General features: G+C 55.6%; 41 protein-coding genes and 1 pseudogene. 20 read left to right on the forward strand and 22 right to left on the reverse strand.

Going from position 1 to position 41,048, the window contains the following annotated elements:
- From BLV48_RS16740 to BLV48_RS18830, 5 genes are all read left to right on the forward strand, one after another.
- Positions 1–322: RHS repeat-associated core domain-containing protein (locus BLV48_RS16740; protein ID WP_139253953.1), on the forward strand; the 322-nt coding region annotated here is incomplete at its 5' end.
- Positions 276–440, forward strand: coding sequence for a polymorphic toxin type 50 domain-containing protein (locus BLV48_RS19615; RefSeq protein WP_175527713.1), 165 nt, complete (start codon positions 276–278; stop codon positions 438–440). The genes BLV48_RS16740 and BLV48_RS19615, both read left to right, overlap by 47 nt.
- A 3-nt stretch (positions 441–443) precedes the next feature.
- A complete protein-coding gene (locus BLV48_RS16750) occupies positions 444–743 on the forward strand; it encodes a MafI2 family immunity protein (protein WP_139253954.1) in 300 nt (99 codons plus the stop codon).
- Between the two features lie 544 nt (positions 744–1,287).
- Positions 1,288–1,674 (forward strand): DUF1493 family protein, encoded by a 387-nt coding sequence (locus BLV48_RS16755; RefSeq protein ID WP_217633047.1) that lies wholly within the window; start codon positions 1,288–1,290, stop codon positions 1,672–1,674.
- A gap of 148 nt (positions 1,675–1,822) precedes the next feature.
- Positions 1,823–2,230: a hypothetical protein gene (locus tag BLV48_RS18830; protein ID WP_139253955.1), complete on the forward strand. Its 408-nt coding sequence runs from the start codon at positions 1,823–1,825 to the stop codon at positions 2,228–2,230.
- A 191-nt stretch (positions 2,231–2,421) separates the two neighbouring features.
- On the opposite strand, the gene BLV48_RS16765 is transcribed toward BLV48_RS18830, so the two are convergent.
- The 7 genes from BLV48_RS16765 to BLV48_RS16795 all read right to left on the reverse strand — a co-directional run bounded on the left by BLV48_RS16765 (position 2,422) and on the right by BLV48_RS16795 (position 9,388).
- The gene (locus tag BLV48_RS16765; protein ID WP_139253956.1) at positions 2,422–4,098 is read right to left on the reverse strand and encodes a hypothetical protein; all 1,677 of its coding nucleotides are present in this window, start codon (positions 4,096–4,098) and stop codon (positions 2,422–2,424) included.
- 250 nt (positions 4,099–4,348) lie between these two features.
- Complete coding sequence (locus BLV48_RS16770) at positions 4,349–4,954, reverse strand: transglycosylase SLT domain-containing protein (protein ID WP_091827949.1); 606 nt, start codon at positions 4,952–4,954, stop codon at positions 4,349–4,351.
- 26 nt (positions 4,955–4,980) lie between these two features.
- Positions 4,981–5,847, reverse strand: a complete 867-nt coding sequence (locus tag BLV48_RS16775; protein ID WP_091827950.1) for a bifunctional methionine sulfoxide reductase B/A protein — start codon at positions 5,845–5,847, stop codon at positions 4,981–4,983.
- 28 nt (positions 5,848–5,875) lie between these two features.
- Complete coding sequence (locus tag BLV48_RS16780) at positions 5,876–6,469, reverse strand: ABC-type transport auxiliary lipoprotein family protein (protein ID WP_091827951.1); 594 nt, start codon at positions 6,467–6,469, stop codon at positions 5,876–5,878.
- Between the two features lie 14 nt (positions 6,470–6,483).
- On the reverse strand, positions 6,484–7,422 hold the full coding sequence (locus BLV48_RS16785) for an MlaD family protein (protein WP_091827952.1): 939 nt from the start codon (positions 7,420–7,422) through the stop codon (positions 6,484–6,486).
- Between the two features lie 2 nt (positions 7,423–7,424).
- Entirely contained in the window at positions 7,425–8,213 is a 789-nt protein-coding gene (locus tag BLV48_RS16790; RefSeq protein ID WP_091827953.1) for an ABC transporter ATP-binding protein, read from the reverse strand.
- Positions 8,213–9,388: an MlaE family ABC transporter permease gene (locus BLV48_RS16795; protein ID WP_479691123.1), complete on the reverse strand. Its 1,176-nt coding sequence runs from the start codon at positions 9,386–9,388 to the stop codon at positions 8,213–8,215. Before BLV48_RS16795 ends, BLV48_RS16790 begins: the two co-directional genes overlap by 1 nt.
- Positions 9,389–9,506: 118 nt before the next feature.
- Between BLV48_RS16795 and BLV48_RS16800 the strand changes: the two genes are divergently transcribed.
- Positions 9,507–12,389: a valine--tRNA ligase gene (locus BLV48_RS16800; RefSeq protein ID WP_091827982.1), complete on the forward strand. Its 2,883-nt coding sequence runs from the start codon at positions 9,507–9,509 to the stop codon at positions 12,387–12,389.
- A 70-nt stretch (positions 12,390–12,459) separates the two neighbouring features.
- Positions 12,460–13,125 carry a hypothetical protein gene (locus BLV48_RS16805; RefSeq protein WP_139253957.1) on the forward strand — a complete coding sequence of 222 codons (666 nt, stop codon included), beginning with the start codon at positions 12,460–12,462 and terminating at the stop codon, positions 13,123–13,125.
- A 47-nt stretch (positions 13,126–13,172) separates the two neighbouring features.
- Here the strand turns inward: BLV48_RS16805 and BLV48_RS16810 are convergent, their stop codons facing one another.
- On the reverse strand, positions 13,173–13,556 hold the full coding sequence (locus tag BLV48_RS16810) for a group II truncated hemoglobin (protein ID WP_091827956.1): 384 nt from the start codon (positions 13,554–13,556) through the stop codon (positions 13,173–13,175).
- A gap of 118 nt (positions 13,557–13,674) precedes the next feature.
- Between BLV48_RS16810 and BLV48_RS16815 the strand changes: the two genes are divergently transcribed.
- On the forward strand, positions 13,675–14,139 hold the full coding sequence (locus BLV48_RS16815; protein WP_254775071.1) for a gamma-glutamylcyclotransferase family protein: 465 nt from the start codon (positions 13,675–13,677) through the stop codon (positions 14,137–14,139).
- On the opposite strand, the gene BLV48_RS16820 is transcribed toward BLV48_RS16815, so the two are convergent.
- The 9 genes from BLV48_RS16820 to BLV48_RS16860 form a co-directional block, all read right to left on the reverse strand.
- The gene (locus tag BLV48_RS16820) at positions 14,129–15,094 is read right to left on the reverse strand and encodes an Acg family FMN-binding oxidoreductase (protein WP_091827958.1); all 966 of its coding nucleotides are present in this window, start codon (positions 15,092–15,094) and stop codon (positions 14,129–14,131) included. The genes BLV48_RS16815 and BLV48_RS16820 overlap by 11 nt on opposite strands.
- Positions 15,095–15,145: 51 nt before the next feature.
- Complete coding sequence (locus BLV48_RS16825) at positions 15,146–15,853, reverse strand: ZIP family metal transporter (RefSeq protein WP_091827959.1); 708 nt, start codon at positions 15,851–15,853, stop codon at positions 15,146–15,148.
- 25 nt (positions 15,854–15,878) lie between these two features.
- A complete protein-coding gene (ybaK, locus tag BLV48_RS16830; protein WP_091827960.1) occupies positions 15,879–16,346 on the reverse strand; it encodes a Cys-tRNA(Pro) deacylase in 468 nt (155 codons plus the stop codon).
- 27 nt (positions 16,347–16,373) lie between these two features.
- On the reverse strand, positions 16,374–17,693 hold the full coding sequence (locus BLV48_RS16835; RefSeq protein WP_091827961.1) for a DEAD/DEAH box helicase: 1,320 nt from the start codon (positions 17,691–17,693) through the stop codon (positions 16,374–16,376).
- 15 nt (positions 17,694–17,708) lie between these two features.
- A complete protein-coding gene (locus BLV48_RS16840; protein ID WP_091827962.1) occupies positions 17,709–19,295 on the reverse strand; it encodes an ABC-F family ATPase in 1,587 nt (528 codons plus the stop codon).
- Between the two features lie 126 nt (positions 19,296–19,421).
- Complete coding sequence (locus tag BLV48_RS16845; RefSeq protein WP_091827963.1) at positions 19,422–19,880, reverse strand: DUF3237 domain-containing protein; 459 nt, start codon at positions 19,878–19,880, stop codon at positions 19,422–19,424.
- 68 nt (positions 19,881–19,948) lie between these two features.
- Positions 19,949–20,971, reverse strand: a complete 1,023-nt coding sequence (locus tag BLV48_RS16850; protein WP_091827964.1) for a TRAP transporter substrate-binding protein — start codon at positions 20,969–20,971, stop codon at positions 19,949–19,951.
- Positions 20,972–21,175: 204 nt separating this feature from the next.
- On the reverse strand, positions 21,176–21,634 hold the full coding sequence (locus BLV48_RS16855) for a MarR family winged helix-turn-helix transcriptional regulator (protein WP_091827965.1): 459 nt from the start codon (positions 21,632–21,634) through the stop codon (positions 21,176–21,178).
- Positions 21,635–21,775: 141 nt separating this feature from the next.
- A complete protein-coding gene (locus BLV48_RS16860; protein ID WP_091827966.1) occupies positions 21,776–22,495 on the reverse strand; it encodes a GntR family transcriptional regulator in 720 nt (239 codons plus the stop codon).
- A gap of 304 nt (positions 22,496–22,799) precedes the next feature.
- Between BLV48_RS16860 and BLV48_RS16865 the strand changes: the two genes are divergently transcribed.
- The 3 genes from BLV48_RS16865 (at position 22,800) to BLV48_RS16875 (ending at position 25,962) form a co-directional block, all read left to right on the forward strand.
- Positions 22,800–23,861, forward strand: a complete 1,062-nt coding sequence (locus BLV48_RS16865) for an aromatic ring-hydroxylating dioxygenase subunit alpha (RefSeq protein WP_091827967.1) — start codon at positions 22,800–22,802, stop codon at positions 23,859–23,861.
- Positions 23,862–23,919: 58 nt separating this feature from the next.
- The gene (locus tag BLV48_RS16870) at positions 23,920–24,873 is read left to right on the forward strand and encodes a PDR/VanB family oxidoreductase (protein ID WP_091827968.1); all 954 of its coding nucleotides are present in this window, start codon (positions 23,920–23,922) and stop codon (positions 24,871–24,873) included.
- A gap of 66 nt (positions 24,874–24,939) precedes the next feature.
- Positions 24,940–25,962 (forward strand): TRAP transporter substrate-binding protein, encoded by a 1,023-nt coding sequence (locus BLV48_RS16875; protein WP_091827969.1) that lies wholly within the window; start codon positions 24,940–24,942, stop codon positions 25,960–25,962.
- 422 nt (positions 25,963–26,384) lie between these two features.
- Here the strand turns inward: BLV48_RS16875 and BLV48_RS19620 are convergent.
- The 5 genes and pseudogenes from BLV48_RS19620 to BLV48_RS16895 all read right to left on the reverse strand — a co-directional run.
- A pseudogene (locus BLV48_RS19620) lies at positions 26,385–26,506 on the reverse strand (transposase); the annotation flags it as partial.
- Between the two features lie 116 nt (positions 26,507–26,622).
- Complete coding sequence (locus BLV48_RS16880; protein ID WP_091827970.1) at positions 26,623–27,942, reverse strand: TRAP transporter large permease; 1,320 nt, start codon at positions 27,940–27,942, stop codon at positions 26,623–26,625.
- On the reverse strand, positions 27,939–28,460 hold the full coding sequence (locus BLV48_RS16885) for a TRAP transporter small permease (RefSeq protein WP_091827971.1): 522 nt from the start codon (positions 28,458–28,460) through the stop codon (positions 27,939–27,941). Before BLV48_RS16885 ends, BLV48_RS16880 begins: the two co-directional genes overlap by 4 nt.
- A complete protein-coding gene (locus BLV48_RS16890; RefSeq protein WP_091827972.1) occupies positions 28,457–29,515 on the reverse strand; it encodes a TRAP transporter substrate-binding protein in 1,059 nt (352 codons plus the stop codon). The genes BLV48_RS16885 and BLV48_RS16890 overlap by 4 nt, the downstream gene beginning before the upstream one ends.
- Before the next feature lie 281 nt (positions 29,516–29,796).
- Positions 29,797–30,252, reverse strand: a complete 456-nt coding sequence (locus tag BLV48_RS16895) for a MarR family winged helix-turn-helix transcriptional regulator (RefSeq protein ID WP_254775072.1) — start codon at positions 30,250–30,252, stop codon at positions 29,797–29,799.
- 273 nt (positions 30,253–30,525) lie between these two features.
- Here BLV48_RS16895 and BLV48_RS16900 point away from each other — a divergent pair, with 273 nt between their 5' ends.
- The 9 genes from BLV48_RS16900 to BLV48_RS16940 form a co-directional block, all read left to right on the forward strand.
- Positions 30,526–32,088: an acyl CoA:acetate/3-ketoacid CoA transferase gene (locus tag BLV48_RS16900; protein WP_091827974.1), complete on the forward strand. Its 1,563-nt coding sequence runs from the start codon at positions 30,526–30,528 to the stop codon at positions 32,086–32,088.
- Between the two features lie 29 nt (positions 32,089–32,117).
- Positions 32,118–33,326: a thiolase family protein gene (locus BLV48_RS16905; RefSeq protein WP_091827975.1), complete on the forward strand. Its 1,209-nt coding sequence runs from the start codon at positions 32,118–32,120 to the stop codon at positions 33,324–33,326.
- A 198-nt stretch (positions 33,327–33,524) separates the two neighbouring features.
- The gene (locus BLV48_RS16910) at positions 33,525–34,289 is read left to right on the forward strand and encodes a crotonase/enoyl-CoA hydratase family protein (RefSeq protein WP_091827976.1); all 765 of its coding nucleotides are present in this window, start codon (positions 33,525–33,527) and stop codon (positions 34,287–34,289) included.
- Positions 34,290–34,324: 35 nt separating this feature from the next.
- Positions 34,325–35,092 (forward strand): 3-hydroxyacyl-CoA dehydrogenase, encoded by a 768-nt coding sequence (locus tag BLV48_RS16915; protein ID WP_091827977.1) that lies wholly within the window; start codon positions 34,325–34,327, stop codon positions 35,090–35,092.
- Between the two features lie 19 nt (positions 35,093–35,111).
- Positions 35,112–36,872, forward strand: coding sequence for an acyl-CoA dehydrogenase family protein (locus tag BLV48_RS16920; protein ID WP_091827978.1), 1,761 nt, complete (start codon positions 35,112–35,114; stop codon positions 36,870–36,872).
- Positions 36,873–36,960: 88 nt separating this feature from the next.
- A complete protein-coding gene (locus BLV48_RS16925; RefSeq protein ID WP_091827979.1) occupies positions 36,961–38,817 on the forward strand; it encodes a feruloyl-CoA synthase in 1,857 nt (618 codons plus the stop codon).
- A gap of 69 nt (positions 38,818–38,886) precedes the next feature.
- Complete coding sequence (locus tag BLV48_RS16930; RefSeq protein WP_091827980.1) at positions 38,887–39,636, forward strand: electron transfer flavoprotein subunit beta/FixA family protein; 750 nt, start codon at positions 38,887–38,889, stop codon at positions 39,634–39,636.
- 10 nt (positions 39,637–39,646) lie between these two features.
- On the forward strand, positions 39,647–40,576 hold the full coding sequence (locus BLV48_RS16935) for an electron transfer flavoprotein subunit alpha/FixB family protein (protein ID WP_091827981.1): 930 nt from the start codon (positions 39,647–39,649) through the stop codon (positions 40,574–40,576).
- 61 nt (positions 40,577–40,637) lie between these two features.
- A partial coding sequence (locus BLV48_RS16940; protein ID WP_139253958.1) for an NAD(P)/FAD-dependent oxidoreductase occupies positions 40,638–41,048 on the forward strand: 411 nt, incomplete at its 3' end.

The following is a 41,048-nucleotide window of genomic DNA, read 5'->3' on the forward strand; positions in this document are numbered from 1 at the left end:
GCAGGCAACTGTTGCTTCTGGGAGTATCCTGACATTCAACCTCCGCTTTCCTGGCCAGTATTTTGACAGTGAAACGGGACTACATTACAACTACTGTCGGGATTACGACCCCAGTACGGGGCGGTATATTCAGAGTGATCCGATTGGGCTTCAGGGTGGGTTGAATACGTATGCTTATGTTGGGGGAAATCCTTTAAGTTATGTTGACCCTTTAGGGTTAGCATACTCTGAAAGGGGAGAGCACGGAGAAAGGGCAAGAACACAATCTTGTGATAGTGCATTACAAGAAGCTGCTGGACAGCCCGGTTATAGAGAGAGTTAATTTCCAAGAAAATATTGGGAAATATGTAGATCCTTCGTCAGGTAATAGCTCCAGTACCACAAATGGTATTATTCATTACAGTAAAGATGGTGTTCATATTGTTCCAGCGAGGCCGTAAAAGATGGGAAGTATTGAATTGAGATCAGCAGTATTGTTAGCTATGCAATCATCATTGTTGGGCATGATTACTCCCAATATGAGAGCCATTACATGTGGCTATAATGAAAGTAATATTAGTATTAAATTTGTATTTGATAATACCCCTGATGCAGATGAAAATGAGCTATGTGAAGATATCTTAACTGAAATGCTTTCTCACTTCGACTCTCATAAAATCTCTCTTGAAGTTATCAGCATACCCATTCCTGAGAACATCAAGGGTGAGCTTTTAGATAATTGGATATATATGCGAAGAGAATAAATTATAAAATATCTTAAAAAGGTCAGCTTCTAGCTGGTCTTTTTTTGCCATAGAGCTTTCATTTTCACCAGCAATGTTTGCACGCTTTTCCGGTTTCAGTTGTCACTGTTGACCAGAAGGGTTTACATTTGATGCCAACGCATACAAGAGGAGGTTCAAAAATCTGTATCAGCCAACCAGCCTCATAGGCTAATGTAGTAATTTTTTGATGCAGAAACGCGATAAATCCACGTAGGAAACTGTGGGGTATAAGACACGAATGGCAATGTACTGAGTAAAGGTAGCCTGAGCTTCAGCTACGACCGCTACAACAGTCTCACCAGTGTGAGCGGCACGGTAAGCGCAACCTATACGTACAATGCTCATCGTCAGCGTACAGCAAGACTGTTAATGGCCAGACCACCTACTACCTGTACAATCAATCCGGGCAGTTGCTGGCCGAGCTTGATCATAGCGGGCAAACAAAGGTGGAATCTGTCTGGTTTAGCGGGGGCAAATACATCAATGAATACATGGAAGATTGTGGCGAAGATGAATGTACGCAATGAATAATAGCGAGTTAACGAACCATATTTTAAGGCTGGTTGCGAAACACGCTTTATGTCAGCCTGACCGCCTTTCTATCACGACAAAGATAGGAGAGGATTTACGAATCGTTGGCGATGATGCTGATGAGCTGTTGGCCGAATTTCCATCTGAATTTAATGTTGATATGTATCATATAGACTTTGAAACATACTTTCCATGTGAAGCCACAGCTAATATGCATTTTTACCTATCAGCAATAGCTAAGAGCAAGTACCAAAACCCATTGGTACTTGCTATCCGTTACCTTGAGGCTAAGTTCTGGCGCTTATTTGCCTCGAAAACAAGTTACCAAACACTCACTATTGAAGACCTTGTAAAGATCGCAAGTCGTGGAAGGATATAATATCGGGGGCTCAGCAGATCCTTTATATTTTTAAGACAGGAGTTATCCAAAGACAGATCGATTATATTCACCAAGGGTTGATAGATAGCCAAATACAAGATAGTAGGAAAATTCGAAAAAGTCTCTGGCCTGATGGGAAAATCAGAAAATGAGTAAAGCCGATTCTGAACTTTTCTTTAGTGTACTACTTGAGAGAGTCCTTCATTGCTGGCCGAAATCTATTGATGTGAAGCAGTTACACGCAGACAAAAGCCGCCCGGATTTGTATGTAGTGAGTGGTTTAGGAGCTATGGGGGATTCAATAGCTGAAGGGTTTGATGACGAGATTGACGCGGTGCTCGTGACTGTGCTTTGTGACGCTGTTACTTCAACCATTCGTTCTGCAGCACTATTTTGTACGGAAATTGAGCCAGCGCTGTTACGGCCAGATACAGTACGTGAAAACTTTGAAAAGCGACTACATCGAGCTGAAACCAATCCCGATCTTGGGTGGAAAAAGGAAGATATATTGCTGATAAGGCGCTATTTTTTTCTGAATAATAAGCGGTGTAGATAATCTGGTTTTTCGAGGCAACGTATTCCATCTAATTCCGAAACTGGTAAATCATACAGTGTTGTGGTAGATCGACTCAGGTCCTACCCAGCAATCGTGAACGCCTTTTCTAGGGGGTAGTCCAATTTTCGGTTCAGTCTAAAAAATGACACATAATTCTGAACACTACCACACCAAACGAATACCCTCCGTCATCACACAACCCCCTGCCCCACCACCTTCCGGCTCTGCTCAATCAGATCGAGCAGAGTGTCCGCATACCGGCTCGCGCGTTCTGAATCCATCCAGCGGGCGTAGTCGATCTGGCTCAGATTGTCCTGCTTCCCGAGCAGCCAGGAAGAGTCAATGTAATCAACAATCAGCGACTCGTTGTCGTTCAGAAACGCCTCAAGCGCCTGCTGTGCAGATGACAGGCCGCCTGCAGCCAGTTGACCGGCAGGTCGGTTGAAGCGGAAGTTGTCGATCAATTGTTCCAGCGTCATCGTCAGACCGGGATGCTCTTCGCGCAGCGACATGAACTGTTGCATGAGTGATTCCAGGCGCGCTTTGGCATCGTTGATCAGGTTCCGACGGATATCATCGGGCTGGCTGTTGAGGTAGTCGACACCCTGCCAGGACAGTTCACGCAACGTGCGACTGTTCGTCCCCGTTTCCCAGGGCTCAAGGCCGTATTGCTGATATACCAGCTGTTCGGCACGCCGGCCATTGGCCCCAATTTTTTGCCATTCCAGACGGTTTCGTGGAAATTCGTCCAGCTGAAGTTGCTTGTTTGCGATGGATTCAAGGCTGAGGCTGTGTTGCGCCACAAAGGCTTCCAGACGATCCTGTTGCGGATGCAGGCTGCCATCAGGCAGTTGACCAACAGGATCACCATGTTTGATGTTATCGAGCAGGTCCTGAAGGTTAACCTCGGGCTCCAGGTCCGACAGGGCACTGTAAAACTGATCCCTCATTGGCTGATACAGGGTTTGATAGGACTGAATCAATGCCTGTTTGTCGCTGTGATACAGCTGACCGGAAACGGCATTTTTCAACATATTCGCGTCGCCAATTCTCAAGCCAATTTCGATCAAGCGATGTGCCAGATCGGCGTACGCCTGCGGGTCGAATGTATCATTGGCCTTATGGTGTGCAGTGACATCGTTAAACACCATGAAACTGGACAGATCATCGCTCAGACCGCCGGCACCGTCTCGGTTCAGTTGATATACCGCTGTATTGGTCAATGCATCGCTGCGTTCCCGAGCGCCTTCCAGCCCGGCGTAACGATGCATCTCAATGACCTGATCAACCGCTTCAGAGCGGGATATCTGCTGTTGATCCAGCCAATCCCCCAAATGATCAGGCACCTGTTTCAGGTTCTCATAATGCTCCAGCATCGTTTCGATGTCGGACTGGTTGTCCTGCCAGAATTGATTCAGGCGTTCCTCTTTGGCAAGCCGCGTACCGTCAGCATTTTCACTGGGATGACGCCCGGCCAAAGCGTTCTCGGCCAGTTGATCAAGCTCCACCGAGACGGGAAAGTCCTCGTCCAGCGCTTCGGCCAACCGGTAGGACAGGGTGAAATAGTCATCCAGATAAGCACCCGCATAGCCGCGCCGCTGGGCGACCATCTGTTCAAGATAGCTGGCGGCTTCCACACCAGCGGAACCTGCTTCCATCAAGGCCCACCACTGATTGTTGGCCTGCTCACTCCACTGGGTAATCTCGAAGCGTTGCAGGCCATCTTCTGACATCATCGCAAGCGTTGTCGTGTATTCCCCGACCAACCCCTGGGAGACCAAATCATTGATCTCTTTGTGGATTGCCGTCCGCGCCTGAATTTGGCTCGGTGTGCTGTTCGGGATTAACGATGTGATGGAGATACTCACTTTGACGTCCTCTGCCTGCGTGATAAATACTCAAAAGCCGGATACACAGCATTTATCAGCAACGACTGTACCAACACCGCATTTCCAGAGTGATTTCAACACGTTCAGCGATGGATACAGAACGAAAGGATAGGCAGAACCGGCAGACGCTTGCCGGTCTATTTTTCTGGTATGAAAGCCTGGCGGCAAAATGCAGCCAACTCTATTGACAGGTTCACGCGCCATGCTTGTAGCATGACGGCGCTGAAGTTTAGAAGGGCCACCACCAGGGTGAAGATTTCAGGCTGTGTCTGCAGCTTCTGAGCTGCTCGCCATACATCCGGGCGTTGGCATCCACCTTTCGGGCAACGCTGACCAGCCAGCCCTTGCTGTTATAGGTTTTGCGTTGCCAGCCTCCGTGCCCTTCGTGGTACGCCAGATACTGGTTGTAGGCGTCCCACTTGGAGATACCCAATGTCTTTTGCGACACGTCGGCATACCAGCCCATGAAATCGACCGCATCGTCGTAGTCATCACGGTCGGCGCCCCAGTTACCGGTCCTGTCCTTGTACCAGTCCCATGTCTCGTCTTTTACCTGAGCATATCCGTACGCGCTGGATACTCGCCACCACATGGGGATGCCGAGGAAGCTGTCACGAGGAGGGGCGGCATTGTGCCTGAAGCTGGATTCCTGCCGCATGATGGCCAGCTGCACCTGAATTGGCAGGCCATACTTTTGCTCAACCGTCAGAGAGGCATCAAACCAGTCGGGCTTCTCGCGAAAGATCCGGCAAGCATTTTCCACATTGGACGGCGGTGCGGTCGCACAGGACGCCAACAGAAGAGGCAGCATCAGAAACAAACAGATTCTTTGCATATTTACACCGGCAACCGGATGAGCAGTTAAAACCGCTTCTGATACCGGTGGCAATAAGGCATCTTGCCCGTGCGCACGTAGTAGTCCTGATGGAACTCTTCGGCACGCCAGAACGGTGCCATCGGCAGCACCCGCGTCACCACGTCCAGCCCCTGATTCTCCAACTGCGCAATCAGTTTTTCGCTGATGCCGCGCTCTTCGTCATCCTGCACGAAAATGGCAGACGCATATTGAGGTCCGATATCAGGCCCCTGACCGTTTTCCTGAGTCGGGTCGTGAATCTCAAAGAACAGTTTGGCCAGTGTTTCGAAATCAACTTTTGCCGGGTCGTACAGCACTTCCACGGCCTCAAGATGACCGGTCTGCTTGCCGCAGACCTGTTCATAACTGGGGTTATCCACATGGCCGCCCATGTAACCGGACACAACCGACACCACACCGGGTTGCTGCTGCAGCAGGTGCTCAACCCCCCAGAAACAGCCGCCGGCAAAATAGGCGGTTTTCAGGGTGCTGCCCTGCTGTTGTGCCAGTTCTTCGGCACTGAGGAAGTTCATAGAGATGGAATTGACGCAATGGCGCACGTTCTTCCGTGTCAGCATTTCGCCTTCAAATACGTGTCCCAGGTGACCGCCGCAGTTGGCACACAGGATCTCCGTCCGCCGCCCGTCCGCATCCACCTCTCTGCGAACGGCGCCTTCAATTTCATCATCAAAGCTGGGCCAGCCGCAGTGCGAGGGGAACTTGTCTTCAGAGCGGTAGAGATGCGCCCCACACTGTTTGCAGGCATAGACACCGGTTTCAAAATATTCGTTGTACTCGCCGGTGAAAGGTCGCTCCGTCCCCTTTCTGATGATGACGTACTCTTCTTCAGGGGTCAGCTTTCTGTAGGACATGTTCTACCTCGGCACGGGAAATTGTGTGTTATTTTGCCGTTTCTTTCAGCAGCCACTGCTTGATGACGTCGGCCATCTCGGCACTCAGACTCGAGAACGCGTCAACAACATCGGCCAGCTCACTGCTGTCGGCAGGGCGGCTGAGATCCAGCGAGGTTTCAGCCAGGATGGCACGCCCATTGGCTTCTACCAGCTGCAGGTGGCCGCGGATCACAACCGTGGGCACCCCTTGATGATATTCGGTCTGAAAGGCGTCCAGTCGGGATACCAGCACGCGGTCCGCTGCCAGACGCACTTCGTCTCCGCTGATCTGACTGAAGCGGCTGTCCCGCTGCAGGGCCGAAATCAGCTGATCTCGCCACAGCTCCGGTATCGCACTGTTCCAGCGAGCGCCCGCATATACACTTGGGGGCTTGCCTTGCGGTACCACCAGCATGTGACGGCCATTGAGCAGATCCGGGGTTTGGGGTCGCAGTACTCTCAGGCTTTCCACCTGTACGCTTTGACCCGCGACGGCGGGCGCAGGTTCCAGCGTCCAGCTCTGTACCGGCTCCGCCGAGGGCAACCAGCTGCAGCCTGCCACGCCCATGGCCAGCAACCCCGTAAACAACAGATGTTTCATGTACACACTCTCCCTCACGGTGTGAATTCAGGCGCAGGCGGGCGCCCGGTCAGGTAGGCGGCCGGGTCTTCCTCCAGTCTCGACAGTATCCGGTTCAACGTTCCCAAACTGCGTTGCAGTTCCTGCATGACCGGACCGATCTCAGCCATGCCCTGCAGACCGCTGTCCAATGCACTCGCATTGCGGCTCAACAGGCGCTCCAGCTGTTCACCGCTCTGTGCCAGCGACTGCATCGCCCGGCGCCCATCCACCACCATCGGCGCCCCCTGATCGGACAGCAGCCGGTCGGCATGGCTGATCAGTTGGGTCGCAGCCTGCAGAACCTTTTGTGCCTCTTCAGCCGTTGTGCTCAGGTTGTCCAGCGTCTCACCCACCCCCGATCTGGATTCGACCAGCTCCTCGGACACCTGCTCCAGGTTATGGATGATACGACCAATGCGGTCGATGTTTTCCGGTGACAGCAATTCAGCCCCCTGCTCTACCAGTTCGTTCACACCGGTGAGCAGCGCTTCGCCGTTACCCAGCAATGCCCCGATCGGTGATGGATCGGCCTCAATGACCGGAGGCCCTTCCTTTGGTCGCTCCAGTGCGGGGGCCTGCGGGTTGTCGGTACTGAGCAGAATATTGGCTGCTCCGGTAATGTTGGCAATCGCCAGCCGCGCACGTGTCCCCTGGTTGATAGGGGTGACGGAACTGACCTCCATGTCTGCCAGAACGCGGCGAGGGTCGGCCGGGTCCAGCTGAAGCTGTTTTACTTCACCCACGCGCAGGCCGTTGTACTGCACCAGGCTGCCTACGGTAAGGCCTGTTACCGCTTCGTTGAAGACGACGCGATAGCGCCGTGTTTCCTGCTGCTGTCCGGACTGAACCAGCCAGATGCCAAAAAACAGCGCCGCCAAAAGCCCCGCCAGAGTGAACAGTCCAATCAGCACATGATGTGCACGTGTTTCCATGCTTACCTCTCCCCTGCCGCCGCGTAGGCGGCACGGCCTCTTGGGCCATTAAAATAGGCCTGTATCCATTCATCGTCATGGCGAGATACACGCTCGGGTGTATCCGCGACCAGCACCCGCTTTTGTGACAGTACCGCGATACGGTCGCAGGCGGTCCAGAGTGAATCCAGATCATGTGTCACCATGAACACCGCCACCCCCAGTGCGTTGCGCAGGGTCAGCAGCAACTGGTCAAAATCGGCGGCGCCGATGGGGTCCAGCCCTGCGGTGGGCTCGTCCAGAAACAGCACATCCGGGTCGAGCGCCAGTGCCCGGGCCAACGCAGCACGTTTCACCATACCACCGGACAGTGAAGCCGGGTACAGATCACCGGCATGTGGTGCGAGCCCCGTCAGCGCCAGTTTGACCTCTGCCAACGCCTCGGCATCAGCACGACTCAGTCCGGCATGCTCGATCAACGGCAAGGCCACATTTTCCCGAACGGTCAGCGAGCTGAACAACGCGCCGCCCTGAAACAGCACCCCCAGACGCTGCTCAAGCCGGGAGCGTCTTGCCCCTGACAATGCCAGCAGATTCTGACCGAACAGACGAATCTCACCCGTACTCGGACGGTTCAAACCCACAATCGAGCGCAGCAGTACCGACTTGCCGGTACCCGAACCACCCACCACACCCAGGATCTCACCAGGATACAGATCGAGATCCAGATGCTCATGCACCGTGTTGCGACCAAAACGGTTGCACAGGCCACGCACCTCAATCAGCGGGGACGGCTTGATATCCTTTGTCATCACCACCCCATCTCCATGAAAAACAGCGCCGCCAGCGCATCCAGCAATATCACCATAAAGATTGACTGAACCACAGCGGAGGTTGTGTGACGCCCGACGGATTCGGCGCTGCCACTGACCTTGAAGCCTTCCATGCAGCCGATCACGGCCACCACAAAGGCAAACAGCGGCGCTTTCACCAACCCGACCAGATAGTGCTTCAACGGTACATCCGCCAGAATTCCGAAGAACTGCCCCAGTGGAATGTCCAGCGATACCAGCGCCACCAGTGCACCACCGGTCAGGCCGGATATGATCGCCACGAAGGTCAGCAGCGGCAGCGTGATCAACAGTGCCAGCACGCGCGGCACCACCAACAGTTCCATGGGACTGAGCCCCAGCGTTCGCAATGCATCCAACTCCTCGTTGGCTTTCATGGAACCGATCTGAGCGGTAAAGGCACTGGCCGTTCGACCCGCCAGCAGGATGGCCGCCAGAATCACGCCAAATTCTCGCAGAAAGGCGTAGGCCACCAGATTCACAGTATAGATTTCGGCGCCAAACTCACCCAGTACCGTCGCCCCCAGAAAGGCCACCACGGCACCCACCAGAAAGGTGAGCAGCGCCACGATCGGGACAGCATTGAGTCCGGTTTCGTGAATCTGATTCACCAGTGCAGTCATGCGCCAGCGCCATGGCCGCAATACAATGCCGAACAGCGTCTGCAATACCAGTCCGATAAAGCCGCTCAACTCCCAGAAGTGACGGAAGACGATCTCGCTTTGCTCGCCAAGATGCGCCAATGCGGCAATCAGCGGCGAGGGCTTGGGTGAAGGCTCTGCCGGTTCTCGCGACAACGCCTTTATCACCACCTGCAGCAACCCTTTGCGCTCGGGTTGCAGCGTCTGGCTCTGTTCGATCAGGGTGCGCAGTCGATCCGCACCGAACCAGTTCGCCAGCAGCGTTGCGCCAGCCGTATCCAGTGCCTGAATGTCCTCCAGCTGCAGCACACAATCCCCCTCGGGGGACGACTGCTGCGCAAGCATCTGCTTCAGATGCCGATAGTGAGACAGCGTCCAGCTGCCACCCAGACACACCCGCTGGCCGTGCCACTCAATCCACCCGGGGGCGGTATCGGTTGTCATCGCCGGTTTTTGCATCCCTTGCGCACCTGAATAGCCTGTTGAAAGGCTCATTTTCCTCCCCCTGCCCCTTTGCTGCAATAGCGAAGGCTCCGAGCCCTGTCACCCAGGAAAGCCGCACTGTATAATGGCGGGTTTCGACAGCGCCAACGAATCAGAGATACGGACCCCAATGGACAAGACCTACCAGCCCCACGATATCGAGAAATCCTGGTACCAGACCTGGGAAGAGAAGGGTTACTTCGCACCCTCCGGTGAAGGCGACGCCTACTGCATCATGATTCCGCCGCCCAACGTCACCGGCAGCCTGCACATGGGCCATGCCTTCCAGCACACCATCATGGACGCACTGACCCGCTACCGCCGCATGCAGGGCCGCAACACCCTGTGGCAAGTGGGTACCGACCACGCCGGCATCGCCACCCAGATGGTCGTTGAGCGCAAGCTGGCCGCCGAAGAAGAGTTGACCCGCCACGATCTGGGCCGTGACGCCTTTATCGAGAAGATCTGGGAATGGAAGGAAGAGTCCGGCGGTACCATCACCCGCCAGATGCGCCGTCTGGGCAACTCCGTTGACTGGCCCACCGAGCGCTTCACCATGGATTCCGGCTTCTACCGTGCAGTGCAGGAAGTGTTCATCCGCCTGTACGACGACAAGCTGATCTACCGCGGCAAGCGCCTGGTCAACTGGGACCCGAAACTGCACACCGCGATCTCCGATCTGGAGGTGGAGAACCGCGAGGTCAAGGGCAAGATGTGGTACCTGCGCTACCCGCTGGCCGATGGCGTGAAAACAGCGGCCGGTGAAGACCACATCGTGGTCGGTACCACCCGTCCGGAAACCCTGCTCGGCGACACCGGTGTGGCGGTGAACCCAGAAGACGAACGCTACCAGAGCCTGATCGGTAAGTTCGTTGAGCTGCCGCTGACCGGACGCCGCATCCCGATCGTAGCCGACGAACACGCCGATATGGAAAAGGGCACCGGCTGCGTGAAGATCACCCCGGCGCACGACTTCAACGATAACGAAGTCGGCAAGCGCTGCGGCCTGCCGATGATCAACGTGCTGACGCTGGATGGCCATATCCGCAAGGAAGCACAGGTATTCAACACCGACGGCAGCGACAACCGTGAACTCGATCCCAGCCTGCCACAGGCCTATCAGGGCCTGGAGCGTTTTGCCGCCCGTAAGCAGATCGTGGCTGATATGGAAGCCGCCGGCCTGCTGGTGAAGATCGAAGAAAACAACATGACCATCCCCTACGGCGATCGTGGCGGCGTGGTCATCGAGCCGATGCTGACTGACCAGTGGTTCTGCGACGCCAAGACCCTGGCCAAGCCGGCCATCGAAGCGGTCGAGAACGGCGATATCAAGTTTGTGCCCAAGCAGTACGAGAACATGTACTTCGCCTGGATGCGTGATATTCAGGACTGGTGTATCTCGCGTCAGCTGTGGTGGGGCCACCGCATCCCGGCCTTCTACGACAACGAAGGCAACGTTTACGTCGCGGCCGATAAGAATGCTGCTCGCCAGAAGTACAACCTGGACCCGGAACTGGAGCTGCGTCAGGACGACGACGTGCTCGACACCTGGTTCAGCGCCGCGCTCTGGACCTTCGGCACCCTGGGCTGGCCGGAAGACACCGAGCGTCTGAAAACCTTCCACCCGACCGATACCCTGGTCACCGGCTTCGACATCATCTTCTTCTGGGTGGCGCGCATGATCATGATGACCATGCACTTCATGAAGGACGAAGACGGCAAGCCGCAGGTACCGTTCAAGAACGTGTACGTCACCGGCCTGATCCGCGACGAGAACGGCGACAAGATGTCCAAGTCCAAGGGCAACGTGCTCGACCCTCTGGACATGATCGACGGCATCAGCCTGGAAACGCTGCTGGAAAAACGCACTGGCAACATGATGCAGCCACAGCTGGCCGAGAAGATCGGCAAGCGCACCGAGAAGCAGTTCCCGGAAGGCATCGCCGCCCACGGCACCGACGCCCTGCGCTTCACCCTGACCGCACTGGCCTCTACCGGCCGTGACATCAACTGGGACATGAAGCGCCTGGAAGGCTACCGCAACTTCTGCAACAAGATCTGGAACGCCGCTCGTTATGTCCTGACCAACACCGAAGGTCAGGACTGCGCCCAGGATAACACTGAGGTACTGCTGACCCTGGCTGACCGCTGGATCATCAGCAGTCTGCAGCGTACCGAGCAGACCGTGATCAAGCACTTGGACGAGTACCGCTTCGATCTGGCCGCCCAGACCCTGTACGACTTCATCTGGAACCAGTACTGCGACTGGTATCTGGAGCTGTCCAAACCGGTGCTTTGGGATGAGTCGGAAGGTGAAACCGACGAAGAGAAAGAGCGCCTCGCCGCCCTGCGTCGCGGTACCCGCGGCACACTGGTACGTGTGCTGGAAGCGATCCTGCGCCTGTCACACCCGCTGATGCCGTTCATCACTGAAGAGATCTGGCAACAGATCAAGGGGCTGGCCGGCAAGGAAGGCGACACCATCATGCTGCAGGCCTACCCGAAACCGGTGGCCGAGCTGATCGACGAAGCCGCCGAGGCCGACATCGAATGGCTGAAAGAGGTGATCGTCAGCGTGCGCAATATCCGTGGCGAAATGAACATCGGCCCAGGCAAGGAGCTGGAACTGCTGCTGCACAACGGCAGCGACGAAGACTTCCGCCGCGTACAGGAAAACTACGTTGCCCTGACCAAGCTGGCCAAACTGAGCGAAATCAAGTGGCTGGAAGCAGACGATGAAGCCCCCATGTCCGTCACCAAGCTGGTCGGCAAAATGGAGCTGCTTGTACCGATGGCCGGCTTGATCGACAAGGAAGCCGAGCTGGGACGTCTGCAGAAAGAGCTGGATCGCCTGACCGGTGAGATCAAGCGTGTTGAAGGCAAGCTCTCCAACGAGAAGTTTGTCGCCAACGCTCCTGCTGACGTGGTTGCCAAGGAGAAACAGAAAATTGCCGACGCACAGGACGCGTTCGACAAACTCAAGCAACAGTACGCCAAGATCGAGGCGCTCTGAGCCAAAGCCTGAGCCGTTGACTGCGGGGAGCTCGGCTCCCCGTTTTTATTTACTTTGCACTCACATGGACATGATGAACTCCGCCTCTTCCAACGACGCCGGCGCCGGTCCGGGACGCCAGATCAGAGCCGCCTTGATCCAATTCCTTGTTCTTGCCGCATTGGCGCTTGTTCCGCCTCTGATAATCTATCTGGATGTACAAACCATCAAAGACAGCGTGGGAGAGATCTCACTGACCGAGGTTTCACAGACACTGTGCCTGCTGCTGACCGTTACCCTCTTCGCAAGCACGACTTGGCAGCAGACGGAAAGCCGCGGCTTTTATGTCCTGGTCACCGGATTCTTTCTCTGCATGCTGATCCGCGAACATGACTTTGTGTTCGACCTGATCCGCCACGGCGCCTGGGTTTACCCTGCGTTGGCAGTCACTCTGACTGCGCTGGTGACGGCGCTGATCTGGCGCCACACGGTGGTCGGCCCCATGGCCGCATTTACCCGGCTACAGGGTTATCATCAGCTGATACTCGGGCTGGTGGTGGTACTGGTCTTCAGCCGAGTGTTCGGCACCGGCAGTCTCTGGCGTGCGGTCATGCTCGACGAATACCAGAACCTGTATAAATCGGTTATTCAGGAAGGGCTTGAGCTGTTCGGCTACCTGTTGATCGCCTATGGCACCGTGCAGATGACCGACTGGAGGCATCTGCTGCGTCGTAACAAGACAGACGCAGCCAATTGAACCACGCCAGGCTTTCGGCGCCCTGAAAGCTTGGCATTGTCAGCTTATCATTCGCGGTTGCGGATCATATCAGCAATCGCGAACATAGGCTTCTTAAGCATATGCTTGAGTTCGTCATCCGCGCCAATCTGCTCCAGTGCCTTGTCCATGCACAGCAGCCATTGGTCGCGCTCGTCTGTACCGATCGCATAGGGTTTGTGCGGACTGGTCATGCAGACCGAGCCGTATTTCTCGGCATAACGCTGCGGCCCACCCATCCAGCCGGTCAGATAGTCGGCCAGCCTTTCTTTCATCGGTGTCAGATCCTTGCCATGCATGGCACGAATGCTGGCCACTTCAGGCGCACTGTCCATGTAGTCATAGAAAGCGTTCGTGAGCTGACGGATGCCCTCCTCTCCCAGTGCTTCAAATGGGGTGTTGTAACCACTCATGGGGTATTCCTCTGTTAGTATCCTTATGCTGAGCCAACATAAATCAGCCAGACTTCAGATAAAAGCCTGTAGGTGCACTTAATATCCATTTTCCAACACAGGGTGATATCACAAGCACATGGCTAACTCTAACCGACGCCGATGGGTGATGCTGGCACTGGCAGTCACCTTGCTACTGCCCCCAGCCTGGTTCTGGTACAACCTGTTGAGTCCTTGGGGATACACGGCGCCCGCTGGCCTGGCGGCCATTGCCCCTGACCGCCAACACAGACTGTTTGTGTACGGCACGCTGACCCATGGCTGGGTACGCTGGCTGGTAACAGGGGAACAGATCGTATCGACACCCGCTCGCCTGCCCGGCTTTCGTCGAGAAGGGCTGGACCTGGTTACGGAGCCAACAGCCGTGACACAGGGCGAGCTACTGGAGGTAGCTCCGACCAGCCTGCGCCGGCTTGACCGATACGAGCGACTGGGAATTCGCTACGAGCGAGTCCGGCTGACACTGGAGGATGGGAAAGAGGCCTGGGTGTACACGCGCATTAAGCAACCACCAGCAGGGACAGAGCCCACCCTTACTCGATGATGACATCGTCCAGCGGACGGCGCGGCGAGGCAGGCAGACGGTCATCGGGATACCCCAGTCGCAACAGAATCTGGGCATGCCCTTGTGCGCCAATATGCTGCTCTAGCTGAGGCCTTAACTGTGCGTGCTGTATCGGCTGATTCAGGTAGGAGGCTTGAACGCCCTGCTGTTGCGCGACCAGCAGCAGATGCTGCAGAGCCTGACCTGTTTGCAGCCAGTCACGGGGCGTATCGCCATCACTGCTCAGCAGCGCCAGTAACGGAGACTCCTCCGCCAGCAGCCGGTCCTGAGATGCCATGCTTTTACCCATGTCAAAGTGGCGCACAACACCTCTGACCAAAGGCGCCACCAACCGAGGCACGGTCAGTCCATCGCCGGCTCGCCCCGGATGCATCCACTGCGCCAGCTCATCACGCCAGCTCTCATTCTGCCACAGCAGGCTGTCGCCCTGTTTAACCAGTTCCACCACCTGCTGTCGCAGCTCCGAGTTCAGCAACAACCGTACATGGCCATGTTCAGCACGGGCGACTTCACATAATGCGTTCTGCAACTCTGCCGACAAGGTTTCCGGCTTAAAGCGGTTGCGCCAGGTCCGGCGGTGAATCAGAGCATCTCCCAGACTCGCTAGCGTCGTTTCATTTTCACCACGCCCAATATGCACCCGAGCCAGCAGATTCGGTGTTTCCGGTTTCGGCAATAGTGTCCAATCCAGCGATAGCCCGGCATCGGCAGCTGCCACACGCAGATTGAACAGCGCACAGCCACAGCTGATATGCAATTCACGATTGTCGGGATCATTCACCGGCAGCGCGCGTTGCCAGTCGGCCAACAGCTCGACCACCTGCTCCGTCTCATTCAAACGGAACAGCCAGGGCTGGGTGTTGTGGCTGGAAGGTGCCAGAACGGCCTGCTGCAGCAAGGCATGAAGAGAGGTGCGCTCGGAAGACTCGTCCATCAGTCTGGCTCCTTCAGAGTGGGTGTGGCACCTGAGTGTACGACAGCCACTTCAGGCCGTCAGCATGTGACCTGCAATTCCGAGGGCAAACCCCAGTACAGCCCCCATGGGAGGGCCCCAATGCCGCTCCAGTTTCACTTGGGGGGCAATGTCCTGAAATACCGAGTAGAGGATACCGCCAGCGGCGAACAGCATGATGGATGACACAACGGCCGGATAGTCTGCCAACCAGCCATACCCCAGCCATGCGGAGGCTGGTCCCATCAGTGCCATCAGCGCAAAAATCAGAATGATGCGACGTGCCGAGTAGCCGGTGTGATGACGCAACTCGCGGAATGCGTTAAAGCCCTCGGGCAGATTCTGTAAGCCGATCAGCAGAGCCAGCAGCAGGCCGTTGCTGCCGCCAAGTGCAAAGGTTGCACCCAGCGCAATGGACTCCGGCACAAAATCGGCCAGCATCGCCACCAACTGACTGGCCGAGGTCTTGAAATGGTTCAGCAGGACATCGATGCACAGAAAAATCATTCCACCCAGTACAAACCAGAACAGGGCAGCGGTTGTATCAAGGTGTTCAAGGCCGTCAGGAACCAGCACCAATGCCACCGCGGACAGCAGAGCACCGCCACCCAAGGCGATGACACTGTGACGAAACTCCTTTTCCAGCCAGTGCGGGCGTATCCGTTCGGCGCAGGCCAGCCATGCACCCAGCGGCATACTCAGTCCGGCCAATAGCGTTAACGTCAGTATGTGCAACAGCATGGTAACCCCCGAATAGCGAAGACCTCTAACCTGCAATCGGTGCGAAAACACCCGATGTCAGCCGAGCCAGATCTTGCGGTGACAGCTCAATCTCAAGCCCACGCCGTCCGGCGCTGACGTGTATCGTATCCAAAACAGCGGCACTGTCATCAATAAAGGTCTTGAGCCGCTTTTTCTGACCCAGGGGGCTTACCCCACCCAGCACATACCCGGTTACACGCTCGACCTCGACAGGATCAGCCATCGCGGCCTTTTTGGCACCCGCCGCCTTGGCGATCTGTTTCAGATTGAGCTTGCCGACCACCGGAACGATGCCGACCGCCAGTGCCTTGCCATCGAGGCTGACCACCAGCGTCTTGAATACCTGTGCGGGGTCCAGCCCCAGCTTTTCGGCCGCTTCAAGCCCATAGGATTCATTTGCAGGGTCATGGCTGTATTCATGAATACGGTGTGCAATACCCGCTTTGCGGGCTTGATCAACTGCGGGTGTCATCCTTTCGGCTCCTACAGGTTACTGTAATCAACGCCCAAACAGAGAGGGGCGCTTGCCCGGTCGGTTGGGTGCAACCGGTTCCGGCTGAGCCTGTGGCATCTGCCGGGCCGCTTTCTTCCCCTGTGCACCTTTTTTGCCCGATGATGCTACGCGCGTCCGCCTGGTCCGGTTGGCCTTTTTCTCGGCCAGTGCGCCACCTTCAATCAGCTTGCCGTTTTCCAGTACCGGAACAGGCTGCATCTGTAGCGGCTTGCCGATCAGGGCTGATATATCCTTGAGAAAACGTCGTTCCTCCGGCGATACCAGTGACACGGCCCAGCCCTTCAAACCTGCCCGGCCGGTACGGCCGATGCGGTGTACATAGGCCTCAGGCTGATTCGGCAGATCGTAATTGACCACCTGCGGCAGCGCCTCGATATCCAACCCTCGGGCGGCCACATCAGTGGCCACCAGCACTTTTACCTCACCAGCGGTAAACGAGGCCAGCGCGGCCATGCGCTCACGCTGGGTGCGATCACCGTGAATCGCAACCGCGCTGATGCCGTCCTCCAGCAGTTGTGCACAGAGCTGATCCGCACGCTTTTTGGTACGCGTAAACACCAGCGTCTGCTGCCAGTTGCCGCCACGAATCAGGAAGCTGAGTACATCCGCCTTATCGGCATTATCCACCGCGTAGGCACTCTGCTTGACCTGTTTGCTGGCCGAGTTGCGTACTGCAATCGCAACCCGTTTCGGGTTCTGCAGCAGTTTGTCGGCCAACACCTCCACAGAGTCATTGAGTGTGGCGGAAAACAGCAGTGTCTGCCGCTGCGCCGGCATATGGGTCAGCAACTCTCGGATCTCGCCAATGAAGCCCAAGTCCAGCATGCGGTCCGCTTCATCGAACACCAGCATTTCCAACTGTTCCAGCGACAGCTTTTTCTGCTTCAACATATCCAGCAGCCGCCCCGGCGTTGCCACCAGGATATCGGCTCCGCGTTTCATCTTGCGGATCTGGTTGTCGAAGCGCACACCGCCGAAGATGGAGATGACCCGCATCCCCAGCAGCTGGCCATATGCCAACGTATGCTCACCCACCTGCTGTGCCAACTCACGGGTTGGCGTCAGGATCAGCCCCCGAATCGGGTGGTAATCACCGCTTGCGGGGATGCGGCTGAGGCGCTCGATCATCGGCAGCGCAAAGCCGGCGGTTTTACCTGTACCGGTCTGCGCCTCGGCAATCAGGTCATGTCCCGCCAGCACCAGCGGAATCGCCTGTATCTGGATCGGTGTGGGCGCACGGTACTCCAGCGCGTCCAGTGTGGCGACCAGTTCAGGGCACAGGCCCAGTTCGGCAAAGGCGGACATGGTATTCACTCCTGCTCACTGTTCCTGCGAGCGCAGGTAATCTTCATAACTGCCGTGGAAGTCATTGATGCCGGTGGGCGTCAGCTCAATGATACGGGTCGCCAGTGAGGAAACAAACTCACGGTCGTGACTGACGAAAATCAGCGTACCGGGGTAGTTTTCCAGCGCCAGGTTGAGTGCTTCGATCGACTCCATATCCAGGTGGTTGGTCGGCTCATCCATCACCAGGATGTTGGGCTTTTGCAGCATCAGCTTGCCGAAAATCATGCGGCCCTGCTCGCCCCCGGAGATCACCTTGACCGACTTGTCGATATCTTTCTGGGAGAACAGCAGTCGGCCCAGCGTACCGCGAATCACCTGCTCGTCATCACCTTCTTTACCGCAGTAGGCCATCCAGTCGTAGAGGCTTTTCGGTTCGGTGAATTCGTGTGCATGGTCCTGCGCGTAGTAACCGATGTTGCTGTTTTCAGACCACTTGACCTGACCGGCGCTGGGCTCCAGATCCCCCACCAGACACTTGAGCAGCGTCGTTTTACCGATGCCGTTGGGGCCGATGATGGCGATACGCTCAGCCACCGGCACGGTCAGATTCAGACCACTGAACAGCTCCTCATCAAATGACTTGGACAGCCCCTCAACCTCAAGTGCGATACGGTGCAGTTTTTTGTCCTGTTCAAAGCGAATGAACGGGCTCTGGCGGCTGGAAGGCTTGATATCCTCAAGCTGGATCTTGTCGATCTGTTTGGCGCGCGAAGTCGCCTGCTTGGATTTGGAGGCGTTGGCGGAGAAGCGACTCACAAACGCCTTCAGATCGGCGATCTGTGCCTTTTTCTTGGCATTATCCGCCTGCATGCGTTCGCGCGCCTGAGTCGACGCGGTCATATATTCATCGTAGTTGCCGTGATACAGACGCACCTCGCCGTAGTCCACATCAGCCATATGGGTGCAGACACTGTTCAGGAAGTGACGGTCATGCGAGATGATGATCATGGTGCAGGTGCGCTGATTGAGCACCCCTTCCAGCCAGCGGATTGTGTTGATGTCCAGGTTGTTGGTGGGCTCGTCCAGCAGCAGAATGTCCGGGTCCGAGAACAGCGCCTGCGCCAGCAGCACACGCAGCTTCCAACCCGGCGCCACTTCGCTCATCGGGCCGAAATGCTGCTCTACCGGAATACCGACACCCAGCAGCAACTCGCCGGCACGGGACTCGGCGGTATAGCCATCCAGTTCGGCAAACTCGCCTTCCAGCTCACCGGCACGAATACCATCCTCTTCGGTCATCTCCGACTTGGCGTAGATCGCATCACGTTCGGATTTGATCTTCCACAACTCTTCATGCCCCATGATCACGGTATCGACCACGCTGAACGCCTCATAGGCGAACTGATCCTGTCGCAGCTTGCCGATGCGCTCGTTCGAGTCTTTGGAGACGTTGCCGCTGGTGGGCTCCAGATCGCCCCCCAGAATTTTCATGAAGGTGGATTTGCCGCAGCCGTTGGCGCCGATCAGGCCGTAACGGTTGCCGTCACCGAATTTAACGGAAACATTTTCAAACAGTGGCTTGGCGCCAAACTGCATGGTGATATTCGCAGTGGTCAGCAATGGAATCTACTCGATTGATCTTGAATGGGTATGGCGGGCCGACCGTCGATACAGCCGGCAGGGGATACTACCAAAGGGGTGAATTATCGCATAAAAGCGCAGGCGAGTAGAGAGGGGGAAGAAAGCTTACGATACTCGGTAAAAATGCAGCTCAACCGAATCGGGATTACGTACCCCTGTACCAATAAACAGACTCTCAGTAATCCATTTGAAACTCTCAGACTCAGTTTCAAATCTGGGTGTACAGCGGAAATAGATGAGATCAGGATCAACCGGCTCTCCTCGCATGAGTTTGCGAGTCACTTCAGGCTCAGCCACCCGGATAGCCCGGTTAACAACATATATTCTGTCGCCACTTTCAGTTTCCAATACATATCGAGCATCAAGCTCAGCCATACGAGGACTGACAATAAGCTGAAAATCCGCACCACCTGACAATACCTGTCCTCTCCAGCCATTACCGACGACTTCCCCCCCGGTGATTGGAATGACACGCCGCACGCCTGCCTGAGTCACCCCAACCTCCAAAGGGTCGTCTACTGTTATTTTGAGGGATGCAAAAGGTTCAAAGCTTGGAAGCATCATATTTTGAGTCTCTAGAGGGGCATTCAACACAACCGGTGTAATGGCTGTGTTGAATTAAAAACAACAATTTACTTTTGCTCTTCGGCTACAATTGCACGAAAGCGTTGTAATGCAGCAGCTGCATTCACCTTACGTTCAGCAACAGATTCCATCCACTTTTGGTCAAGGCCACGGCTAAGCTTGTTCAGCTCCTGTGCTAGCGGATCATTCTCACCTACCCTCACTATATTCACCTTGTTTTTGGCGGCTTCAGCAATTCCATCTTCATCAGCGGTTCCCCAAGCGGCACCTGCCAGCCTGGACAGTTTTTCACCGGATACTTCCATGATTGCATTCCTATCTTCCGCGCTCAGTTGAGCAAAGACGTCCGGATTCATGAAAATGGTAAACGCCGTTGTATAAAGACCTTTGGGAAAAAGCGTAAGCTGCGAACTAACCTCATGAATCCTCAGAAACTTTTGATCCAATGGAGGCAAGAAAGTGCCATCCACTACTCCTTGCTGCATCATTTCATAGGATTTAGGGGCCGGCGCACTTACTGGCGAGACTTCCATACGTTCGGCAAGAGCGTTGACAAGCCCACCGCCAACACGCATTTTTTTACTTTTGAGATCACTCATGGACGTCACAGGAAACCGCGTATGCAGTTGACCCGGTCCATGCACGAACATGCCAAGGACATGCAGCCCTTCATACTCATTAGCAGGCTCAAAATACTCCTTGTAAACACGCCACAGAGCAACAGAACCTGACTCAGCATCTGCAACCTCACCGGGAATCTCAGCGATGCCTGGCAGCATAAAACGTCCTGACAAATAGGCATTGACGCTAAAAGAGGCATCTACGACACCATCTTCCACAGCCGTAAACAAGGTTCTCGGGTGACCGTTATAGTCTTCAATAATTACGTTTACACGCCCTTCAGTGGCCTCTTCAACCCACTTAGCCCAAGTAGGCCAGACAGTCTCATTCTGAGGGTTGGTAGGTGGTAGCCATGTAGAAACGCGTAGCGTGGTTTCAGCGGCAAGTGCAGATACAGAGAAAAACACTCCCACTGTACCGTACAACAGGGTTCTGCCAAGGTGTTTCATTATTATTATCCTTTTTAAGGTGATGAATCATACGTTGGCATGCATGTGAGTACATGCCAGCTAACACCTCGATAATAATTTAGGCAGAAATAGTTTCAAATTTAAACAATAGATATTGTTATCAATTTTTTAGAAAGGAGGAGTGGGGTAGTGGTCAAGATCAGCTAACGATTGCAGCACACCGACCCCGTCGGTGAAATGCTATCAGCGAGGAAAGCGATCAAGCATGTCGAGTAATTGCTTTTTTTCACCTGACTCGAGGTATTGGCAAAGCTCATCTTCATGCGCACGTACTCGTTCAAGCAGTCCATTGAAGAAGGTTTTACCGTGTGGTGTCATATACAGGGCGTAGGAACGGCGGTCCTTTTTTGAAGGCCGACGCTCAATGAGTTCCATGGACTCAAGCCTATCTACTACCGCCACCATGGCGGAGCGATCGTTGCCCAGAGCCTTGGCTACCGCTGTTTGAGTCAACCCGGGGTTTTCCTTTACGACCACTAACACTCCGAACAGGCCTGGACTTATGCCAAGGTCGCTACAGGCTGCTGAAAAGCTGTCGAAGAACACCATCTGCGCCCTTCTCAACTTGTAACCCAACAAACAGTCCAAGACGCCAAAGTTGATCTGCTCGTTTTCTGCTGCACTCACCTTGTCATCAGTCATATCATCACGTCTCCATCAGCCCTTAACTGCTATCAAAAATCATATCGGTTACCGAAGAGCTGCAGTATACCAAACCGGATATCAACTGGTTATTGATACCCCGCACGAGGGAGTGCCTGAACCTGCCGTGGCATACACATGTTACTCGACCACCAAACCGATTAACCGAAGCTGGAGGTCGTCTTCATTCTGTGACGCAAAAAGGTCAGCATAACGCAGGGTAGCATTGGCATGCTCTCGCATGATCGCCTCTGCCCTGGCACCCTGTCCCCGATCGATCGCATCGAAGACAGCATGATGCTGCATATGAGCAAAACTGAAGCGTCTATATTCACCCTTGAGGTTATTACGATCGATAGCCAGTGAGCTGACCGAAGCGAACGGCAAATGCTCGTTGCGCTGAAGCGCCACCGTTATAGCTGGATTGTGGCTGGCATCAATAATGATGCGATGAAAACGGTGATTGAGGTCATGATAGAGCTCAAGATCTTCCTCCGTCACATAGCCCTTATCGAATAGCTCGTCACCCTGCACCAGACATTCAAGCAGGGCCTCGCGCTGCGCGAGGCTGAGCCCCCGCTCAGCGAGCAGACGTGCTGCCAGCCCTTCCAACACTCCTCGCACCTCTATCGCACCACTCACCTCGTCCGGCGACACTTTACGTACTCGATAGCCTCGTCGTTCCAGCTTGATCAGCAGACCTTCTTGTTCCAGCGCCCGGAAAGCGATGCGTACCGGAGTCCGCGATACCCCCAACCGCTCTGCGGTGGGAATCTCGGCAACTCGTTCTCCGGCCTTGAGCTCACCCGAAATGATCATTTGTCGCAATGAACTCAGAACTTTCTGTCCCGCTTTGCTCATCTCCGCCCTCACAACTGAAACGCATCAATACTTGGGCTTAGTGTACCAAACTGGATCCAATTCAATTGCTAAATGAAGGGGGAGCACGCAAACAGGAGGTCTTATAAAAGAACACAAAAAACAAAACTCATAACAATCAAAAGGTTAAGCAAAAAATAAAATTAATTATAGTATTAATATATTAAAAATCCAATATTGATTGTTAATCCAAATGGATCCAATATTGATCTATAAACCCACTTTGGGGCAATATTTCCCATATATTGGATCCATAAATAAAACAATCCACGCCAGGAGCCCAACCATGTTCCCGAAAAACTGCTGGTATGTTGCCTGCACACCCGAAGAGTTTGCCGAAAACCCCCTGGGCCGCATGATCTGCGGCGAGCGTATGGCCTTTTATCGTGATGCCGAAGGCAAGGTTGCCGCCGTCGAAGACTACTGCCCTCACCGTGGCGCCCCCCTGTCTCTTGGTTATGTCGAGGATGGTCACTTGGTCTGCGGCTATCACGGCCTGAAAATGGGCCGCGACGGCAAGACCCGCTCCATGCCTAAACAGCGTGTCGGGGGCTTCCCCTGCGTAAAAAGCTATCCCGTTGAAGAGCGTTATGGCTTCATTTGGGTATGGCCCGGCGATCCGACCAAGGCGAACAGCGATGACATCCCGCATCTGGAATGGGCCGTCAGCGATGAATGGGCCTATGGCGGTGGCCTTTACCACATCAACTGTGACTACCGCCTGATGATAGACAATCTCATGGATCTGACCCATGAGACCTATGTGCATACCAGCAGCATCGGCCAGAAAGAGATCGACGAAGCGACAGTCAAGACCCGAGTTGTCGACGGCGAAGTACAGACCAGCCGTTTCATGGACAATGTCATCGCCCCACCTTTTTGGCAGGCCAACCTGCGCACCAAGGGCCTGCCGGACGATCAGCCGGTGGACCGCTGGCAGATCTGCCGCTTCAACCCGCCAAGCCACGTTATGATCGATGTTGGCGTTGCGCTTGCCGGCAATGGCGGTATTGACGCGCCCGAGGACAAACGAGCCAACAGCATCGTCGTTGACTTCATCACACCCGAGACCGAAACCAGCCACTGGTATTTCTGGGGCATGGCACGGAATTTCAAGCCCGAGGACGCTGCGCTGACCGATGCCATCCGTGAAGGCCAAGGTGCAATCTTTGCCGAAGACCTGGAAATGCTGGAGCGCCAGCAGCGAAATCTGATCGAGTTTCCTCACTACAAACTGTTGAAGCTTGATATCGATGCCGGTGGAGTTCAGGCACGGCGCATCATCGATCGAGTGTTGGCTGAAGAGCAGGAGGAGAACAGCAACCGCATTGCCAGTGTCAGCGCCTGATCAACAATAACAATGAAGCCAGGCTTTCGTCTCACCCAACAACACAGGAGAGCATGCCGTGATCGATGTGCAAATCCTAAGCAAAACCAATGAAACAGCCGACATCTGTCTGCTGGAACTGGGCCGCAGTGACAAACGTCCGCTGCCGGCCTTCAGTGCAGGGGCCCATATTGATCTGCACCTGCCTGGCGGTTTGGTACGCCAGTACTCCCTGTGCAACCATCCGGGAGAAAGCGACCGCTATGAGATAGCCGTGCTGCGTGCCCCCGAATCCAGGGGCGGATCCATTGCCGTTCACAACCAGCTCCAGACGGGTGACAGCATTCGCATCAGTGAGCCACGTAACCTGTTTCCACTGGAGCATGAAGCAGGTCGCCATCTGCTGATTGCCGGCGGCATTGGCATAACGCCTATCCTTTGCATGGCGGAGCGCCTGGCGCATATGGACAGCCCTTTTGAACTGCACTACAGCTCCCGCACGGCTGAGGAAACCGCGTTTCGGGAACGCATCCTGCAGTCCCGGTTTGCCGACCGCGTTCACTTCCATTTCAGCCGGGAAGACGATGGCGGACGGCTGGATGCCGACACTCTGTTAAGCAATCCAGACAGCGAAACCCATCTGTACGTGTGCGGCCCAAACCCGTTTATGGAACATATTCTGCAGCGCGCACGCGCCAATGGCTGGCCGGACGCCAGGCTCCATCGTGAATATTTCGCTGCCGATCCAATCAGCCACGAAGCTGACACCGCATTCGAAATTCAGCTTGCCAGCAGTGGAGAAGTGCTGACGGTACCGGCTGACCGCACTGCCCTACAGGTACTGCTGGAATGCGATATCGATGTACCTTTTGCCTGTGAAGAAGGCGTGTGCGGCTCCTGCTCCACCCGTCTGCTGGAGGGTGAACCCGAACACCGGGACCTCTACATGACAGTGGAAGAGCATGCATCCAATGACGAATTTGCGCTCTGTTGTTCGCGCGCAAAGAGCAACCGACTGGTACTGGATATCTGAACATTTCATATCTGAGCACCGGTCGCTTTTTTAACCCGACGATAACAATAACAGGACTAGCCACCTATGAAACTGAAACACTGGGCAGGCATCGCCTCCGCCACCGCCATGATCGCTTCATTCAGCGCCCAGGCTGCCGACGTGACATTGAGATTCGCCCACCCCTGGCCAGCCGGATCGGCCATCCATAACGGACTGGAGGAATGGAGCCAGTCGCTGAATCAGGCCTCCGATGGCCGCATCGAGGTTCAGCTTTTCCCCTCACAGACATTGGCCAAAGCCGCTAAATCCTATGACGCCGTCATTGGGCGTATCGCGGATGTGACGGCCACGGTACAAGGCTATACCGCCAATCGTTTTCCGCTGACCCAAGTGATTGAGCTTCCGGGCATAGTCGAAACCAGTGCCCAGGGATCCTGTATACTGCAAAAACTGTATGATCAGGGCGCACTGGCTGACGAGTACTCCGATACCCATGTACTCTTTGTTTACACCAACGGTCCCGGCCACCTGCATACACGCAAGCAAGAGGTCAAAAAGCCCGAAGACCTTGCGGGCATGCGCATTCGCCGCCCCACCACGCTGATCGGTGAACTGTTCGAAGAGCTGGGGGCCCAGTCCGCAGGCATGCCTGCACCGGAAATTTATCAGTCTCTACAGCGTAACGTTATCGATGGTGTAGCCATTTCCTGGGATGGTGCCAAAGTGTTCCGCCTCAATGAGCTGACCCGCCACCATACCGAGCTGAATCTGTATTCCCTGTCGTTTGTGGTCACCATGAACAAAGATGTCTACTCGCAACTGCCCGTAGATCTCAAGACTGTGGTCGATACCCACTCCGGTGAAAAGTGGTCACAGCATATGGCAGCCGTGTTCGATGATCTCGACAAGCAGTCACGCAGCGAGGCTCAAGCCAAAGGGAGTAAAATCGTGGAGTTAACAGATGAGCTACGAAGCGCTTGGCAGCCAGCCCTGCAAAAGGTAACCGAGAAGTACCTGGACGCACTGGAATCACAGGGCCTACCTGCTCGAAAGGTCTACCAACATGTACAGATTCTGAATGAGCAGTGCACACCCATTGAAGGTTAGGATGATTAAGGATCGTATGAACAAACCCAGCCAGCGCTGCCATTAAAACTGCATTTTCTCTGTACCAGGGCAGAATAACCGGAGTGCAGCGCCACCGGTACTCTGCCCATGAGAAAGCATGTATGGTTGCGGGTGTGAGTAGCCAGCCCCCTGTCCAGATATAGGCATATCACCACAATTTCCCAGCCCACTACGACTCAACTTGAAAGCGCGATTCACGTGCATTTTCGGCTCCAGCCTCCGTCGGTTGATTCTGCATTTACCGCGGCGATAATCGTGGTAACTTGCAGAATACCTGACAGATCATCTTGATGGGCTTGAATCCACAAAATCCTTTTTAATCTGTCCTTTTCTTATTCCGGTCGTTTGACCTGGGCTTCTAATTCCGGATGCGTTTCTGCTCTGGCATCATGGCTTTGCTGGGGTGTTTCACCCACATCAAGCGCACGACAAGCTTTTCGGATATAGAATACCCCTGGCCGAGGACGAGGCTGACAGCTTCAAGCTTGAACTCAGGGGTAAAGGAACAACGTTGTCTTTTCATTGAACAACTATTGGATGGCAAGGGGATCACCTATCAGGGTGGTCAGGAATCATTAAACCACTACACTTTGTCACTTCGTAATATTAGGAGTGCGCAGGCACTCCTAAATTCGCAGTTCAGGCTAATAGATGAACCAACGCCAAAGTGATTGGCGGAAAAGCAACCAGCAACCCGACACGCACCACGTCAGAGATTAAAAAGGGAATAACACCCTTGAAGCAGGTACTAAGAGGGAGGGTGCGATCAAAAGACTTGATAATAAAGACATTCATGCCGACCGGCGGTGTAATTAGACCCACTTCGACAACCACCAGCGCCAGGATACCGAACCAAATGCCTGCGTCCTGTGGCGACAGACCGAAGTCCATCGCCATTACGATCGGATAATAGATTGGAATCGTCAGCAGAATCATGGCCAAGCTATCCAGGAAACAGCCGAGTACCAGATAGGTCAGCAGCATCAGAATCAGAATGACATAGGGTGAAAGACTGGAGTTTTGGATCAGCTCGACTCCCGCTGCAGGCAGGTGGGACAGCGCTATGAATACACTGAACAGATCGGCACCCAGCACGATAAAGAAGATCATCGCCGAAGATACTGCGGTCTTGATCAGGCTGTCTCGAAACTGGGCGAGCCCCATTTTGCCGTGCGTATACGCCAGCACAGCCGTCAGGAAAACCCCTACAGCCGCCGCCTCCGTAGGGGTAAAGAAGCCCAGATAGATGCCGCCCAACACAATCAAAAAAATCAGCGAGATATGCCAGACATCACGCATGGATCGAATCTTTTCGCGCCAGCTGGTTTTCTCGCCTCGCGGTCCTGAGTCGGGGAACAGGCGCACATAGATCGCGATCGCCAGCAGGTAGCCAAAAGCGGCCATAAAGCCGGGAATAAAAGCCGCAATGAACATTGCGGCGATGTTCTGTTCGGTCAGGACAGCAAAGATGATCAGAACCATCGACGGCGGAATCAGTATGCCAAGGGTTCCACCGGCCGCCAGCGAGCCTGCTGACAGGCCTCCCGCGTAGTTCAGACGTTTCATTTCGGGCAACGCGACCTTGCCCATGGTTGAAGCGGTTGCCAGGGAAGAGCCGCAGATGGCGCCAAAGGCGGCACAGCCGGCCACCGCCGCCATTGCCAAACCACCTTTCATATGACCGACCCACTTGTTGCAGGTACGGAATAGCTCGGCCGTAATACCCGCACGGGTTGCCAATTCGCCCATCAACAAAAACAGGGGAACGACCGACAAATCATAGGTGGAAAATTTGGATACCGGCGTTGTACCCAGATATTGCAGCAGCGCCGGCCAACCCGCCAGCAGGGTATAACCGAAGGCGCCACAGCCTAACATCGACAGTGCAATCGGAATACGGAACCCCATCAGAACCAGCAACAGGGCCATTATTGCAAAGGCCAGTTGAATGTCACTCATTGCGTCTTTCTCCCGGAGAAGAAGCTATACAGATTGTTCATCGCGCAAACCCCGGTCAATGCCATGGTGATGACACCCACGACGAATACCCACCAAAGCGGCATTCCGAGGATCATCGTCTGTTCGAAATATTCACGGGATTCAAGACCGGCGATCCACAGGCGCCACACCAGCACAAAGGACACAAGCGCGAACAGTAGATCGCTGATCATTTCCAGAACACGAAGAGTTGATGGCCGACAGGCGGCGGTGAACAGGTCCACCACCACGTGCCCTTGCCTGAGGTAACACTCGGGCAGAAACAGGAAGACGGCGGCGGCCAGTCCCAGCTCAACCAGCTCATAGTCACCCTCAACCGCCACACCAATAGTGGAGCGGCCAATAATGCTGACAACCGTCATGGTTGCCAGCGCCAGCATAATAAGCCCACCCGCCAGCGCGAACTGTCGTGACAGCCAGGATAGCCCTCTGCCGACGGGTGTGCGATAGTCCGATTGATCTATGACCGTATTACTCATGACTCACCATTGACCTGCTCGGCGTATTGCTGAATCAGCGCTTTGGCGCGCTTGTACAGATGCTCACCCGGGTAGCCCCGCTCTGTCATGTCCTTGATCCAGACGTCATGCACCGGTGTCATGGTGTTTACCCAGTGGTCACGCTCCTGCTCGGATAAAACATGGAAGCTATTACCCTGCTCGACCGCCTGCTGCTTGGCAAGACGCTCATGTTTGTCAAACAAGCTGCCGATATGGCCCGCCAGCTCTATACCCGAGTTGTTGTCGATGACCTCTTGCAGGTCTGGCGGCAAGCTTGCGTAGGCATCCTTGTTCATCGCAAACACAAAGAATTGGGTATACAGCCCGCGCTCCCCGGGAATCTCGGTATGGTGTTTAACCAACTGATGGATTTTCATGGATGCCACCACTTCATAGGGCAACACGGCAATGTCCAGCACCCCCTTGGAAACGGCGCTGGGCATCTGGGTTACCGGCATGAAGATACTGTTGGTACCGTAGGGTGAAAAGGCATCAGCCATCACCTTGTTGGGCGAACGGAAATTGGTGCGCTCAAGGTCTGCCGATGTTTGGATCGACTTTTCTCTTGAATGCAGTGAACCGGGTGCGTGGGTATGCATGGCAAGCAGATGCACATCGGCCAGCTCATCACTCATCTCACTCTCGGCATATGCTTGCAATGCCATGCTGGTTGCCTTCGCGGATGCAGGCATGAAGGGCAGTTCAAATACTTTCGCCTTGGGGAAACGACCTGGTGTATAGCCTCCCACTGTCCAGGTCATGTCGACGATCCCCTTGCGAGCCTGATCGAACAGCTGGGGCGGCTTGCCGCCAAGCTGCATGGCCGGATAGATTTCAATATCGATGCGCCCCCCGGACTCCTGTTCGATTTTTTCAGCCCAGGGTTCGAGGAACTCGGCATGCGGCATGGCCATCGGCGGCAGCATGTGATGCAGCTTGAATGTGTATTCAGCATCAGCTGAATAGCTGTGAGAGGAAAGGGTCAGTCCAACCAAAGAAAACGTTACCGCTGTCGCAAGAGTTTTTATACGCATATCAGCACCTTGTTATTGTTTTGATGTATTTGCACAACGCATGTGGCGGAGCGAGATTAGGTTATCCTCGGACCACGCAATATATTTATCGCATAAACTGTTTAATCAAACAACATATGTTGTTGCCAATTTGTTTTTGGATATGCGCGCGCCGCGCGCCTTGCCGCGAACAACACGCAGCACAGCCGACACAACGCCTGCAGCCGCCAGAGAACGGGGAAGGCAAAAGAGAAGGAAGGATTGAGAGAGAAACCAGCTTTACACTGGCTTCAAATAGATGATCAGTCCGATTGGATACCGCTCACGGCGATGCGCTTGAGCAAATTAAACAGGGTTCGGTGTTCTTCAGGTGTCAAAACGGAAAAGAAACTGTCGTTGTGTTCAAGTGCCTGCTCACGGACTCGCGTCTGGAACGCCTTGCCTTCGGGGGTCAGATAGAGCGCGTTGGAACGACGATCCCGCGCCGAGGGACGACGTTCAATCAGGTTGCGCTTTTCCAGCTTGTCCACAATCGCCACCATTGCAGAACGGTCGTTGCCCATCGCCATAGCGACCGCCGTCTGGGTCAGACCGGGGTTGCGATCGACAATTTCCAGAGTGCCGAACAGACCCGGTGTAATCTCGAATTCGGCAAAGAAATCATTGACACTTTTGAATGCATTCAGCTGCGCACGGCGCAGCCAGTAGCCGGTCAACTGGTGAAGAGAACCAAAATCGATGTTGTCACTGTCTGCCACTATGTTTGTCCCGTCTGAATCTGTCGGCGCTTTTTAGCACGACTATTGCATACCCTCAACAGTTATACGAAACAACATAGTTCTCTATCAATTTTTCCTCCTTTTCCTGCCACAAGAACCCTGAGATGCGCCACGCACTATCGAGGAACAATAAGGCCTGAAAAATATTGTTGTGCTTTTAAACAATTAAATATATAAACTGTGAAAATGGAAACCAATGCTCCGATTCTCGTCACCAGAACAACAAGACAGAACATCAAGAGGAACACCCGGATGAGCAAAGTGATTAGCGCCGATCAGGCTGCAGAGCTGATCAAGGACGGCGATACGGTCGCCTGGACAACCATCGGCATGTCCTATTTTGCCGAACAGATCGCTCAGGCACTGGAAAAGCGTTTTCTGGAAACCGGTGCGCCACGCAACATCACCCCGGTGCATGATTGCGGTTGCGGCGATGGCAAAGACGCAGGCATGGCACACCTTGCCCACGAAGGACTGGTCAAGCGTTTGATCTCCGGCCATACCGGCCAGGCTCCGAAAATGGCACAAATGGTGGCCGACAATAAAATCGAGGCTTATCTGCTGCCGCAGGGGGTGATGGCCACGCTCTGGCGCCAAATTGCCGGCCACAAACCGGGCGTTATCACCAAGGTGGGCATGGGCACCTACGTCGACCCTCGCATTTCCGGTGGCAAAGTCACACCGCAGACTACCGAAGACCTGGTCAAACTGCTGGAGATCGAAGGTGAGGAGTGGCTGCTCTACAAGAGCTTTCCGGTCAACGTCGCCGTCATACGCGCCACCACTGCCGATGAAAACGGCAACCTGACCGTCGAAGAGGAAGCACAGATCAGCGAAGCCCTGCCCATGGCGCAGGCAGCCCACAACACCGGTGGCATCGTCATCGCTCAGGTCAAATACCTGGCCGAAGCACACTCGCTGCATCCCAAAGACGTGAAAATTCCCGGCGCCCTGGTGGATTATGTGGTGGTTGCTGAACCGGAAAATCACAAACAGACCATTACCACCGTTTACAACCCGGGATTGGCCGGTAACACCCGAGTCCCTCTTGGTGCCATCCCGCCTATGCCGTTCAGTGAGCGCAAGCTGATCGCCCGCCGTGCCGCCATGGAGCTGCGTCCCAATACGCTGGTTAACCTGGGTATAGGTGTACCGGACGGGGTTGCATCAGTTGCCGCTGAAGAGGGTGTCGTAAAACAGTTCACACTGACAACGGAGCTGGGCACCTACGGTGGCATCCCCGCGTCAGGTGGCGATTTCGGTGCTGCCTGGAACGCCGACGCAATTATCGAGCACCACGCCCAATTCGACTTCTACGACGGAGGCGGTTTGGATATCGCCTTCCTTGGCTTGGCTCAGGCCGATACCAAAGGCAATTTGAACGTCAGCAAGTTCGGTCCCAAAGTCGTCGGCCCAGGTGGCTTTATCAACATTACTCAGAGCGCAAAAAAGGTCGTTTTCTGCGGCACCCTTACCGCCGGCGCCCAGTATGAGTTCAGCGAGAATGGCATCCGCATTGTGCAGGAAGGCAAGGCGAAAAAATTCGTCGAGGCCGTGGACCAGATTACTTTCAGTGGTGACATCGCTCGCCAGAACAAACAACCGGTCATCTACATCACCGAGCGTGCCGTGTTTGAACTGCGTGCCGAGGGCGTCACCCTGACCGAAATCGCGCCGGGGCTGGATCTTGAGCGCGATGTTCTGGCCGCCATGGATTTCCGCCCGCTGATTGCCGATGACCTGAAAGAGATGCCGATCGCGCTGTTTGGCGAACGCTGGAGCGGTCTTGCATCCATCATGAATGACGCCCGCTAACCGAATAAAGACAACAGGAGCGAAATGCCATGTCCATTGAAAATGTGGAAATTCCCTACGGCGCCTACTGGTCAACTCCGTTCGCCAAGTGGCAAGGGTCCCTGCAGCATCTGCACGCGATGAAGTTCTCCGCCTGGGTGGCAAAAAAAGAGCTGGCACAACGCGATATCGATCCAACCCTGTTCGACTCGGGAGTGTTGGGCATGACCAATGCACAGTACCAGTCATTCTACGGCGCCCCCTGGCCACTGTACGAACTGGGTGCGACACACACGCCCGGCCATCTGTTGAGTCAGGTATGCGCCACCGGCGTGCGCGGCCTGTTCGCTACCGCCTCGGAAATCGCCCTGGGCATGGCGGACACATCCCTGCTGATGACGGCAGATCGTTGCTCCAACGGTGCCCACATCTATTACCCGGCACCCACTGGCCCCGGCGGCTACGGCCAATCGGAAGACCAGGTGACCTACAACATGCAGCACGATGCCATTGCTGGCCACTCAATGATCCAGACCGGTGAAAACGTGGCCAGACAATTTGGCATCAGCCGTGAAGAACTGGACGCTGTGGCTCTGCGCCGCTATGAACAGTATCAGGACGCATTGAAAGACAATCAGGCGTTTCAGAAGCGTTACATGACCTTGCCGTTCACTATCCCCAATTCGTCCTTCCGCAAGGAAGTCGGCAGCCTGAACGGCGATGAAGGCGTCTTTCCAACCACTGCAGAAGGATTGGCCAAGCTAAATCCGGTTAATGAGGGAGGGGTGGTCACCTTCGGCAACATGACCCACCCCGCCGACGGCAATGCCGCCATGATTCTCACTACAGCCGACAAGGCACAGGCATTGAGTCATGACCCCGGCATTCGCATCAACATCTGCGGTTTTGGCCAGGCCCGAACCGATTTGGCCCACATGCCGGCGGCACCGATCGATGCGGCTGCCCGCGCATTGACCGCTGCAGGGGTGGATTACAGCCAGATCAAGGCGATCAAGACCCATAACCCCTTTGCCGTTAACGACATCGCCTTCGCCAGAGCCACCGGTGTGGATGTCATGCAGATGAACAACTTTGGATGTTCGATGATCTGGGGCCATCCCCAGGGACCGACCGGCATGCGAGCCATTATCGAACTGATCGAAGAACTGGTACTGCTCGGCGGCGGCTATGGCCTGTTTACCGGCTGTGCCGGTGGCGACCAGGGTATGGCCGTAGTTCTGCGCGTCAGCGAGCGTTGACCGCTCTTAACGACTGATGATGGGTAAATCTCCGAGCGGTTAGAGGCCGCTCTTTTTATGCCCGCCGATAATGGAAAAGCAAAACCAACAATTATTTGTATTGATATTTGTTTATCAATACAACTATTATTAATCCAATCAAATACTGCGCCGGCTCCCGTCACCGCCGGCGGTTGAGGAACAACAAGAGGCAAACACATGAATGCATATCGTTACCTAACCTTCTCCGTCGAAGAAGGCATTGGTCACCTGACCCTGAACCGCCCCGAGAAAAAGAATGCTATCAACGATCAGCTCTGCCTTGAGATCGAAGATGTATTCCGCAATCTGCCCACCGGGCTGGATGTCATTCTGCTGTCAGGTAACGGTCCCGAGTTCTGTTCCGGTCTGGACCTGTCCGAGCACACCGCCCGCGAGCCGTTTGAAGTGGTCGAACATTCCCGTATGTGGCACCGCGTCTTCGGTTATATCCGCAACTCCGGTATCCCTGTAGTCGCAGCCCTGCACGGCGCTGTCATCGGTGGCGGCCTTGAGCTGGCGATCTGCGCCCACATCCGTGTTTCCGACGAGAGCACCTTCTACCGCCTGCCGGAAGGTCGGCACGGCATCTTTGTCGGCGGTGGTGCCTCGGTTAATGTAGCCCGAGTCATCGGCGCCAGCCGCATGACCGAAATGATGCTGACCGGCCGCACCCTGGATGCGCAACAGGGCGAACGTCTGGGCCTGGCACACTACGTGGTAGCCAAGGGAGAAGCCCTGGCCAAGGCCAAGGAACTGGCCGCCACCATCGCCACCAACTCCCGCTTCTCCAACTGGGCCATGGCCACCGGTATTTCCCGCATCGAAAACATGGCTTCAGATGACGGGCTCTACACCGAGTCCCTGATTACCGGCATCACCCAGAGCAGCGGTGAAGTGAAGGAACGCATCGACGCCTTCCTCAACCGCAAGAAAAAAGCCTGAACGTCCACCAACGACAAGAACAGAGGAGTCGCCCCATGAATATCAACGATCGCCACTTCATCGTTACCGGCGCCAGCTCAGGCATTGGTGAGGCCGTTGCCCGCCGCCTGCATAAGCTCGGCGCCCGTATTACCCTGGCCGACATCAATACCGAAGGCGGCAACCGAGTCGCAAACGACCTGGCCGAGCGTGCCAATTTTATTCAGACCGACATTGCCGATGAAGCCTCGGTACAAAATTGCATCGATCAGGCTTTAGAGCGTTTTGGCTCGATTGATGGACTGATCAACTGTGCCGGCATTCCGGGTGCAGAACGCGTCATCGGCCGCGATGCCCCCCACCGTCTGGATACCTTCGAACGCGCCCTGCGCGTCAATTTGCTCGGCACCTTCAACATGATTCGCCTCAGTGCCGACCGGATGCAGCACAACACACCCGGGGAAGACAACGAACGTGGCGTCATCATCAATACTGCCTCCGTGGCTGCCTTTGATGGCCAGATTGGTCAGGCCGCCTATTCCGCCTCCAAGGGTGGCGTATGCGCCATGACCCTGCCGGTCGCCCGAGAGCTTGCGCGTTTCGGAATCCGTGTCATGACCATCGCCCCCGGTATCTTCCAGACCCCGATGATGGATGTGCTGCCGCCGGAGGTGCAGGACTCACTGGGGGCATCCGTGCCCTTCCCCCAGCGACTGGGCAAGCCGGAAGAGTTTGCTTCACTGGTACAGCAGATCATCGAGAACAGCATGCTCAACGGTGAAGTGATTCGACTGGACGGCGCCATCCGCATGGCTGCCAAGTAAACAACACAAGAGGTGGATGATGAGTCTCTATCAGGCCCCGCTCAAGGATATTCAGTTGCTGGTCGAAAACGCCCTGACCACAACCGGACTGGACGAACTGCCAACCATGGCCGATTTCGATACCGAGCTGGTCAATGCCGTACTTGAAGAAGCGGGCAAGTTTGCCGCCGGTGAGCTGGCACCACTCAACCGCATGGGAGATATCCAGGGCTGTCGTTTCGAGGATGGCAAGGTGATGACCCCGGATGGCTGGAAGAACGCCTACCGCCAGTTCTGTGATGCCGGCTGGATGGGACTTGCGCTGCCAGCAGAATTTGGCGGCCAGTCGCTGCCGCGCTTCATTGCCCAGCCGGTGAATGAAATGTGGCTGTCGGCCAACCTGGCCTTCATCATGTTCCACGCGCTGACTCAGGGCGGCAGCGAGATCCTGATGCACTTCGGCAGCGATGAACAGAAGGCGCGCTACCTGGAACCGCTCATTTCCGGTCGCTGGACACTGGCCATGTCTCTAACCGAACCCAATGCAGGTTCAGACCTGGGCGCACTCACCACCCGAGCAGTGAAACAGGACGATGGGCGTTACCTGATCAAGGGGCAGAAAATCTACATCACCTACGGCGACCACGATCTGGCGGACAACATTGTTCACCTGGTTCTAGCCCGAACACCCGATGCGCCGGCCGGCAGCCGCGGTATTTCGCTGTTCTTGGTGCCCAAGTATCGCATCCGTGAAGATGGCACCCTCGGCGAAGCCAATGATGTCCGCTGCACCGGCATCGAACACAAGACAGGTCTGCACGGCAGTCCGACCTGTTCTATCAGCTACGGCGACAAGGATACCTGCTACGGCGAGCTGATCGGTGACGAGAACCGCGGACTTGCAGCCATGTTCATATTGATGAATGAGGCCCGCCTAAGCTGTGGTATTCAAGGCGTGGCTCTGGGTGAGGCCGCCTATCAGCAGGCGCTGGAATATGCACTTGAGCGCACCCAGGGCACTGATTACCGTGGTGGCCGTGAACGGGTAGCCATTGCTCAGCACCCGGATGTGGCACGCATGCTGCTGTCGATTCGTTCGGAAGTGATGGGGCTGAGATCACTCAGCTACCTGATTGCGGCCCAGATCGACAAGGCCGAACATACGCCCGACGCCGATGAGCGCAAGCGACTGCAAGATCGGGTCGCCCTGCTGACTCCCGTGTTCAAGGCCTACGCCACGGAGAGAGCCAACCTGATGGCGGGCACCGGTATCCAGGTCTTCGGCGGCATGGGCTTTGTGGAGGAAACCGGCGTTGCCCAGCTGATGCGCGATGCACGCGTAACCACCATCTACGAAGGCACCACCGGAATCCAGGCTCGCGATCTGGTGTTCCGCAAGATTCAGCTCGATGAAGGGGTTGCACTCAAAGCCCTGCTGGACGAAATAGATGCCGATGCCAACCGTCTTGAGGACCTGCCGCAGGCGACCGACACCCTGCGTCAGGCAACAGGCGCACTTCGTGACCAGATTGTCCCCATGGTCAGCAGCGGCAATCTGCTGCGGCTCAATGCCGGAGCCGTACTTCTGCTGGAAGCACTGGGAACGCTCTGCTGTGCCTGGCAGCTGGGCAATCTGGCTGCACTGGCCTTGAGCCGTCGCGATCAGGACCCTGTTTACTACGGGAACCTGATCGCTCTGGCGGAGTATTACTTTGCTCACAGCCTGCCCGCTATCCAGGCACGCTTACTGAGCTTCGAGCAGGCGGAAGCCGGTATTGCGAATTACCGCTTCGACGACTGACGCTCAGCATCACATAACAAGAATCAAGACAACGCAACCGCGGGCCGCGACAAAGACAACAAACCGGCCCGCGATGGAGATGCCAAACATGCTTGCCGACTTTCACCCTGTTAACGTAAACAACTATGGTGTGGATGTAGAGATCCGCGAAGACGGCGTTCAGATCGTTCGCTGCCCGCAACCGCTAGCTGAATACGCCGAACACATGATCGAGCGCCTTGAGTTCTGGGCAGCGGAAGCTCCGGAGCGCGTGCTCATTGCCCAGCGCGATGCTCAGGATGACTGGGACTCCATTACCTATGCCGATACCCTCAAACATGTCCGTGCTCTGGCCGCCTGGCTGGTGACTCAAGACCTAGGACCGGAACGCCCCCTCGTCTGCCTTTCGGGCAACAGCAATGAACACCTGCTGATCAGCCTTGCAGCCATGTATATCGGCATCCCCTTTGCGCCGATTTCGACCGCTTATTCACTGGTGTCTACCGATTTTGGCAAGCTGCGTCATATTTTTGACCTGCTGACACCGGGCATAGTGTTTGTGGACAACCTGGGCCCCTTCCGCGATGCCATTGATGCTGTCGTACCCGCCACCACCCCATTGATTGCGGTTTCCAGTGCCCATGCGATGGATGAGCTGAACAACCCCGTGTTCGATTTCAATGAGCTGCTCAAAACCCCGACTTCGCCCTTAGCCGAAGCGGCAAAGGCGCGGATCGACGGCGACACCATCGCCAAGTTCATGTTTACCTCCGGCTCCACAGGCATGCCCAAGGCGGTTATCAATACCCAGCGCATGCTCTGCGCCAATCAGGAAATGATCCGAAGCATCATGGCATTTCTCAAGGACGAACCGCCGATCATGGTGGACTGGCTACCCTGGAACCACACGTTTGGCGGCAACCACAACATCGGCATTGCCCTGTATAACGGCGGCAGCCTGTATATCGACCACGGCAAACCAACGGAAAAGGCATTCGACATCAGCCTGAACAATCTGCGGGATGTGGCGCCCACGGTCTATTTCAACGTCCCCAAAGGCTATGAACTGCTGGTGAAAAAGCTGCGTCAGTCTCCAGACATCGCCAAAACATTCTTCTCTCGCCTGCAGCTGACCCATTTTGCCGCAGCCGGACTTTCCCAGCACATCTGGGATGCCCTGGATGCACTTGCCATTGAACATACGGGCAAAAAAATTCCCATGATCACGGGACTGGGTGCTACCGAGACCGCACCTTCAGCACTGTTCGCATCGATCGAGGAATGTGCGTCCGGTGTGATCGGCACACCGCTGCCGGGCATCGAGATGAAACTGGTACCCAACGGTGACAAGCTTGAAGCGCGCATTCGCGCCATTTCAGTCACTCCCGGATACTGGCGTGCTCCCGAACTGACGGCACAGGCGTTCGATGAAGAAGGTTTTTACTGTCTCGGCGATGCCATGAAGTACATTGACCCGGAGCGACCCAACCGCGGCTTCCGCTTCGACGGCCGCGTGTCCGAAGATTTCAAACTGGATACAGGTACCTGGGTCAGTGTCGGTAACCTGCGCGCACACCTTATCCACTTCTTTGCTCCCTATGTGCAGGATGTGGTGATTGCCGGTCATGATCGTGCTTATGTGTCGGCGATGATTTTCCCGGATCTGGGCCATTGCCGCGCTCTGGTACCGAACAGCGATGAGCTGTCCGACTGTGAACTGCTGCGCGCGCCCCATCTGCGTGAAACCTTCCAGCGCTTGTTGGAGCAGATGGCCGAAGCCAGCACCGGTAGCTCTACCCTGATCCGCCGCATGCGACTACTCGATCAGCCCCCCTCCATCGACCTGAATGAAGTCACCGACAAGGGTTCTATCAACCAGCGTGCAGTGCTGAAAAGCCGTGATGAGCTGGTCAGGGACATGTACAGCGAACAGCCCTCCGAGGAGGTGTTCCGGCTCGAGCGCTGAACCGGCACCACCCGCCGTCCTAGTTGCCCCGGAACCGATGTGAACAACCGATTTACGGAAACACGAACCATGAAAATACTTGTCAGCGTCAAGCGCGTCATCGATTACAACGTCAAGGTGCGCATCAAAGCCGATAACTCCAATGTCGACCTGGCCAACACCAAAATGGCCATGAACCCCTTCTGTGAAATCGCCGTGGAAGAAGCGATCCGACTCAAGGAGGCGGGAATCGCGACTGAAGTGGTGGCGGTATCCATCGGCCCCAAAGCGGTGCAGGAACAACTGCGCACAGCTCTGGCTCTGGGTGTCGACCGAGCCGTACAGGTTGAAACCGATGATATGCCCGAACCGCTTAACATCGCCAAGCTGCTGGCCAAAGTGGTCGAAGCCGAGCAACCCGGCCTGGTGCTGCTGGGTAAGCAGTCCATCGACGGCGACAACAATCAGACCGGGCAGATGTTGGCGGCACTCACCAGTCGTCCCCAGGCCACTTTTGCCTCTGCCATCAAGCTCGAGGCCGACAGGGCAATTGTCACCCGTGAGATCGATGGCGGCCTGCGCACGCTTGAGCTAACTCTCCCGGCCATAGTGACCACTGACCTGCGCCTGAACGAACCACGCTATGCCAAGCTGCCTGACATCATGAAAGCCAAACGCAAGCCACTGGATGTCAAAACCCCGGCCGATCTAGGTATCACCCTGAAAACCCACGTCCGTCAACTCAAAATTGAGGCTCCGGCGGCCCGTCAGGGCGGTATCAGGGTGGACAGCGTGGATGCGCTGATCGACAAACTCAAGCACGAAGCCAAGGTGCTTTAAGGGGATTTGGATGAGTATTTTATTGATTGCCGAACACGATAATCGGACGCTCAACCCGGCGACACTCGGTGCCCTGAATGCCGCCCTTCAGATCGGTGGCGACATCTCTGTGCTGGTGGCCGGCAAGGGCTGTCGGGCCGTTGCCGAAGAGGCCGCCCGAGCGGCCGGTATTGGTCGGGTGTTGCTGGCCGATCATGACGCCTATGCGAAAGGACTGGCGGAAAACCTTGGCAGCCTGATCGCCGATCTGGCCGGCGACTTCAGCCACCTCATCACACCGGCAGGCACCACCGGCAAGGATGTCATGCCTCGCGTGGCCGCATTGCTGGATGTTGGCCAGCTGTCGGACATCATGGCCGTCGAATCTACCGATACCTTCAAACGGCCGATCTATGCCGGCAACGCCATCGCGACCGTACAGTCCGTTGACCCGATCAAGGTGATCACCGTACGTACTTCGGCGTTCGATCCTGTTGCCGCCGAAGGTGGCAACGCCGCCATTGAGGTAGTGAACAACGTCTGTGATGCCGGCCTTGCTCGCTTCATCAGCGAAGAACTGGCGCAGTCGGACCGGCCCGAACTGGCCTCTGCCCGCATCGTCGTTTCCGGTGGCCGTGGTCTTGGCAGTGGCGAAAATTTCGCCCTGCTGGAACAGGTGGCCGACAAGCTGGGAGCGGCCGTAGGGGCTTCACGTGCTGCCGTGGATGCAGGCTTTGTCAGCAACGACCTTCAGGTAGGTCAAACCGGCAAGATTGTGGCACCCGACCTTTACATCGCCGTGGGCATTTCCGGTGCCATCCAGCATCTGGCCGGCATGAAGGATTCCAAAGTGATTGTGGCGATCAACAAGGATGAAGAAGCCCCTATCTTTCAGGTAGCGGATTACGGCCTGGTCGCCGACCTCTTCCAGGCGCTGCCGGAGCTGGAATCCCGGCTCTGATAGCCAAGGCGATATCACTCCTGCCCGGCGGCGGCCGGGCTGCATGAATCAGAGGTAGACCATGCGTGAATCGATGGAATTTGATGTAGTAATCGTAGGCGCCGGGCCTGCCGGGCTTTCGGCGGCGTGCCGTCTGATGCAACAGGCCAAGTCAGCCGAGCAGGAACTGACCGTTTGTGTAGTTGAAAAAGGATCTGAGGTCGGCGCCCATATTCTTTCCGGTGCCGTGATGGAAACCCGCGCACTGGATGAGCTCTTCCCCGACTGGAAAGAGAATGGTGCCCCGCTGAAAACGCCTGTGATAGAAGATCAGGTGTTTCTGCTCAAGAATGAAACCGGTGCCATCAAACTGCCCAACGCCTTTGTGCCCAAGACCATGCACAACGACGGCAACTATGTTGTCAGCCTCGCCAATGTCACCCGCTGGCTGGGTGAACAGGCAGAACAGCTGGGTGTAGAAGTGTTCCCGGGC

The organism is Marinobacterium iners DSM 11526, from assembly GCF_900107855.1.
Classification (GTDB): Bacteria; Pseudomonadota; Gammaproteobacteria; order Pseudomonadales; family Balneatricaceae; genus Marinobacterium; species Marinobacterium iners.

What these genes read in the sequence shown, in the direction of transcription:
- BLV48_RS16875 (WP_091827969.1), top strand. Translation starts at nt 24,940, where the DNA reads ATGAAACTGAAACACTGGGCAGGCATCGCCTCCGCCACCGCCATGATC.
- BLV48_RS16890 (WP_091827972.1), bottom strand. Translation starts at nt 29,515, where the DNA reads ATGCGTATAAAAACTCTTGCGACAGCGGTAACGTTTTCTTTGGTTGGA.
- BLV48_RS16855 (WP_091827965.1), bottom strand. Translation starts at nt 21,634, where the DNA reads ATGACTGATGACAAGGTGAGTGCAGCAGAAAACGAGCAGATCAACTTT.
- BLV48_RS18830 (WP_139253955.1), top strand. Translation starts at nt 1,823, where the DNA reads ATGAGTAAAGCCGATTCTGAACTTTTCTTTAGTGTACTACTTGAGAGA.
- BLV48_RS16755 (WP_217633047.1), top strand. Translation starts at nt 1,288, where the DNA reads ATGAATAATAGCGAGTTAACGAACCATATTTTAAGGCTGGTTGCGAAA.
- BLV48_RS16780 (WP_091827951.1), bottom strand. Translation starts at nt 6,469, where the DNA reads ATGAAACATCTGTTGTTTACGGGGTTGCTGGCCATGGGCGTGGCAGGC.
- BLV48_RS16905 (WP_091827975.1), top strand. Translation starts at nt 32,118, where the DNA reads ATGTCCATTGAAAATGTGGAAATTCCCTACGGCGCCTACTGGTCAACT.
- BLV48_RS16850 (WP_091827964.1), bottom strand. Translation starts at nt 20,971, where the DNA reads ATGAAACACCTTGGCAGAACCCTGTTGTACGGTACAGTGGGAGTGTTT.
- BLV48_RS16795 (WP_479691123.1), bottom strand. Translation starts at nt 9,388, where the DNA reads ATGAGCCTTTCAACAGGCTATTCAGGTGCGCAAGGGATGCAAAAACCG.
- BLV48_RS16750 (WP_139253954.1), top strand. Translation starts at nt 444, where the DNA reads ATGGGAAGTATTGAATTGAGATCAGCAGTATTGTTAGCTATGCAATCA.
- BLV48_RS16880 (WP_091827970.1), bottom strand. Translation starts at nt 27,942, where the DNA reads ATGAGTGACATTCAACTGGCCTTTGCAATAATGGCCCTGTTGCTGGTT.
- BLV48_RS16915 (WP_091827977.1), top strand. Translation starts at nt 34,325, where the DNA reads ATGAATATCAACGATCGCCACTTCATCGTTACCGGCGCCAGCTCAGGC.
- BLV48_RS16920 (WP_091827978.1), top strand. Translation starts at nt 35,112, where the DNA reads ATGAGTCTCTATCAGGCCCCGCTCAAGGATATTCAGTTGCTGGTCGAA.
- BLV48_RS16770 (WP_091827949.1), bottom strand. Translation starts at nt 4,954, where the DNA reads ATGCAAAGAATCTGTTTGTTTCTGATGCTGCCTCTTCTGTTGGCGTCC.
- BLV48_RS16865 (WP_091827967.1), top strand. Translation starts at nt 22,800, where the DNA reads ATGTTCCCGAAAAACTGCTGGTATGTTGCCTGCACACCCGAAGAGTTT.
- BLV48_RS16805 (WP_139253957.1), top strand. Translation starts at nt 12,460, where the DNA reads ATGATGAACTCCGCCTCTTCCAACGACGCCGGCGCCGGTCCGGGACGC.
- BLV48_RS16815 (WP_254775071.1), top strand. Translation starts at nt 13,675, where the DNA reads ATGGCTAACTCTAACCGACGCCGATGGGTGATGCTGGCACTGGCAGTC.
- BLV48_RS16785 (WP_091827952.1), bottom strand. Translation starts at nt 7,422, where the DNA reads ATGGAAACACGTGCACATCATGTGCTGATTGGACTGTTCACTCTGGCG.
- BLV48_RS16935 (WP_091827981.1), top strand. Translation starts at nt 39,647, where the DNA reads ATGAGTATTTTATTGATTGCCGAACACGATAATCGGACGCTCAACCCG.
- ybaK (WP_091827960.1), bottom strand. Translation starts at nt 16,346, where the DNA reads ATGACACCCGCAGTTGATCAAGCCCGCAAAGCGGGTATTGCACACCGT.
- BLV48_RS16930 (WP_091827980.1), top strand. Translation starts at nt 38,887, where the DNA reads ATGAAAATACTTGTCAGCGTCAAGCGCGTCATCGATTACAACGTCAAG.
- BLV48_RS16790 (WP_091827953.1), bottom strand. Translation starts at nt 8,213, where the DNA reads ATGACAAAGGATATCAAGCCGTCCCCGCTGATTGAGGTGCGTGGCCTG.
- BLV48_RS16860 (WP_091827966.1), bottom strand. Translation starts at nt 22,495, where the DNA reads ATGAGCAAAGCGGGACAGAAAGTTCTGAGTTCATTGCGACAAATGATC.
- BLV48_RS16900 (WP_091827974.1), top strand. Translation starts at nt 30,526, where the DNA reads ATGAGCAAAGTGATTAGCGCCGATCAGGCTGCAGAGCTGATCAAGGAC.
- BLV48_RS16925 (WP_091827979.1), top strand. Translation starts at nt 36,961, where the DNA reads ATGCTTGCCGACTTTCACCCTGTTAACGTAAACAACTATGGTGTGGAT.
- BLV48_RS16835 (WP_091827961.1), bottom strand. Translation starts at nt 17,693, where the DNA reads ATGTCCGCCTTTGCCGAACTGGGCCTGTGCCCTGAACTGGTCGCCACA.
- BLV48_RS16910 (WP_091827976.1), top strand. Translation starts at nt 33,525, where the DNA reads ATGAATGCATATCGTTACCTAACCTTCTCCGTCGAAGAAGGCATTGGT.
- BLV48_RS16825 (WP_091827959.1), bottom strand. Translation starts at nt 15,853, where the DNA reads ATGCTGTTGCACATACTGACGTTAACGCTATTGGCCGGACTGAGTATG.
- BLV48_RS16885 (WP_091827971.1), bottom strand. Translation starts at nt 28,460, where the DNA reads ATGAGTAATACGGTCATAGATCAATCGGACTATCGCACACCCGTCGGC.
- BLV48_RS16845 (WP_091827963.1), bottom strand. Translation starts at nt 19,880, where the DNA reads ATGATGCTTCCAAGCTTTGAACCTTTTGCATCCCTCAAAATAACAGTA.
- BLV48_RS16820 (WP_091827958.1), bottom strand. Translation starts at nt 15,094, where the DNA reads ATGGACGAGTCTTCCGAGCGCACCTCTCTTCATGCCTTGCTGCAGCAG.
- BLV48_RS16775 (WP_091827950.1), bottom strand. Translation starts at nt 5,847, where the DNA reads ATGTCCTACAGAAAGCTGACCCCTGAAGAAGAGTACGTCATCATCAGA.
- BLV48_RS16810 (WP_091827956.1), bottom strand. Translation starts at nt 13,556, where the DNA reads ATGAGTGGTTACAACACCCCATTTGAAGCACTGGGAGAGGAGGGCATC.
- BLV48_RS16800 (WP_091827982.1), top strand. Translation starts at nt 9,507, where the DNA reads ATGGACAAGACCTACCAGCCCCACGATATCGAGAAATCCTGGTACCAG.